The sequence below is a fragment of the Sphingobacterium sp. UBA6317 genome, from assembly GCF_002440385.1.
In the GTDB taxonomy this organism is placed as follows: Bacteria; Bacteroidota; Bacteroidia; order Sphingobacteriales; family Sphingobacteriaceae; genus Sphingobacterium; species Sphingobacterium multivorum.
In genome coordinates, this window is record NZ_DJTD01000027.1 from 23,720 (window position 1) to 70,662 (window position 46,943).

The 46,943-nt window shown below is 41.5% G+C and carries 49 protein-coding genes; 17 read left to right on the plus strand and 32 right to left on the minus strand.

Annotated elements, in window-relative coordinates:
* Window positions 1-40 precede the first annotated feature (40 nt).
* From B3E92_RS07790 to B3E92_RS07800, 3 genes are all read right to left on the minus strand, one after another.
* A complete protein-coding gene (locus tag B3E92_RS07790; RefSeq protein ID WP_286896052.1) occupies window positions 41-865 on the minus strand; it encodes an alpha/beta fold hydrolase in 825 nt (274 codons plus the stop codon).
* 234 nt (window positions 866-1,099) lie between these two features.
* Window positions 1,100-1,609, minus strand: a complete 510-nt coding sequence (locus tag B3E92_RS07795; RefSeq protein ID WP_088160608.1) for a DsbA family protein — start codon at window positions 1,607-1,609, stop codon at window positions 1,100-1,102.
* Between the two features lie 2 nt (window positions 1,610-1,611).
* Window positions 1,612-2,073, minus strand: a complete 462-nt coding sequence (locus B3E92_RS07800) for a redoxin domain-containing protein (protein WP_286752985.1) — start codon at window positions 2,071-2,073, stop codon at window positions 1,612-1,614.
* Between the two features lie 211 nt (window positions 2,074-2,284).
* Here B3E92_RS07800 and B3E92_RS07805 point away from each other — a divergent pair, with 211 nt between their 5' ends.
* Window positions 2,285-3,133 carry an SDR family NAD(P)-dependent oxidoreductase gene (locus B3E92_RS07805; protein WP_112373441.1) on the plus strand — a complete coding sequence of 283 codons (849 nt, stop codon included), beginning with the start codon at window positions 2,285-2,287 and terminating at the stop codon, window positions 3,131-3,133.
* A gap of 74 nt (window positions 3,134-3,207) precedes the next feature.
* On the plus strand, window positions 3,208-4,122 hold the full coding sequence (locus B3E92_RS07810; RefSeq protein ID WP_286896057.1) for a helix-turn-helix domain-containing protein: 915 nt from the start codon (window positions 3,208-3,210) through the stop codon (window positions 4,120-4,122).
* Window positions 4,123-4,133: 11 nt separating this feature from the next.
* On the opposite strand, the gene B3E92_RS07815 is transcribed toward B3E92_RS07810, so the two are convergent.
* A complete protein-coding gene (locus B3E92_RS07815) occupies window positions 4,134-4,658 on the minus strand; it encodes a hypothetical protein (RefSeq protein WP_286896059.1) in 525 nt (174 codons plus the stop codon).
* 233 nt (window positions 4,659-4,891) lie between these two features.
* On the opposite strand from B3E92_RS07815, the gene B3E92_RS07820 reads away from it, so the two are divergent.
* Window positions 4,892-5,248 carry an SMI1/KNR4 family protein gene (locus B3E92_RS07820; RefSeq protein ID WP_286770166.1) on the plus strand — a complete coding sequence of 119 codons (357 nt, stop codon included), beginning with the start codon at window positions 4,892-4,894 and terminating at the stop codon, window positions 5,246-5,248.
* A 16-nt stretch (window positions 5,249-5,264) separates the two neighbouring features.
* Here the strand turns inward: B3E92_RS07820 and B3E92_RS07825 are convergent, their stop codons facing one another.
* On the minus strand, window positions 5,265-5,822 hold the full coding sequence (locus B3E92_RS07825) for a hypothetical protein (RefSeq protein ID WP_146752970.1): 558 nt from the start codon (window positions 5,820-5,822) through the stop codon (window positions 5,265-5,267).
* A 231-nt stretch (window positions 5,823-6,053) separates the two neighbouring features.
* Here B3E92_RS07825 and B3E92_RS07830 point away from each other — a divergent pair, with 231 nt between their 5' ends.
* Window positions 6,054-6,761 carry a Crp/Fnr family transcriptional regulator gene (locus tag B3E92_RS07830; protein ID WP_286896061.1) on the plus strand — a complete coding sequence of 236 codons (708 nt, stop codon included), beginning with the start codon at window positions 6,054-6,056 and terminating at the stop codon, window positions 6,759-6,761.
* A gap of 53 nt (window positions 6,762-6,814) precedes the next feature.
* Here the strand turns inward: B3E92_RS07830 and B3E92_RS07835 are convergent, their stop codons facing one another.
* From B3E92_RS07835 to nirB, 4 genes are read right to left on the minus strand one after another with little or no spacing between them, the layout of a single operon-like run.
* Window positions 6,815-7,216 carry a hypothetical protein gene (locus B3E92_RS07835; RefSeq protein WP_236560135.1) on the minus strand — a complete coding sequence of 134 codons (402 nt, stop codon included), beginning with the start codon at window positions 7,214-7,216 and terminating at the stop codon, window positions 6,815-6,817.
* 6 nt (window positions 7,217-7,222) lie between these two features.
* Complete coding sequence (locus B3E92_RS07840; protein ID WP_286770168.1) at window positions 7,223-8,035, minus strand: formate/nitrite transporter family protein; 813 nt, start codon at window positions 8,033-8,035, stop codon at window positions 7,223-7,225.
* Between the two features lie 48 nt (window positions 8,036-8,083).
* Complete coding sequence (nirD, locus tag B3E92_RS07845; protein WP_286767835.1) at window positions 8,084-8,413, minus strand: nitrite reductase small subunit NirD; 330 nt, start codon at window positions 8,411-8,413, stop codon at window positions 8,084-8,086.
* A gap of 52 nt (window positions 8,414-8,465) precedes the next feature.
* On the minus strand, window positions 8,466-10,982 hold the full coding sequence (nirB, locus tag B3E92_RS07850; protein ID WP_286896064.1) for a nitrite reductase large subunit NirB: 2,517 nt from the start codon (window positions 10,980-10,982) through the stop codon (window positions 8,466-8,468).
* A 200-nt stretch (window positions 10,983-11,182) separates the two neighbouring features.
* On the opposite strand from nirB, the gene cobA reads away from it, so the two are divergent.
* Entirely contained in the window at window positions 11,183-11,944 is a 762-nt protein-coding gene (cobA, locus tag B3E92_RS07855; RefSeq protein WP_286767837.1) for a uroporphyrinogen-III C-methyltransferase, read from the plus strand.
* 130 nt (window positions 11,945-12,074) lie between these two features.
* On the opposite strand, the gene B3E92_RS07860 is transcribed toward cobA, so the two are convergent.
* Together B3E92_RS07860 and B3E92_RS07865 are read right to left on the minus strand one after the other, a co-directional pair.
* On the minus strand, window positions 12,075-12,824 hold the full coding sequence (locus tag B3E92_RS07860) for a DeoR/GlpR family DNA-binding transcription regulator (RefSeq protein ID WP_115047512.1): 750 nt from the start codon (window positions 12,822-12,824) through the stop codon (window positions 12,075-12,077).
* 4 nt (window positions 12,825-12,828) lie between these two features.
* Entirely contained in the window at window positions 12,829-14,013 is a 1,185-nt protein-coding gene (locus tag B3E92_RS07865; RefSeq protein WP_112373451.1) for an MFS transporter, read from the minus strand.
* A 74-nt stretch (window positions 14,014-14,087) separates the two neighbouring features.
* Here B3E92_RS07865 and B3E92_RS07870 point away from each other — a divergent pair, with 74 nt between their 5' ends.
* Complete coding sequence (locus tag B3E92_RS07870) at window positions 14,088-14,477, plus strand: VOC family protein (RefSeq protein ID WP_115047510.1); 390 nt, start codon at window positions 14,088-14,090, stop codon at window positions 14,475-14,477.
* 89 nt (window positions 14,478-14,566) lie between these two features.
* Here B3E92_RS07870 and B3E92_RS07875 read toward each other — a convergent pair whose 3' ends face one another.
* The 3 genes from B3E92_RS07875 to B3E92_RS07885 all read right to left on the minus strand — a co-directional run bounded on the left by B3E92_RS07875 (window position 14,567) and on the right by B3E92_RS07885 (window position 16,111).
* On the minus strand, window positions 14,567-15,169 hold the full coding sequence (locus B3E92_RS07875) for a hypothetical protein (protein WP_112373453.1): 603 nt from the start codon (window positions 15,167-15,169) through the stop codon (window positions 14,567-14,569).
* A gap of 56 nt (window positions 15,170-15,225) precedes the next feature.
* Complete coding sequence (locus B3E92_RS07880) at window positions 15,226-15,477, minus strand: hypothetical protein (protein WP_046674299.1); 252 nt, start codon at window positions 15,475-15,477, stop codon at window positions 15,226-15,228.
* A 244-nt stretch (window positions 15,478-15,721) separates the two neighbouring features.
* Window positions 15,722-16,111, minus strand: a complete 390-nt coding sequence (locus B3E92_RS07885; RefSeq protein ID WP_286896066.1) for a DoxX family protein — start codon at window positions 16,109-16,111, stop codon at window positions 15,722-15,724.
* A 48-nt stretch (window positions 16,112-16,159) separates the two neighbouring features.
* Here B3E92_RS07885 and B3E92_RS07890 point away from each other — a divergent pair, with 48 nt between their 5' ends.
* The gene (locus B3E92_RS07890; RefSeq protein ID WP_286896068.1) at window positions 16,160-16,420 is read left to right on the plus strand and encodes a hypothetical protein; all 261 of its coding nucleotides are present in this window, start codon (window positions 16,160-16,162) and stop codon (window positions 16,418-16,420) included.
* Between the two features lie 637 nt (window positions 16,421-17,057).
* On the opposite strand, the gene B3E92_RS07895 is transcribed toward B3E92_RS07890, so the two are convergent.
* Genes B3E92_RS07895 through B3E92_RS07910 form a run of 4 tightly spaced genes read right to left on the minus strand, consistent with a single transcriptional unit; the run spans window position 17,058 to window position 20,770 of the window.
* A complete protein-coding gene (locus tag B3E92_RS07895) occupies window positions 17,058-17,708 on the minus strand; it encodes a 3-hydroxyacyl-CoA dehydrogenase NAD-binding domain-containing protein (protein WP_201303490.1) in 651 nt (216 codons plus the stop codon).
* Window positions 17,683-18,819, minus strand: a complete 1,137-nt coding sequence (locus B3E92_RS07900; RefSeq protein ID WP_112373457.1) for a catalase family protein — start codon at window positions 18,817-18,819, stop codon at window positions 17,683-17,685. The genes B3E92_RS07895 and B3E92_RS07900 overlap by 26 nt, the downstream gene beginning before the upstream one ends.
* Before the next feature lie 17 nt (window positions 18,820-18,836).
* Complete coding sequence (locus B3E92_RS07905) at window positions 18,837-20,192, minus strand: Dyp-type peroxidase (RefSeq protein WP_070567533.1); 1,356 nt, start codon at window positions 20,190-20,192, stop codon at window positions 18,837-18,839.
* A gap of 20 nt (window positions 20,193-20,212) precedes the next feature.
* Window positions 20,213-20,770 (minus strand): hypothetical protein, encoded by a 558-nt coding sequence (locus B3E92_RS07910; RefSeq protein WP_070567536.1) that lies wholly within the window; start codon window positions 20,768-20,770, stop codon window positions 20,213-20,215.
* Between the two features lie 802 nt (window positions 20,771-21,572).
* Here B3E92_RS07910 and B3E92_RS07915 point away from each other — a divergent pair.
* Complete coding sequence (locus tag B3E92_RS07915; protein WP_286896069.1) at window positions 21,573-22,031, plus strand: hypothetical protein; 459 nt, start codon at window positions 21,573-21,575, stop codon at window positions 22,029-22,031.
* Between the two features lie 49 nt (window positions 22,032-22,080).
* Window positions 22,081-23,391, plus strand: coding sequence for a hypothetical protein (locus B3E92_RS07920; protein ID WP_286896071.1), 1,311 nt, complete (start codon window positions 22,081-22,083; stop codon window positions 23,389-23,391).
* A gap of 58 nt (window positions 23,392-23,449) precedes the next feature.
* Here B3E92_RS07920 and B3E92_RS07925 read toward each other — a convergent pair whose 3' ends face one another.
* From B3E92_RS07925 to B3E92_RS07955, 7 genes are all read right to left on the minus strand, one after another.
* Window positions 23,450-23,986, minus strand: a complete 537-nt coding sequence (locus B3E92_RS07925; RefSeq protein ID WP_286896072.1) for a hypothetical protein — start codon at window positions 23,984-23,986, stop codon at window positions 23,450-23,452.
* Between the two features lie 576 nt (window positions 23,987-24,562).
* The gene (locus B3E92_RS07930) at window positions 24,563-26,422 is read right to left on the minus strand and encodes a DUF4859 domain-containing protein (protein WP_286896074.1); all 1,860 of its coding nucleotides are present in this window, start codon (window positions 26,420-26,422) and stop codon (window positions 24,563-24,565) included.
* A 22-nt stretch (window positions 26,423-26,444) separates the two neighbouring features.
* Window positions 26,445-27,413 (minus strand): hypothetical protein, encoded by a 969-nt coding sequence (locus B3E92_RS07935; protein WP_286896076.1) that lies wholly within the window; start codon window positions 27,411-27,413, stop codon window positions 26,445-26,447.
* 80 nt (window positions 27,414-27,493) lie between these two features.
* Window positions 27,494-28,636, minus strand: a complete 1,143-nt coding sequence (locus B3E92_RS07940) for a DUF4859 domain-containing protein (RefSeq protein WP_115047493.1) — start codon at window positions 28,634-28,636, stop codon at window positions 27,494-27,496.
* Window positions 28,637-28,655: 19 nt separating this feature from the next.
* Window positions 28,656-30,131, minus strand: a complete 1,476-nt coding sequence (locus tag B3E92_RS07945; RefSeq protein WP_286896078.1) for a RagB/SusD family nutrient uptake outer membrane protein — start codon at window positions 30,129-30,131, stop codon at window positions 28,656-28,658.
* A 45-nt stretch (window positions 30,132-30,176) separates the two neighbouring features.
* On the minus strand, window positions 30,177-33,341 hold the full coding sequence (locus B3E92_RS07950) for a SusC/RagA family TonB-linked outer membrane protein (RefSeq protein WP_286896080.1): 3,165 nt from the start codon (window positions 33,339-33,341) through the stop codon (window positions 30,177-30,179).
* Between the two features lie 387 nt (window positions 33,342-33,728).
* Window positions 33,729-34,592: an AraC family transcriptional regulator gene (locus tag B3E92_RS07955; RefSeq protein WP_286896081.1), complete on the minus strand. Its 864-nt coding sequence runs from the start codon at window positions 34,590-34,592 to the stop codon at window positions 33,729-33,731.
* A 309-nt stretch (window positions 34,593-34,901) separates the two neighbouring features.
* On the opposite strand from B3E92_RS07955, the gene B3E92_RS07960 reads away from it, so the two are divergent.
* Entirely contained in the window at window positions 34,902-35,105 is a 204-nt protein-coding gene (locus B3E92_RS07960) for a helix-turn-helix transcriptional regulator (RefSeq protein ID WP_286896082.1), read from the plus strand.
* A 260-nt stretch (window positions 35,106-35,365) separates the two neighbouring features.
* Here B3E92_RS07960 and B3E92_RS07965 read toward each other — a convergent pair whose 3' ends face one another.
* On the minus strand, window positions 35,366-35,893 hold the full coding sequence (locus tag B3E92_RS07965; protein ID WP_286896085.1) for a hypothetical protein: 528 nt from the start codon (window positions 35,891-35,893) through the stop codon (window positions 35,366-35,368).
* 36 nt (window positions 35,894-35,929) lie between these two features.
* Window positions 35,930-36,472: a hypothetical protein gene (locus B3E92_RS07970; protein ID WP_286896087.1), complete on the minus strand. Its 543-nt coding sequence runs from the start codon at window positions 36,470-36,472 to the stop codon at window positions 35,930-35,932.
* A 369-nt stretch (window positions 36,473-36,841) separates the two neighbouring features.
* Here B3E92_RS07970 and B3E92_RS07975 point away from each other — a divergent pair, with 369 nt between their 5' ends.
* From B3E92_RS07975 to B3E92_RS07985, 3 genes are all read left to right on the plus strand, one after another.
* Complete coding sequence (locus B3E92_RS07975; RefSeq protein ID WP_286896089.1) at window positions 36,842-37,558, plus strand: hypothetical protein; 717 nt, start codon at window positions 36,842-36,844, stop codon at window positions 37,556-37,558.
* A gap of 60 nt (window positions 37,559-37,618) precedes the next feature.
* Entirely contained in the window at window positions 37,619-38,245 is a 627-nt protein-coding gene (locus B3E92_RS07980) for an outer membrane beta-barrel protein (RefSeq protein ID WP_286896090.1), read from the plus strand.
* A 121-nt stretch (window positions 38,246-38,366) separates the two neighbouring features.
* Window positions 38,367-39,587, plus strand: a complete 1,221-nt coding sequence (locus B3E92_RS07985) for a S41 family peptidase (protein ID WP_286896092.1) — start codon at window positions 38,367-38,369, stop codon at window positions 39,585-39,587.
* 85 nt (window positions 39,588-39,672) lie between these two features.
* On the opposite strand, the gene B3E92_RS07990 is transcribed toward B3E92_RS07985, so the two are convergent.
* From B3E92_RS07990 to B3E92_RS08005, 4 genes are all read right to left on the minus strand, one after another.
* Window positions 39,673-40,254: a hypothetical protein gene (locus B3E92_RS07990; RefSeq protein ID WP_286896094.1), complete on the minus strand. Its 582-nt coding sequence runs from the start codon at window positions 40,252-40,254 to the stop codon at window positions 39,673-39,675.
* Between the two features lie 94 nt (window positions 40,255-40,348).
* Entirely contained in the window at window positions 40,349-40,888 is a 540-nt protein-coding gene (locus B3E92_RS07995) for a hypothetical protein (protein ID WP_286896096.1), read from the minus strand.
* Window positions 40,889-40,985: 97 nt separating this feature from the next.
* A complete protein-coding gene (locus B3E92_RS08000) occupies window positions 40,986-41,294 on the minus strand; it encodes a hypothetical protein (RefSeq protein WP_286896099.1) in 309 nt (102 codons plus the stop codon).
* A gap of 10 nt (window positions 41,295-41,304) precedes the next feature.
* Window positions 41,305-42,360 carry a hypothetical protein gene (locus B3E92_RS08005; RefSeq protein ID WP_286896102.1) on the minus strand — a complete coding sequence of 352 codons (1,056 nt, stop codon included), beginning with the start codon at window positions 42,358-42,360 and terminating at the stop codon, window positions 41,305-41,307.
* Between the two features lie 365 nt (window positions 42,361-42,725).
* Here B3E92_RS08005 and B3E92_RS08010 point away from each other — a divergent pair, with 365 nt between their 5' ends.
* The 4 genes from B3E92_RS08010 (at window position 42,726) to B3E92_RS08025 (ending at window position 46,009) form a co-directional block, all read left to right on the plus strand.
* Window positions 42,726-43,421, plus strand: coding sequence for a hypothetical protein (locus tag B3E92_RS08010; protein ID WP_286896105.1), 696 nt, complete (start codon window positions 42,726-42,728; stop codon window positions 43,419-43,421).
* Entirely contained in the window at window positions 43,385-44,503 is a 1,119-nt protein-coding gene (locus B3E92_RS08015) for a hypothetical protein (RefSeq protein WP_286896108.1), read from the plus strand. The genes B3E92_RS08010 and B3E92_RS08015 overlap by 37 nt, the downstream gene beginning before the upstream one ends.
* 385 nt (window positions 44,504-44,888) lie before the next feature.
* Complete coding sequence (locus tag B3E92_RS08020) at window positions 44,889-45,632, plus strand: MauE/DoxX family redox-associated membrane protein (protein WP_286896110.1); 744 nt, start codon at window positions 44,889-44,891, stop codon at window positions 45,630-45,632.
* A complete protein-coding gene (locus B3E92_RS08025) occupies window positions 45,626-46,009 on the plus strand; it encodes a hypothetical protein (protein WP_286896112.1) in 384 nt (127 codons plus the stop codon). The genes B3E92_RS08020 and B3E92_RS08025 overlap by 7 nt, the downstream gene beginning before the upstream one ends.
* Before the next feature lie 59 nt (window positions 46,010-46,068).
* On the opposite strand, the gene B3E92_RS08030 is transcribed toward B3E92_RS08025, so the two are convergent.
* The coding region (locus tag B3E92_RS08030) for a RagB/SusD family nutrient uptake outer membrane protein (RefSeq protein WP_286896115.1) at window positions 46,069-46,943 on the minus strand (875 nt) is incomplete at its 5' end.

The window sequence follows — 46,943 nt, forward strand, 5'->3', positions numbered from 1 at the left end:
AAGGCAGCATCTTTTTGTTATCGCTTTTTGTTGTATGCGCTTATTTTCCGCTAATAAAATCCAAAATATCCCTATTAATGGTCTCCGCTTCTGTAGTAGGCATTCCATGTGGAAAACCGGGATAGGTAATTAAAGTACCATTTTGGACTAACTTAGCCGCTCTTCTACCCGTTATATCAATGGGTACAATCTGATCATCTTCACCATGCAATACTAAAACAGGAATCTCGACTTTTTTAAGTTCTTCTGTAAAATCAGTTTCAGAGAACGCTTTGATACAATCATAGTGTGCCTTAATACCGCCCATCATCCCTTGCCGCCACCAGTTGTCCATCACGCCTTGCTGTACATTCGCTCCATCGCGGTTATAGCCATAAAAAGCGAGGGTAAAATCTTGAAAATACTGTTGTCTGCGTGTTGCAGTATTCAATCTTATTTCGTCAAAAACCTCCATTGGTACACCATCGGGATTTGTAGCACTCTTAGCCATGGTCGGGGTAACCGCACTGATCAATACAGCTTTTGAAACCCGAGAAGTACCGTGATTGGTTATGTAGCGAACGACCTCGCCACCACCTGTTGAGTGACCAATATGGATGGCATCTTTTAAATCCAATGCTTCTACCAATTGTGCAATATCCGACGCATAGGTATCCATCTCATTTCCCATTGCCGTCTGTGTCGAGCGACCATGACCCCGGCGATCGTGTGCGATCACACGGTATCCTTTTTCGAGGAAGTACATCAACTGCGCGTCCCAATCGTCGCTGGATAAAGGCCAACCATGATGAAATACGATCGGTTGTCCTGTTCCCCAGTCCTTGTAATAAATTTCTGTTCCGTCTTGAACTTTGAATGTTGCCATGATGAGTAGTTTAAGAATTTTATTGTTTACATGATATGTTAATTGGATTGCAATTCATAGTCCAACAAACATATACAACTGTATTTAAGCATATTAAAAAATTAAAAGTCAATTTAAAAACAACGATATTTCGTTATTTATACAACAGGTTCATTCGTTTTTACGATACGATCTATTATCCTGCAAGAGACTTCTCGTCGTGTGCTCACCTGTGTTTAAATAGTATTCATATATTCAGTTTTCACCTAATATTTGAACCAAATCTTCCGCTCCACCATCAAATTTCTGTCCATTAACAAAAAATGTCGGTGTCCCATTAACGCCGCTAAGCATACCACTTTCAAAATCGCCATCCACGCGATCCTGTAACGCCTCGTCCTGCAAATCAGATTTGAACTTCGACATGTCCAAATCCAGTTGCTCGGCGATATCCAGCAGCAATCTTTCACTCAGCAAGTTTTGGTTTTCAAAAATGGCATCATGCATCTCCCAAAATTTCCCTTGCAGTGCTGCAGCCTCCGCCGCCAATGCTGCGGGTTTTGCATAGGGGTGCATCTCCGAAAGCGGAAAATTGCGGAATACAAACCTGATCTGGCTTCCCAGTTCGGCCATCATTTCTTTTATAATTGGATGAGCTGCACCACAATGCGGACATTGGTAATCCCCATATTCAACAATGGTCAGATCGGCCTGGCCATTTCCCAATATATGGTCAGCATTGCTGACCTTCGGTTTCAATGACATAATTATTTTGATTTAAGATTCTCCAATGCTTCGATAATACCGTCTGCCCCCGGATTGACCGCAGTCGGAGACAGATAACTCCAAGCGATAACGCCCTCCTTATCAATCACAAAAAGTGCGCGCTTGCACTCCCCTTCCTCTTCATCGTAAACACCATACTTCTTGGCGACCTCGCCTTTAGCTTCAAAATCGGCTAAAAGTGGAAAATGCAGCTTTCGGGATTGCGCAAAGGCCATATGGCACCATTTGCTGTCAACGGAAATACCCATAATTTCGGCATCATATTTTTTAAAATATTTGAGCATTTCATTATATAAGGCCATCTGATCGCTACATACCGGACTCCAATCTGCCGGATAAAATGCCAATATCACATTATGCCCCTTAAATTCTGATAATCTAATTTTTTGATCGGGTGTCGCGTACAAGGTAAAATCAGGAGCAACATCATTTTCTTTTAACATATCAACGTCTTTAAAGTTTATCGACCATCTCAAGGTGCACAACCTTAAAATAGATGTGCATCATCTTTAAATAAAGCACTTAAAAGCTAAAATTGTTTTAAGGAAAAAATAGCTATCCACGATTTGACTACAATATCCGTTGATCTGCCTACATCCAAACTCGATCGATTAGCCACCTTTGTAACATCAATTTATTTAAAAAAAGAAATACATGAAATCACAAAAAGTATGGTTTGTCACTGGTGCTTCCAAAGGGCTAGGTCTCAGTCTCGTTAAAGAATTGCTCGCCCAAGGTTATCTTGTGGTTGCCACATCAAGAACAAAACAGGCCCTGGAAGATGAAATCGGCGATCAGGAAAATTTTCTGCCGCTTGAAGTGGACATTACCGATGACAAAGACGTTGCCCGGGCAGTACTCTCGGCCATTGATTATTTCGGAAAGATTGATGTATTGGTCAACAATGCCGGATATGGTCAGACCGGCACCCTAGAGGAGCTCAGTGATCGGGAAGCACGCCGCAACTTCGAAGTGAATGTCTTTGGATCACTTAATGCCATCAGGCATATCGCCCCCCATATGCGACGCCAACAAGCGGGACATATTTTCAATATAGCATCTATCGGCGGACTCGCAGGAAATTATCCAGCCTTTGGTGTTTATTGCTCCACCAAATTTGCTGTCGCAGGCTTTACCGAAGCCCTCGCTGTCGAAATGGAACCTTTTGGTGTACACACGACCTTGGTCTATCCCGGTTACTTCAGAACTGATTTTTTATCCGAGGGATCCTTACACACCGCAGCCAATCCGATCGCTGCGTACGTCACTGCCCGAGAAAACGAAGCTACCCATCTGCATCAGATCCATGGCAATCAGGCAAACGATCCCCACAAAGCAGCAACCTTATTAATTGAGTTAAGTACGCTCGCACAGCCCCCAGTTCATTTTTTAATGGGCGAAGATGCGTATGAGCTGGCAAAAAATAAGATCAATATGCTTATGACGGAGATCGAAAAATGGAAAAGTTATACCGTGTCAACAGCTTTCGAGCAATCCGTATAACAGCTTAGTTCAGTATAAGGAGCTTCCTAGGATATTTCACAATAATCAAATTAGAAATTCATTAAATTTACAACATGGAGAATACATTTCGCTTTCATTCGCTTTCGGAATTCCACAGCTTTTGCGGACTACCTAAGCCCGAACATCCATTGATGAGCTTGGTTGATTATAGTCAAGTACATTACCCCATAAATGACAGCAAATTGAATTGGATACAACATTTTTATTCGATCGGTTTAAAGCGAAATGTAAATGCCCGGTTCAATTATGGACAGCAGCACTATGACTTCGACTCGGGCATACTCACTTTTATCTCGCCCCTACAATTTCTACAAGTGGAGATCAATCAGCAAGTGCAGGCACAACCCAGCGGCTGGATTTTGTTGATCCATCCCGATTTTCTCTGGAACAGCGAACTGCCAAAACATATTCACTCCTACGATTTTTTCCAATATCAGGTCAATGAAGCGCTTTTTCTTTCGGACAAAGAAGAAGCCATCATTGTCGATATTCTGCAGAATATAGAAAAAGAGTATCAGTCCAATATCGATAAATTTAGCCGCGAACTCATTATCAAACAGATCGAGCGCTTGCTGATTTACGCCGAACGATTTTACGAACGTCAATTTATCACCCGCAAACGATCGACCCAAGAGCTGGTCACCAAGTTTGAGCAGTTACTGTCAGCACAGTTTCAGCAACACATACTTGTGGAGCATGGCGTACCAACCGTCAGCTTCCTGGCGCAGCAGCTCAATTTATCACCAAACTACCTGGGCAGTTTGCTGCGTATCTACACCCAACAAAACACCCAACAGCATATTCAGCATAAAATGATCGAGTATGCCAAATTAAGGCTAAGCACGAGTTCCCTTTCCATCAGTGAAATCGCCTATGAACTGGGTTTCGAACATCCACAGTCGTTCAGTAAAGTGTTCAAAAAGAATACCCAACAAAGTCCCGTGGAATTTAGGCAACAATTTCAGTAGGTTATTTATCTTTACTCCGCGTAATATCCCGCTACCCCAATGCCAATCGTCCAAAAGAACTTTGACTTTTTAAGGTCCTCCAGCAGCATATCCGCATTGTCTTCGTATTCGCCATCGGCTTTGATTTCCTCAATCTCCTCCTGAACATCCTCTTCAGTCATCTGTCTCCAGACGCCCACAGAGCTATTTAAAAATGTATAGCAATATCCCGCTTCGGCATCATCAACCTCACCCTGATTTTTATCCGTTAAGAGATTGACCAGTTCAGCTGCTTCGACCTGAAATGGATTAACACCATAGATATTGATTTCAGTTTTTTCTGGATAGGGTCCATTGATGCTTTCTATAAATTCCAATGTTCCCTGATCATTAAAATCAAGTCTCAATTCGAGTTCATCATAATAATATTGGTCGTCCAGCGCATCTGAAGGAGCACCAAGCACACCTTGAACTTCAGCACGGCCCGCACCAAGATTAACTTGACCAATACCTTCAATTTGAATCCCAACAAGTGGGATTAGTTCGATCTTTTTCATGCGTATTCAGTAAATTACAAAAAGGATACCTGCATAAATAACACGTGAACATCCGCTATCGTTTTATCCAATTATGAACATAGCTATAGCTTTATGCTGACATAAATTTAAACTAATTCCCATTAAATAATTATTAACATTTTTACCTTTTCTTACGATACTAAGCGCACATGATAATTCGCATACTCAGGCAATTATGACTAACTTTATGGATGCTTCAAAAATCCACCATTATGCAACAGACACTAGCCACATTAGACAGTTATATCCAAAATCTAAGACCTGAGCTGTATATCGATCTACAGTCCTCGTTATCGGCAGAAGAGTTTAGGGACCTTGAACAGCAATATGATATGGAGATACCTCAGAATCTTAAAGCGCTCTATCGCTGGAAAAATGGGCAACGCACAACAAGTTATGAAGTCTTTGTGAACAATTCGACTTTCATCCCACTAGGAGAAGCGCTGGATACAGCGCAGGAACTGACCAATATGATTGGTATGGACTTTGAAATCGAAAACTGGTGGAATGAGTATTTTTTTAGCCTAGATAACACCGGCGAATATCCCAAACGTTTTAAGGTGGGCTAACAGAAACTCATCGCCCTCATTTTTTTCTCTCGATGAATTTTTGAATTACACTCCTGTCGTTAAACATTACTTTTTTCACATAGTAACCTTTTCCACTAGAAGCCAGAGCTGCCGAATCTGCCGAAATGTAATTACAAAAAAAAGAAATCAGTTCAGGAGAAGCCTCATACACCAAATAATTCAGTCTTAAAGTTTTATTATCTGGATTCAAACATAATTGACATAAGGATTTTTCATGATCAAAAAACTCAATCTCTAGATTCGAGCAATAGTTATGTTTATGCCCTATATCATTCTTTTCAGGTTTGTACCGCTTTAACTTATCTAATTCATCGAGAAGAATGTCCCATTTCGCTAATGGAAAGGTATCATTCTTGGCCGCAAAAAAATCAACCGCATGATGTTTATAAGAATCACTCAAGTATCTTTCTTGACTATACTGTTCATCAACGAATTCTCGACTGAACAAAATCCGTAATTCCTTTTCCCGCTGTTTCTCTTTGGAACCACAGGATAAAAACAGAGGCAACATGCAATAAAGAGTAACAAAAATTAAATAAGTTCTTTGATTCATAATACTATTGGTCTTTACACTAAATCGAAGGAAACAATACATGCTGGTTTCAAATAACCTCATCAACAAGATGCCGACATTATGGAGATGCAAAATTTCATCCAGTTCCACACATTAATAAGTTAAAATCAAAAGATATACTGTTTTTATAAAAGGTAAAATAGGAATTTAAACGAATAGATAATAACTTTGGACAGATAACACACCGTCCATTATACGAATCAGACTTTGATGAAATCGAAGAAAACAAATCCTTGCGATCACTCCTGCCTTATGTGCCGTTATGTCTTACAAGATTGGCTCGGACAGATCGACCTTCATCGGAAGAATATCAAATTAAAAAAAGGTGAACAGTTTATCTCCGAAGGAGAATCCGTTCGGGGAATTTATTTCATCCAGTCGGGACTTGTCAAAGTTCACCGTAATCTGGGGGATAAAGAAACCATTGTACGATTTGCAAAAAAAGGAGATATCGTTGGCCATCGCGGAATCAGTACCGAACAAACTGTCTACCCTATTTCTGCAACAACCCTGGAAGTGTCACAGCTCTGCTTCGTCGAAATGCCGTTCTTCCTATCCACGCTACGCATTAATCCTGAGCTGAGCTACAGGTTGATGTTGTTTTTTGCCGACGAACTACATCTTTCTGAACAAAAGATGACCCGACTGACACAGCTCGCTGTTAAAAATCGCCTTGCCTGGAGCCTATTGTTACTTCACCGTTTTTTCAGCGAGGGACATAAGGATGGATATATTGGATTATCCCTAAGCAAAAAAGACTTGGCTTCCTACGTAGGCGCTACGTACGAGACCGTATATCGTACGCTGAGCGAACTTATCGAATTAGGAGCCATCATAATGGACAAAAAAGATATTTTTATTAAAAACCTCCAGCTTTTACAGGATCTATCAGAAGAAAACAATGGGGAGTTAAACTAGCTAGAAAAGCCAACGACTCCCCAAATCATATATTCCCTTAAAAATACATCACCTTAAAATTTAAAGCCCATACCGACTCCCAATCTCCATTTACCATCAGCAGCACTCGTTTTTGCGGTATAGAATGCTGGCAGCTGAATGGCAATATGTCGGAATACAGCCGTTAAACCAAATCCCAGAGAGGGCGTGATCCAGGAGTTCTTTGGCTTCCCCGATTCAACCTTATCTTCTTTCAGTTTTAAGCTAGGTAATAGACCAAGCAACAGGCAGCTTTTGGGTGCGAATATGTATTTCACAGCTGGCCCGGTACAATTGAAGTAAACACCCCGATCGACGTAGCCCGCTACCGCAATGCCTTCAAACAAACTGCCTTTTATTATTTTTTCCTGACTATAAATTCTATCGCCAGCAATCAGCAACAAGATTAGCGTCAATAGTTTTTTCATTTGATCCATAAAAATTCAATTTTGTGAAGTTGATACCTTTTCTTTTTGATGATAAGTATAATAGATAGCCATCCCCGTAAATAGAAGACCGCCAACAATGTTTCCAGCGGTTACGATCAGCTGATTACAAAGCCACCAGTCGGAGATCGTCACTTTTGCACCAAACATCATCCCGGCAGGGATCACAAACATGTTAACAACAGCGTGCTCATAACCTAATGCAAAGAATATAAAGATCGGAATACCCGCAGCTAGAATTTTACCAAGGGTAGACTTAGAAGTCATGGACATCACCACGCCCATACAGACCATCCAATTACACAGAATAGCTTTGACAAAAGCCGAAAACAAACCGGCCACACCATGGCTGCTGTATCCAAGGGTTTTCTTTTCACTGATCAGAATTAGGCTCTGTTCGATATTTCCGAGCTGGCTCGACTGCCCGGTCTCTGTGCTAGCCGCCCAGAACAAAATCGCAAAGAGCACACTGCCCAACAAGTTGCCCAGAAAAACCCAGAAAAGATTATTGGCCATCGCCTTAAAATTGATCTTACCTTCAAACCAGGCTAAAGGCACCAGCGAAAAGCTTCCCGTCACCAGCTCCAGACCAAGGATAACGATAATGACAAAACCCACCGGAAAAACAAATGCACCGACTAAGCTCAGTCCCGTCTGGGAAGTCGCCAATAGTGCGAGTGTGACAGAAATTGCCAATAAGGCTCCTGACAATGCTCCCCGTATCAATAGATCTTTGATTGGAAGCGTAGATTTGTAGATTGCGGTATTCATCATTGCACCAGCAACCTCTTTTGGGCTAATATAATCCATGGTATTTTTGTTTTAAAAGGTTTTAGATTCAGTTATTTATTAGCTTAGCTAAGCAGTCATTCCAATAAAAACACTTCCGTTTTCAACCTTCACCGGGTAAGTTTTAATCGCACATTCATCACCCGAAAGACATTCACCTGTGTCTAGGGCAAAGGTTTTTTTATGGAAAGGACAAGCGACTTTCGGCGTCTCACCCAAAGAGCCCAACATCCCGCGGCTTAAAATCATCTGCCGTTTGTGCGGACATTCATTCTGCGTGGCATACCACTCATTGCGGCGGGCAAAATAAAACAAGGCCACCTGTTCGTTATTCAATTTAAGACAGACTCCGCCGTTTTCAATGGCATCTTCAATCCGGCAAGCCTTCAGCCACTGCATGTCAATTTGCATATTCATATGATTTCAATTAAAAGGTTTAGTGATTCTATATTTAATAAGTATTGATGTTCCAATCTGCAGCTTTCTTCTGTCCGCGAAAGCTTTCGAAGCGAACAGTTTCATCCTTCTCCTCTGGTGCATTTACAAAATGAACAAAGCGTTTACGAATTTCCGGATCCTCCACAGCGACTTTCCATTCACAGCGATAACTATCAACAAGCAGCTGCATATCCTGTTCCCAGGAATCACCCATCCCCAGACTATCCTGTACCACAACATTTTTTAGATAGTCTATTCCACCCTCCATTTTATTGAGCCAGGTAGCGGTCCGTGTTAACGGATCCGCGGTGCGGATATAAAACATCAAAAAACGATCGATATAACGGATACAGGTTTCACTATCGATATCCGAGGCTAATAATAAGGCATGCTGCGGCTTACTTCCACCGTTGCCGCAAACATAAAGGTTCCAACCTTTTTCGGTTGCAATAATTCCAAAATCCTTACTCTGCGCCTCAGCACACTCGCGAATACAGCCACTAACGGCCGACTTGATCTTATGTGGAGCACGTAATCCACGATAGCGTTCCTCTATCCGTATCGCAAAAGAAACACTATCGTGCAACCCAAACCGACACCAGGTACTGCCTACACAGCTTTTAACAGTCCGTAGTGCCTTACCATAAGCATGTCCACTTTCAAAACCCGCAGCAATAAGTTCTTCCCAAATCAATGGCAGATCATTGAGATGTGCACCAAATAAGTCAATGCGCTGTCCACCCGTAATTTTTGTATATAACCTGTATTTCTTGGCCACCTCCCCAATAACGATTAGTTTATCCGGGGTAATTTCACCACCTGGAATACGCGGGACCACCGAATATGTCCCACCCTTTTGTATATTAGCCAGATAACGGTCGTTGCTATCCTGAGCCACATCATTACCCTTGCCAAGAATCATCTCGTTCCAGAGACTGGCAAGCAAGGAAGACACCAAAGGTTTACAGACTTCGCATCCATGGCCATGGCCCAGCACATCCAATACATGATCATAACTTTTGAGCTCGTGGATCTTGATCAGATCATAAAGCTCCTGACGGCTCAAATCGAAATGTTCGCAGATGGTACTCCGGATATATTTCCCTTGCTGTTTCATGGTGTAATTAACAAGGTCCTTAATCATCGGCACACAGCCGCCGCATCCTGATCCGGCTTTGGTACATTTCTTTACGGCGTCCGCATTTTCACAATTTTTAGTTGCTACAGCATCACAAATCTGTGCTTTAGAAACTCCTTCACAACTGCAGATTAGCGCCGCATCAGGAAGAGCCTCTAGACCAGAAGAAGCAGACCTGCTGTCACGCTGCTGGTCGAAAAGGAGAAGTTCTGGATGTTCTGCTAATGGGAGGTTATTGTTAACCATCTGAAGCAACATGTTGTAACTTGTCGCTTCCCCGACAAGTATTCCGCCCAATAGCCGCGTTCCATCTGTACTGACGTTTAGTCGTTTATAAATACCCTTATTACGATCCTCCAATAAGATCGTTCGAGCATAAGGTTCACTGATAAAAGGATCTCCAAAACTTGCCACATCAACTCCCATCAGTTTCAGTTTAGTGCTCATATCAAACCCTATAAAAGATTTTTCTTCTCCTATGATTTGAGCTGCCGCAATTTCAGCCATCTCATACCCAGGCGCCACCAGACCATAAATCATATCATTCACCAAGGCGCATTCACCGATGGCATAAACTGAAGGGTCTGAGGTCTGCATCTGTGCATTCACCAAAATTCCACCCCGTTCACCGACAGCTAGGCCCGACTTCTTGGCGAGTTCGTCACGGGGACGTATACCAGCCGATATCACCAGCAGATCTGTCGCCATGGAGGTGCCGTCGTTAAAGGCGACTCCTGTGAGGCGATCATCACCTAGCAGTTGACTTGTGGATTTTTGCAATAAGCAACGCAAGCCCAATTCCGCGAGCTTATGCTGCAAAAGCACACTGGCACTATCGTCGATCTGGCGTGGCATCAGGCGGGGAGCAAATTCAATCACAGCAGTTTCTTTTAGGCCAAGATCTAGGAGAGCTTTAGCCGCTTCAAGACCCAAAAGTCCGCCCCCCATGACCGTACCAGTTTTGACCTTTGCCGCATAAGCCTTAATCAACTCCAAGTCTTCGATTGTACGGTAGAGAAACACCCCTTCTTTCTCAATCCCAGGAATAGGAGGAACAAAAGGGGCAGAACCTGTCGCAAAAACCAAATAGTCATAATTTAATGTAATCCCTTTTAGAGACTTCACTTCCTTTTTCAAGAGATTTATAGCAATAACAGGATCATCTAAATGGATTTTTACATTATTCTCTATATACCACTCATTTTTTAGCAAAAAAAGTTCATTAATGGACGAAACTTTAAAGTAATCTGTCAAATGAACACGATCATAAGCTCGAATTGACTCCTCTGCGAATACAGTTATACCTAGGTTATTAGATTTTTGCTTTAATTTTTCACAAATCTTATTACCAACCATACCATTTCCGATAATAACAACATTTTTTCTATCCATAATCATAATTTTTATTGAAAAAAATCAATTTACACTTTCAATAACACTAATTTATGGAATAAAAAATCAAAAAAATCAAAATAAATATGATTTTTATAATATTTTTTCAAAAATAAAACATAAAAATTAACACAAAACATGATTTTAGTCATATTTTTTTAATACTTTTATATAAAATAAAAACAAAAAAAAAGGATATAATGAAAGAAATAAAGAAAAAAACCTTATTTATTGTAGGTTCTGGACCGGGAGACCCCGAATTACTTACCATAAAAGCTTATAAAGCGATAGAAAATGCTGAAGTGATCCTATATGACAACCTAATTAATCAAGAAATCCTTCAAATAGCAGACAAAAACTGCTTAAAACACTATGTTGGCAAGCATCCTTATGGAAAATACGTTCCTCAGGAAGAAATAAATGAACTTATCCTACATTACTGCAGCAAATTCGACAGGGTGCTACGACTTAAAGGTGGTGATCCCTATCTTTTTGGCCGGGGTTTTGAAGAATGGCTTACCGTGCAAAACAGATCCATTGACATCACCTATATTCCGGGTATCAGCAGCATGCAAGGCGCAGGCCTTCATAATATTCCATTAACACATCGCGGTGTAAGTGAAGGCGTATGGGTATTGACAGGCATGAAGAAAGATGGAACCCTTTCATCCGATCTGCAACTAGCGGTTCAGAGCAGATCTACAGTAGTTATCTATATGGGCATGCGTAAGCTCGACGAAATTGCACGTACTTATGTGTTACACGGTAAAGGAGAAACAACAGCCGCGATTATACAGCACGCAAGCTTACCTCAACAAAGACAAGTGCATTGCAAAGTCAAAGATCTCGTAAAAATAAGCAAAGAGTATAACATGGGACATCCAGCCATCATTATCATAGGCGACGTCGTGAATCTACAACATACATTGACACTGGCTACCGAAAAAAGGCACATCATCTAACGCTATCTGCCCGTCATTCTGCCGGACACAACAATACCACTTCGCAGCAGCACGTAAACAGAAGAGCTTGCCGCAGGGATGATTATTCGCTGAATTCGACCACAATACAAGGCCAAAATAGTCAGGCCGTCTATACAATCTGCAGATCCATATTTCTAAAGGGATTCAGTTCGGAATCATTGGAGTCCAGGTCGGTGATTAATGCCGTGAGCGAATCTATTGGACATACCCTAAACAGTTCCCCTTGATAAAGCTTATTCTGGCTGGCTAAGGCTATTGTTTTCTTTGCACATTGCACCATCATCTTTTTTGTTTCGCCATCTGCAGCTGACGTTGCCGATACACCGAGCTCAGGATCTACAGCACAAGTTCCCATAATAAAGATATCGGCGTTATATTTAGCAACTTCCATACAGGTTGTGATGCCTGAAGTTACAGCCAGATCGGGTTCAAAATTACCACCCAAAAAAATAAGTTCTACATTTTTGAACTTCTCGAGCAGCGGCACTATGGAAAAATTATTTGTAACCATCCGGATCCGGATATCCAATGGCATTGCATTCACTACGGCCCATGTCGTAGTGCCACCATCCACAAAAAGGGTCATGCCATCTTTCAGAAACGGCTGTACTTTTAATGCAATAATATCTTTTTCTTTGGTCAGAAACGATTGCCTATCCTGGAAAGTCAACGGATCTTTTTCGCGAAGCATAGCCCCACCCCTGGTCTTGGAAAGCAAGCCGTTCCGATAGAGAAGATCTATGTCGCGACGGATGGTATCTTCCGATACCGCCAACAATACCGCCAGTTCTTCAAATTTCACCTTCCTCCGACTCGCCAATTCGCGGAGTATTACCTCAAAACGCTCTTCTTTTAACATGCTATTACTTCCTGATTTTATAGATAAGGGCTACCACTAGAAAAAGTAAAGCTATTGTTTCGAAAGCAATGATCAAAGAAAAATGCTGTGCAATAGCACCCAAAAGCGCCGGTCCTGCCAGCTGACCTGCATAGCCCATGGTTGAAATAACCGGAATGGCTACTGTCGGTGAAAGTCCTTCAATCCGGCCACCCTCGCTAAAAAATACAGGGACAATATTGGCGGCTCCCAGTCCCAACAGGACAAATCCAACAAGTGTAACAGAAAGCCAGGGACTAAATACCAGGATCAAAATACCTAATGACGCCAATAGGCTCCCACCGATCACCACCACTTTACTATTCAGCTTGCTTACTAATCGATCTCCCTGCAATCTCATCACCGCCATCGCTACGGAGAAGGCCGCATATCCAATTCCCGTAAATTCCGGAGATACGCCTTTGTGATCCCGCAAGAATATGGCGCTCCAATCCAACATCGCTCCCTCCGACAGAAAGGCGATGAAACACATCAGTCCAAGTACCAGCACACTCCACCTGAGCCATTGAAATCTTTTTTTGGAAACCCGAGTCTCATCAATGTGGGAAAACTCGACAATGATTTCCTTTTCCTTATGGTAACCCAGCAGCTTTCGATATTGTAAGATCAATAGCAGTATTAAAAAGATAGCGATAGTAACTGCCGCATAAATCGGAATTAGCCCCATCTTTATCAGAAAACCCAAGCCGATCGATCCAAATAGGCCACCTACGCTGAACAGCCCATGTAAAGATGACATGATCGGTTTACCCATGGCATTCTGAACCTGCACACCATGTGCGTTCATAGCCACATCTATACTACCTATACTGCAGCCAAATATAAAAAGAACACAGGCCATCAAATAGCTATTTGTTACCATCAACAGAACAGGGAGCACAACGGCAGCAATTATACCTGAGATCAAAATCACTTGTCTACTCCCAAGTTTCCCGATAAAAAAACCAGAGAGAGGCATCGTTAATAGTGCACCACCACCCAAACACAGCAGTAAAAGCCCCAGTTCTCCATCGTTAAGACCAAGACGGTCCTTGGCGAAAGGTACCATCGGTGCCCAGCTTGATAGCGCGAGGCCACATACCAAAAACATAACCTGTGTCGCTGTTTTTGCCTTAATTATCGATTCGTTAATGATCGGTTTGTTCAACATTCTGATAAATTTTACATTGCAATATTATGCAAATTTGCATAATATTGCAATGTAATTAAATAAAAAGATTTGCCATGCGAATAGAACACCTCGCCCTGTGGGTCGATGACCTCGAGAAAATACGTGCTTTTTACGCCAAATACTTTGGTACTGTTAGCGGAGAAAAATACCATAACCCGAAGAAAGGGTTTTCATCCTACTTTCTTAAATTCCGCGAGTCAGACGCACGTTTAGAGATTATGAACCGTATTGATATCACTGCAGCAGCAGCTGACAGAATCCTGAGCAAAGGTTATACCCATCTAGCCCTAAGCGTCGGTGGAAAAGATGCTGTCGATAAGTTGACCGAGCAATTACGGTTGGATGGATATATTATCGAAAGCGAACCCCGTACGACGGGCGATGGGTATTATGAAAGTGTCATACTTGATCCAGAGGGAAATCCAATAGAAATTGTAGCTTAAACGAAAAAAAATAAAGCATCTCGATGGTGCTCGAGATGCTTTACCTTAATCCGTATGAAAAGAAAGTCCAAAAGGCCTATTTAAGGGATTCAATTACGATTTTTTATAACAGGGTCGATCCAGTAGTAGTCGTGGTCGGTATGGGAAAAGAACTCCATGGGGGTGACGTGACAATCAATGGTGTCGCTGAGCCCATCGTCGGTATAACTGACTACCTCTTCGGAGGGAAGCACCATACCGCTCATAATGGAACCATAGTCCAGGCAATGAAGATCCGACATCAGTACATTGACATGATTCGATACGACCCATTGTTCCATTTCTTCCTTACTGACACGTTTTACACGATCGGCCAAAAAGCGAGCTTCCTCCAGCTCTTTTTCAACGCTGTCCGGAAAAAATAGTAGTAAAAATGCCTCATACTTTTCAACGTCTTTATTTCGAATTGCTTCATTCCGTAGAAACAGCTTCTCGCCCATCTGTCCATACTGGTCCGCATATTTTTTCAGTTCCATCTGCGCAAGCTCCTGATCCGACCATTTTTGCAGCTCGGATAAGGCATACACCTCCGTACCTTGTCCGTCACAGCGGTTGAGGTATTCCCAGATATCGCCCTGCACAACTTTAGGTTTCTTCTGCTCCAGCACATTGTAGCCTTGGGCTATCCATGCGTCTATTTGTTCCCTTCTCATGTTCTGCTATTCTTTTAAAAAGAAACAACAGCGCAACTGCAATGGTTTGCTTTTTTCTATTTGAGATTCCGGGCTTTCAACTCCGCATCGACAGCCTTTTCATTTTTACCAAAATATTTATAGGCTAGGACCGCCAGAATCAGGGGAAAAATTGTCGGCCAGGTTATGCCTGCGACGAATACACTGTAGGCGGCTATCCCTAAACAAAAGCCAATGATCGATGCATTGATGATTTTCGTGGGTTTGGCTTTCTTCTTGAGAACCAACAACTCTTCATTACTGAGTTCATTTAATTTCTTTTCTTCCATCAGGTCTGTACTTTTATAGGTTAGTTATATTGTATGTTGATGCGAATATAATTATTTAAACGGATAGGAAGAAAATGAAAAATAATAGCGCAAAAAAATAAAAAAGGTCGGATGAAAATGGAACACCCGACCTTTTTAACTAAGTTACTCCTTACATGGATACCTATAAGACAATGGCTGCAGGCAGATGGTTTGTTTTTTTTTACAATTTGTATCAGCTTTTGATCGACCAGCTTTCATCCAATCAGCTCTTGCTTGTACTTTTTAATGCCCAAGCCACCAATAGGGGTTGAAAAAATAAACGGGCGAGCCGCTTTCCATCCGTATCCAATCCAAAGCCATCCCGATGGTCTTTATATTGGGCAATATTTCCGGGAAACACGGCTGCAAAAAATGCTGCTGCAATTTTTCCAACGTTCGATCGCTGTTTGGCAGGTGCTAAAATCAATGTAGCACCAAGAGCAATTTCCGCAAAACCCGAATATACAACCGTATCATCTTTGGAGATCGGAACCCAGTCTGGCACCTGAGCCTGAAATTCCTTACGGGCAAAGGTCAGATGTCCAATACCGGCAACAACCAAAAAAGCACCTAATCCAACCCGTGCAATCTTCTGCATATGTGATTTATCCATAGCTTTTTTATTCAAAGTACATCATTCGACGTAAAATTGTTTGACCTATTGCAACGCATCGATGTCATAGCCTATGATGGGAAAGAACAGCAACGTATTACAAGTTTACTCAACGGGGCTGTCGTTATGCCCAAGCGTGTTGATTTGATGTGCTATCCTACCGATGATTTTTGGGTGCGGAAAGGAATGGGGATCGAAGGAATAACAAAAAGCGGCCGATCTCCTCAGAGCAAGGCCGCTTTTTCAGATAGACAAATGGTACGTCACTGCATCCTGGCTCTTTCCTGTAGTGCAGATCGGTATCACTAACGGAACAACTGCCGGCACTCAAACGTTTTCGAAGAAATATAAGAACAGCTGCCTTTCTCAAATCCAAAACCTGAGCATGTTTCCCTATATTTATACCCATGCTCCTAGAGCTACTGTTATGTCAATTTCTTAATACTCGATTAAACGGGTTGAAAAACTTACAAACAGGCAGTTTGAGATCAGGAGCCGGAGCTCGCAAAAAGTAGTCTCAACATCAAAAGTTTAGCGCTTCTCGGGAGTTCCTCAAAGGTGAAATGGACACAAGGAAGAGATACGCTACAGCTGTCTTTACCCACTGTCAAGAACCCAAAAATCCCGAATTACGTGTATAAGATCGAATCGAATTAGACCAACGCCTATTTCACAAATCGTCTTACTCCCTTTAACAAAAAGCTCCTTGATCATTGATTGATCAGTGAGCTTTTACAATCAACACACTATTCTTACCATGATGCTATCCGTCGGACGGTATTGTAAAAAACTATTGCTTCAGCTGCAACGAATCGTAAGCCAAAGCGATCGGATATAAATCCACAGAAAAGACTAGTCTTAAAATGTACATCTTTGCTTTAACGACAAAAGACAAAGTACACACATGAAAAAATATATTATCGTATTCAGTCTATCCTTACTTACGTTAAGCGTCTCGGCGCAGAAGAAAAAGAAAAAACAGGGCCCGCCACCCGTGGTGAACTTCCTTATTCACGACAATAGGCACCATACCGATATCTTTAGAAAACTGAATAATTTCTTTCTTGATATTTTCATCCGTTTTAGGATGTGCCATGATTTCAGCTGTATTGCGCAACCATATTTGATTGGCAAAATGTAGATTCAAAAACTGTTGTGGCCTACCCGTACTATCTGCAAATTGACTCGGCAATAAGGTAGAAGAATTACTTGCAAAAATCGTTTTGTCAGCAGCCAATTGCGCTGCCTGTTTGTAAAAATCCTTTTTTATTTGGATTTCTTCTGGAATAGCTTCAATAAGCAAATCGGCATCTTTAAGCGCTTCCTCCAGATTACTCGTATAGCTCAAATGCTCCTTTGCCGCTGCTATTTGCGCATCGGTAGCTTGAATATCGATACGATAATTTTTTGCTAAATCATCAAATTTTGATTTTGCTCTATTTACAATCTCCGCATTGATGTCATAAACGGTAACATCAAAACCGTGAAAAGCAGTCTGAAAAGCGATTTGATAACCCAAAACACCACTACCCGCTACGGTGATTTTTTTATTGAATTCATTTGTACGACAATTAAAGTTTATAAAAATTAGGGTCAAAGGCTTCTTGCAAATTCGTTGGCTCTCTTCTTTTTTTATGATTAAGATCGTGCCTTGCCGTGGAAGAAGTGACGTATGCCGATTGCCTTGCTCTTTGCAAATTGCCTATAGGCGCATTTTCTTCCAACGTGCGGAATGGTGTAAAAGATAAATTTTCCATCACATCAAAATTGCCATCTACAGGAACCTGTTGTTTCGGAATTCTAATTTTTGCAACCGTTTGAAAAGGCGATAATTCCTGCGACCATTCTTCGGTCAGATCATTAATCGGCATCTTTTTTAGGTCTTTGCACAACTGAATTTGCAATTCAAAAGTCAAATCGTTTTTCGCAATTTCTTTGATAATCCCCTTGCGGTAAGGCCAATCGGCACTATCTATATCAATATCTTTTTCGGTAATAAGATTTTGAGTTTCGACAGTAGGTGCAATTCGAATTTTCGCCATATAATCGCCATGACGAACAGCACCCATACTGTAAAATTCATACAAAAAACTGTTTATAGAAGGGATTTTTTCAAATGTTTTTAAAGCGCCCAATTCCTTTAATGCTTCAAAATTTGGGAAAGCTTTTTTGTTTTCAGTCACCCATAAAGTGGCAAATTCCAACTTACCCAAAGCACCTCTTTCAAAGAAATCGTTTAGCTGTAAAAATAACTTCGAAATAAACACATAATGTGCTGCCGTGTTGCAGAAAAACACTGGATTATTAATCAAATTATAATCAACATTAGGTGAATCTTCCTCACCCGGAGCTAATTTTTTACCTTTAATACCAAAAATTTTCAACGCAAAACCCTGTGCATTTCCGCTTAATTTATCGGGCAACACACGAGATGATCCGTTCGAAAACCGCACGACAGCTTCGTATTTTCCAGCTTGCTTATAAATGCCTTGAGCCAGTTCTTCGGGTAGATTGGTTAAAATTTCAACCTCTGCTTTTAGTGCGGCATAGCCATTGGCATGCGCATCACGCGTATGGTGTGCTATTTTACTAATCTCAGGCGTATTTCTGATATAATCTTGAATATCTTTATTAATCTTAGCTATATATTTGTCAAAATTCGCAGGAATTTCTTCTAAATCATAGCTGTATTTTACATTTTCGCTCATGCTTACATTTTTAGCTGTTACAATTCACTGATCCATTTTAGAGCGGAAATACTCGGAATAAAACAATATTCACCACCTTTTACTAAGTTGAACGTTTGCAAACCACGGTATCTTTTCACCAATGGATCGGCAGGCATCGTAAACAATCCCTCTTTATCCTGAACGCCAATCATTGGGTCTTTTTCGGTTCCCAAATTCTGAGAATTCCCATCATTTGCCCATTGTTTTTGCAAAAATTCAAGCGTTCCCATCGCATCAGCACTGATACCCATGAAATATTGACCCCGCTCTTTGCCATCATCCTTGGTAACTTCTGGTGGAACAATGTCCCCAAAAGTCACACTACGTCGAATAATGCGGTGCAGACGCTCATCTTCCAACACAAATGATTTGGAATCTCTAGGATTCATTCTTCGGATATGCGAACTGAAAGGACATTTTTTACCATCTTCATCCCCTTTGAAAGAGAAATGATTGTTCTTGTTCATATCCTCACCAAGCTCTTTATCGTCTTTATCCGCCGACAAAACCAGCGGAGCACCACTTCGCCAACGTCCCACCATTTTCGCAGCCAAAAGTTCGCCCTCTTCGGCAGAATTGGTATTTTCTTGAATGTATTTATTGAAATCGGCAACTTGACTTTGGTATTTTCTAAAAATCATAAACGAGCTGTTCTTGCCCAAAACATCGGGTTGCGGATACGGTTTCGTAATGTCGCCTTCGCCAGGGTAGCCCAACACAAATTCGCCAGCTTTCAAGGGTCTATCAAAACCTGGAGGAACATCAATACCGCTGCCTTCAATTTCGGGATTGCTGATGCCATCGCGGAATCCAAAGACATTTTTCACTTCTTCGGTCGCCCCAAAATCGTGACTAATTAAAACCTGAACGCCAGAACTATCGTGTAATTTGGATTTAAACTCTTCAAATTTTGCCTTCCAATCGGTTTTGTTATTGGCAATAATAGCTGCCGCAATATGGATGTTGGCATTTTTGAAATCCCTCTCCCAATTTTTAGGATCATTAACCCCGATATCATTTAAAAAACCAGCCCTTTTAGCCATTCCTTCCTTGAAAGATTCAGGAAAAGAATCCAAAGAATCTTTGGGAAGGCCAATTTTCTCCAATCCTTTATAGGTGAAGGTAATAGAAACCGAAGAGCCGTCATTTTGATCCCAATTTTCTGCTGAATTCACCAAAGGAATTAGGTTTTTCAACGTCTGTTTTGCGTTAGTCGCATCTTTAATCTCCAAAAGAGCCACTGTACCGTAATAAGGAATTGGTCTGCTTCGGAGTACCAAAGCCTGAATTTCTTCTAATGCTATATTGACTTTATCCCTATTGAAAATTCTTTTTAAGAAATCTATTGCCATAATGAATCTATTTAGTAGGGTTATTTTTCAATTTTGTTCGCGTCGTCAATAGCTTTATTTAGACCAGTGATGATTTTGTCGTTTCTGCGAATATCATTCACCGTTAAGTGCGGAACCCCCACATACCAACCTGTAGCCGTGATTTGTTTGCTTAAAATAAAATCTTTAATCGTAGGATCTTTGATACCCGGCCAGCCTTCGATATTCCCAAAAATAATGTCCATCAACTGTGGAATTTTTGTAGCGAAGTCGTTGATATAAGCATCCCAATCGCCGTCATAAGCGGTACAGAAAAGAATTTTTTTATCATCATCGAACAATACAATTCTCAAATCGTGAAGCGTACCTACTTTGGTTGCTCCTTTCAGGTTTCCGTTGGCAATTTCCATGATTTTACGCAGGTTGTCTGCACCTCCTGGTTTCAAATCTGCCATAGCGGTAAGCTCTGAAACACGACCCGAACGCAATCCTTTTCTACCTGCCGAAGTGGTAGAATGATCGTAACCATCTTCAATTCCTTCGGATAAATTTGCTTTAATAAGCTCTGCTGTAAGTTTTAAATTATCAAATAGTGACATAATATGAGTGTTTTTAATTTATAAATTCATTCTTGCTGATTGATTTGAAATGACACGAATAGATTTCTCATTTCAGCTTAGGATGCTTTTAAATTCTATACATTAACAATAAGAAAACACATATATAATGTAGTTGATCTTGTTTTTGTACATATCTAATTTCATATATTATAGACCTTAGTAGCATTAAAACAACGTAGTTAAGAAATTGTTTTTTGTGATTAAAATATATCTACATATGTGACTTAATACAAAGCGCTTTGTCCTTTTATTTTGTAGTCATGTAGTCACGTGTTTTTTAAAACTTTTCAATTACAATGAAAAATCGGAGAAAATACTCAACAAACAGAATTCACCTCATTAGCTCCTCTTATTGCATACTCAAGGTTTAGTTGACTATCATGCCTAAAATAAGGCTCAATATAAAATAAAAGGACACAAATGATATATTCAATGATTAATAATAAAAACCCAAACGATACAATTCGCACACCTCTTTTCATATTTTGTTAAGCTAGTCTACTATAAATTACTTTCATACTTGTTCCTCTCTCAGAAATCATACTCACATTAAATGATCCAGAATTAAAGAATGAAGTGTTTTTTTTGGCCTTTTTTTTACTGAAGCAAATATATAACTTTATTTACTTGGAAATAAAAATTGTAACCATTACTGAAGATCTAGCTCAATTCACCAACAAATAATTATATTCTCCATAGTTGATAATATAATATACCAGTTGGCGATCCTAACCGCTTCAGCAGATTGGACGATTGATATGGCAAAATTAGCGATAAGCACATGAAAAACTTCGACAGAAACGGAAACGAGTACAAAATGAAACCCCAATTAGGAACCTATGTTCCTTTGGTTGCTATATTTTCTATTATGACCCTAGTTGGGTTCATCAAAATGCCGGAATCCTCTTTCAAATGGTGGATGCTGGGTGTTGTCGTAATCTTGATGATTTCCCTGCTTAGAGCCTATTTTATCATTGACATGGACAGAAGGGAAATGCGTGTTCGCAAGGGACTTTTGGGCAAAGAGGTGACTGTTCCGCTGGAAAGCCTACAGGGATTTACAATCCATAAACTCAAACAGTACGGCCTCATCACCGTGAGTGTATCGCTTCACGCCCGTTATCTAAATGAAGAGGGTAAAGAAAAGAAGGTGCAGCTCGCACAGCATTATTTTACAAAACCGATACAGCGAATATGTAATGAGATCGACGAAATCATCGCTGAAGAGAATAATCGGTGATCCGCTTATCCATAATCCTTAAGCCTGTTGAAACCCCACTCTTTCGATTATGCCCGATTTAAGAATCCTAAAACGACAATTTCTACATGCACTGAAACGCGGAACAGGTGAAGCATATCTGATCGTAAAAGAGCATCCGGAAATTGACTTTTCAAATCAAATTATACAAGGTGCATTAAACATTTTCGCCTATGACGGGCAATGTGAAGGCGACCGGGCAACTTATATTTTTGAGATTATTTCTATTTCAACACAAAAAGACAAAATCCGTAGAGCCGTTTTGCAGGGCTTGGCAAAAGAACAGGATGACACCTGGAATCTGACACATTTGTTTGCCCTGGCAAAACTTTACGCGCAGCAAAATGACACCGAGGCAAAACAAGCTATTTATGACCGGTTTTTAAACAATCCGATCGTCGGCGCTGATTGGGTCGGCGCTCATGAAATACTAGAACTTGATGGACTAAACGGCTTATTTTACGTAGCCGAGAAATTTGGAAAACACATTGAACAACACCCTGACGATTGGCAAGACGATGGCATAATTCAGCATTTTCAAGCAAAAAACCAAAGCATACAGGTTGCTGAAGAACTTAAAAAGAAAGCCCAAACCAATAAGTTCATTCGCTTTTACCTTGACAACATACAGCGAACAGAAATAAACCAGAAAACACAGCGGACAAAACCCCAAAAATACAAAGACATCATTGATGAAGTGTTAAATAGTAAACCCTGTATTTCTTTTGCAAGAATGAGAAAGCTAACAGAAGAAGAGATAAACACCATTGCAAAGCATCTTTTGAAAGAAACGGACCAGGGAAATATTGAACGCCTTTTGGATATTTTTGACTTTCACAAATTTCCTTATGATAGCCAATTCATTTTAGACTTTGCTAAACAAAAGGGAACAGGCAAAAACAGCATAGCTGAAAATGCCCTTAATGCACTAAAACATCTAAAAAGCAAAGCCATTAGAGACTTTGCTCTGGAGAAAATACAAACAGCCAAAAATCCGATTGACTATTTAGAATTGCTGATTTCTAATTACAGAAGTGGCGACTCGAAGCTACTGACCGAAATCGCCGAAAAGGCAAAAAATGAACACGAAATTGAGCGATTGGCAGGGATATACACAGCTATTTTCAAAAAAAACAACACCAAATCCTGTAAAAATCCCCTTGAAATCCTGTATAGCAAAATGAATTGTGCGCTTCACAGAAAAGATATCATAGAAGTCCTGCTGCATAACAACGTTCTCTCCGACACGATAGAAAAAGAACTTCACTATGACTGCAACCTGGAAACAAGGATGATAGCTCTTCAAGCTGGGTTGCAGCATCCTAGTGACCGTAATTTCTGATTAAATTCTCCAGCACCTTATTGTTCAAAGCCGTGAAATACCTAAATATTATTATCTTTTATTTCAAAAACAATTCATTTGGCTCAACAAGGCTATAAATCCCGATATAATCATCAAACTGCAAAAATTTATTATTGATAAAGCAATAGTAACTTATAGACATCAGCTGTGATTTAGCATATCCATCTTTAAGTCTCCAACTACTATTTTCCTTGATGAAGTATTCAAGTAGAAAATCTTCTAAACTATGACTTTTATAGTAATTAGCTACTTTTGAATCCAATAAAAAGCAATCAGCGCCACTTAAAATACGCGTATCATCTACCTCTATTTTTTGGTTCAAAGCTAAATCCAAAAATTTTTCATAAGACCATCTTTTCGGATTTTCACGATGAATTTCCCACAGAGCGGGTTCGTTTAGCACAGTGACCTTGTCGTTTTTGCATCGAACAAAAAAGTCAAAATCAAATCTTGAGGGCGTTGTTCTGTCATCATAAGCCATTTCATAAATTATCCTTGAATCAATGCGCTTTGTATTCTTATTTCTGGCACAAGAGCATAAAAATAGGAGAGCTATAAGTTTATATTTTAACATATTTAGTCAGACCATTCCCGATCAGTAGCAGCTATTTTCCTATCGCTAGTTTACTATTATCTGATTAATTTCTTGTTGTTCTTCAACAATCTCCGGATCAATCTGGATAACAGTGTCAATAGTGTAACTGCAATAAACTACTTTATTATCATCTGCAAAAATCCAATTAAAAAAAATTAACGCTTCGCCGCTATTTTCCGATGACGAGATATAATAAAGATAATATAAATCAAATGACTTGGATAATTAAATTTTGTCCACCCTCGGTTGGAAACAAATGATTATACTTCATAGCGGTTAATTTACAAAATTCTCTACACTTCCGATCATCAGATTCAAGGAGCCTTTTTCTACTGAGTTGTCGCATTAAGGTCGTTAGAACTCCTTCCTTATCTCCTCCGCAAACTTATTACCCTTTTCGGAATAAACAGCATGGAAAATGCAATGATGACCGTATTTGGACTTAGGAAAATGAAAAAGTCAACAGTTAAAAAAGCCACATCTCCCGACGTGGCCTTCACTTAAATAAACATAAACATATGAACCATCACCTAATCTAGCGGTTCCAACTAACTCTTATTTCACATTCACATTAAATGTAAACGTCGCCTGCACGGTTTTCGCTCCTTCGTACGTATACACCAGTGCCTGCTTAATGGTATATTTCTTTCCAGCTGCCAGAGCTCCCGGATATTGTCCGATCGAGAACGTTATCGTACTTGCGTTAAATTCCGAAAACAAGCCCGCACTAGCGCCCCAGTTGGTGACGGCCCCGGCAGGCGTAAACCAATGCCCGTAACCCGTGGCCGTATTGTTGGGATTTAAACTTCCATTCGGCTCCACGGCATAGAACTTAATTTTTCCACTGCTCATCAAACCCGCCAGGTCTGCCGAAGGTATGGCCAAGGCCTCCCCTAGCTGCGCTGCATTGACGCTTACTTGCGTACCCGAATACCCTGTAGCATCTGCCGGGAAGCTCAAGTCATAATTCAATGCGATATCTTTCGGCTGACTGCTCACCTCATTGTATCCCGTAGCCGTTGTACCCTGTATTTTGATTTCGTAAGGCCATTGCTTATCGTTGCTGTCGTCATCATCCCAGGCATGTGGCTGGTAAACAGATGGGGCACCTGTGACGACAAACCAGAGGTTGCTACAATTGGCCGGAACAGTAAACGCGACCGTATTCTCCGTGCCCTCCGTCCTGTCACCATATACCCGCGTGCCATCTTTCAATAATGCCACATAGCCATAGCGCCATCCGGCACGGCTGGCATCCACCGGGTTGAATCCAGCAGCATTCGGCAGTCCCTTAAAAGCTACCGAAACCTGGGTTCCCGCAGCCGGAACTTCCAGCGGAATCACATTGTACCCCGTAGTGCCCGGACAACGATCATAGGCAACGCGAAGACTACCGTTGGATTGACGCGTAAATTTGGTCGTCAGCTTACCGATATAATTCTTCCCATACTCCCGGATGCTGTTCAGGTCCCAGGTCACAAAGTGGGTCGCCGCATCATAGATCTCATTGTTGAACTGCTTCACATCGATACCCGTTATACGCATATAAGCCTGCACCGGATCTTCGGGTTTTAAAGCTTCGCGCCAGATGCGGCCAATCATATCGATCCCATGTTTGCTGGTCCAATACCAATGGATGAAATAGCTGGCATAACGATATTTCTCGTGATGAATATGACGATGATAATTTTCGGTATAGACGGGAAAATCGGCTCCCGAAAATGCCTGTGCGGGATAGGTTTGGTAGGCCTGCCATTGCGCGGTCTGCTCCCAGAACCCATTGCCGCTGGTTCCGCCGTAGCCGTAACGAAATCCATGTCCGCCTTTCAAATCGGCAAATACCTGATATTGAAAACTGTGCCCGATCTCGTGGGCAATTACAGACCCCACCGGTTTACAGGTCGCCGGATTAATCCACAGTGCCCCTATTGTATCGTCGTAACCGCCGCCATACGCCATCCATTCTGTCGTATAGTGCACAAAAATCATCATTTTGTATTTATCCAGATTGGATCGGTTCACTTTGCGTTCTGCAAACTTCAGCGTGCCGACGTTCAATGCGTAGAACTGTTCGGCCTTGGCCAAAAGATCATCAATATCCACCCGATATTCTTCAGGTACGGTGTTCGCATTGGGATCGTTCTTCCCGTAGCTTGCCCCCCAGAACACAATAAAATGCTCCGACTGACGGCTCCGCGAATAGGACCATTTGCTCCCTTTATCGTTATAATCCATGCCTTCAAATTCCTTTGGCTTATAAATCTTCAAAGAATCTGTTCCCACAGTAACGGGCGGCGTGGTGACCTCTTCCTCGACAGGAAGCGCTACTTCTTTTTTGCTGCATCCCTGCGAAAGGAAAACAAGTGCTGAAATCAGCGTCAGCAGGACTTTATGCAATACGATACTTTTCATCATTTGAGCGTTTAATAGGTAGAGATCAACTATGTGTAATGGTCAAAAAACGGAAGCGAACGGTATAGGTACCACTTCGGTAGAATTTAATGGTCGATACGGGGTTAAGATTACGTCCCAGCGTAGTCGCCGTACCAACAATACGATAATAAGAAATAGGATCGCCCGACCAAAATTCTGTGCCTACATAAGTACCGTTCATGATGGGATACACCAGACCCGAAACATCTGGATAGCGATACACCAAGCCCGTATCGGTAACTTCCTCCGGATAGTAAGGCGACCAATTTTTGAATGTCGGCCGGTCCCCACGTTTGATGACCTCGCCTTTTTTAGGATTGAAGGGTTTGCCGTTTTTATCTTCCCATTGATATACAATTTTGTTTTCTCCTTCCGCCTGATGCTCTACGACGATCTCATAGTCTGTATACGGTAGAAAATTGGATTCGGCCCCGTAGTCTGAACTCGTGCACGACTTAAATAAAATATCTTCCTTCTTAGCACCGATGACATTAAAGTCCAGTATATTCTTAAATTTTTTCTGTCCGGCGACATTGCTCACCTCCACATCGATCGTGTATTGTCCCGGGGTCACAAATTGCGTCGCCTGTGTAAAACCCACGCGACCACCGGTCGCATTGAGCATCATCGGTGGATATTTAGCCTTGCCGATCTTGGCATTCAACAGTTCCAGGGTGGTATCCCGCCAGGTGATCTCAGCGAGGTAGGTGGATATCTCATGTTCTTTTGAAAATTCTGTTGAGAGCTCGCCGGTTTCCTTGTTCCTTACCGCAAGCAGATTTACGGTCAGCGGGGTTGTGCTTCCATTGGCAACAATGGCATCCGTGTACACCACTGCCCCCTGATTGACTTGCAGATTCTCCACATTATAGCGTATATTTTCACTTAAATAACCTATTTGATCACTCTTGCAGGAATCCAATAGCCCGAGGGATAAACCTGCTAAGCCGATTATAAAACTTCGTTTTTTCATCTGTTTTATTTTTTCATGTGTGACGAAACCATCCGGTTGATTCAGCACTGCCGCGGAATCCATCCAGCTAGTTTCATAATTTATTTGATCTTAATGTTGAATACAAAAACAGCATTCAAATCACCCTTTGTTTTCGACTTGTACACGAGGGATTGTCGTACCGTATAGGTACTACCCACCGTTGTTTGCCCTGGATATTGCAGTATATTAAAGGTCATCGTTGAGGTTGCCAGCTCAGATACAATGCGTGCATCGGCACCCCACGAACAGGTCTGCCCTTTGGCATCGAACCAGTGTCCTGGTGCGTTCGCGGTACTGTTTGCATTTAAGTTACCATCAGGCTGCACGGCATAATAGGTGATGTCCTTGCCTACCAATGCGGATATTGCCCCACTCTCTACGCCATAAAAGCGTGCTAAACGCGGAAGCAAAACGTCTACTGTGGTGCCAGTATAACCGGCGGCATCGTATTTAATGCTCAGGTCGTAGGTAAAAGTCAGTGTAGCACCAGTTTCTACAATTTTAGGCCCCGTGAGGATCCGCGGCACAAAATCGCCGATAAACGTATGTGTATTGGCCAATACATTCAGCGTTGTTCCTGAAGCCATTTTTATCCCGGTTGTCTGACAATATACTCGCATATCCGCCTGATCATCTTCTTTGACCGTCACAATACCGTCTGGACTGATCTGATCGGCCTCGCCACGCACTTTCACGTAGTACAGGTAATAAACGGGCTGTGAGGACCAGGCTGCTTTGGGCTGCTTTTGCTTATGATAGAAAAATCCACCCACATTGGCCGCATTGCTGATCGTCGTATACGCTGTGCTGGCCGTTTCCAAATTGTAAGGGGCATCGTTGTAGATGTATGCCCTGACCGAATCTACAGGGATTTCGTTGAGAAACTGGTCAAAAGAATACTGTGCATTTTCGTCCACATACTTTACAGAGTCTGCCTTCTGTTTATAATAACGGTTGACCGAATAATCCGAAGGCGCCCAAAAGGTTTTCGCCTTGTTGATTTCGTCTTTGAGTTTAAAATGGTCAATCACCAGCAGCAGGGTATCAAACATCCCATTGGGATGAGCCGCCAGATAGTCGTAAGTAGACAGATTGACTTCGGCTGTATGGAGGCCGTCATCCGTCAGATAAGCTGCTTTCTTGCAACCGATCACGGTCAGTCCAAAAGCCAGCAGCAACGCAAATCGATATAAGGTTTTCATTTTTTTCAGGTTTAGTGGTTTACATATTGACAGTTCCCCAGTATGGTGTCTGATTCAGCAACGGATTGGTAGACAACAACGATGGATCAAATGGCCAAAGGTATTTCTTCGCATTAAATTGCGCCTGGGTCATTTTGCCTTCCGGAAATTTATAGACATTGAAGTGTTTATACAACCGCACGAGATCGTAATAGCGATGACCTTCTAGAAACAGTTCGCGCGCTCTTTCACTAAAGATGGCCTCAATAAGCGGTTCCTCGTTTGTGTAGGCAGGCAGTCCAGCTTGCGTGCGGATTTCATTTAAGATGGTTTCTGCGGAGCTATTTTTACCCGTTGCGGCCAATCCCTCTGCCATAAGCAGCTTAATGTCGGAATAGCGAAAGATGATGATGTTATTTTTAAATATCGCATTGGCATTTGACGCATTACTCGAAAACTTAACATTCGCATATTTTGTGCACAGCGCATAGTTACTGTTATAAGCAATATCAAACACACTTTTAAATCGTTTATCGTTGCTGTCTTTAAAGAGCGTTTTAATATAATCCTGACTGATTCTTAAAATTGGATCTGTTAAAGACCGAAAATAAGGCCCGGCTAGCGAAAAGTATCCTATTCCCGAGCTTGTGCCTTCGTTTTCACTATTTTGGGAGATTTCAAAAATACCTTCATTGGATTTTCCCTGATAAATACTACGGTAGTTCAAACTATCCCTTCCCACAAAAGAATACTCGCCGCTTTCCAATACCGATTTAGCGGCCTCGATGCAGTCCGCATATTCACCGCGCCATGCACTCAGATGCGCCTGCAGGGCAAGCGCTGCCCCGGTATTTGCACGCAGGGCAAAATCATCTTGGTCGATATTGCTCCATTTCAGTAAAGTCAAAGCTTTAGTTAAATCGGCCTGGCTCTGATCCAGCACATCACTTTCTTTACTTGCTGGGAGATTTACAGCATCGATGGGCACCACAGACTCTGTGATAATCGGCACTGTTCCCCATACCCTCGCCATATAGAAATAGGCAAATGCACGCACAAAGTAAGCTTCGCCGATATAGTAATCCCTGGTCGATACATTGTCAAAGGCATTTTCATCCATCTTAGGGAGCTTTTGGATCACGCGGTTGGCCTGATCAATCGCCTGATAAAAGACATCATAGCGCCGCAGCTGATACGCGGGCCGCCAAGTTTCCGAAGCTGCTACAGCTGTGTTGAGCTGCATATTGACAATTGGATTAAAGTCTGTATTGGTCGAAGAAGTAATCTCGTCCGTTAGCAAATCGCCATAAGCATAGTAAGCCATACCGCTGGCTTGATTGAGGGCCTTGCGCAGCAGTGCATACATGGCGTTGGTTGCGCTATTGGCATCTTCCTGCGTTTTCCAGAAGTTCTCGTCGGTTGCCGAACTGACAGGCTCAATGTCCAGAAACTTGGAGCAGCCTGAAGCGAGATACATGAAAGCACTCAGCATTAAAAACAATATTTTTCTTTTCATCTCTAAATAATTTTAAGCCACCGTTATGCGATGGGACTGACATGATTAAAAGGTAACATCCAAGCCTATTGTCCATTTCTTCGGGATCGGATATCCATTACCCGTTGAATAACCATTGGCTTCCACTGCTTCAGGGTCCGGCACGGAAGACCAGGACTTGACAGCCACATTATCCACCACCCCATAAATGCGGAGCATTTTCAACTTAAGTTTCTTAATCATGGCCTGCGGGAATGTGTAGCTCAGCTGAATATTTTTCAGGCGTACAAAACTGGCATTTTCGACAAACGTACTGTTGGCGATGTGCCAGTTGTCTACCGTATTGCGAAACAAAGTCGGGTATTTGGTCTGATCGCCGTCTTTCATCCAAAAGTCGCTGGGCTTAAAATCCCCTGCAATAGCCGAATTGGTACCCCAGGTATTATACAAGGTAGATGAACCGGCATCCTGTAATTTATCCGACAGGTAACCGTTCCACAAGGAGCGTCCAAATACAAAACTCACGAGTGTGGATAAGCTAAAATTCTTGTAGGAGAACTGATTGATAAAACCGCCTACGAGGTCAGGATTTGGATTACCCATATCAATTTTATCGTTGTAATCGATCACATAATCCCCATTGACATCCCTTCGGCGCGGATCGCCAGCCTGATATAAATTCCCCCTAAAATGCGTGAGTCTTTTTCCTGTCAAAGGATCAACAGGTACGTCTGCATCGGTTGCATATACCCCATCCACATCCCATACTTTGAATGGAAAAATAGGTTGGCCTACATTCAGTGCACGCTGCATCCATACATCCCCCACCTGTATTTCCTTTCCACCGTCAGGCAGGCTGGTGACATAATTTTTATTGTAAGCGATATTGAAATTGGTCGTCCACTGGAATGCCGACGAAGGAGCCATATTTCGGGAGATAATCGTCATTTCCACACCACTGTTTCTCACGCTGATAAAATTATTGGAGACGGTGCTATATCCTGAAGTAGCGGGCATCGTCAGATCGTAAACCAATTCTTTGGAGTCGCGCACATAAAAATCGGCAGTTACCGTAACTCGGTCGTGCAGCAGGTTCATATCGAATCCGGCATTAAACTGCGGTGAACGCTCCCATCGGATCGTCGGTGATGTTGCCGCCGCCGCATAATTAGGAGATACTGTCGGTTTACCGTTATACGAGAGTACCGAACCGGCAATACCATTTTCCAGCACCGATCCTGCATAAGATGCATCAAAAGTCAGTCCTGTATAGCGTGCGTAGTACGAACCCGGATCGCGCCCCGTAATACCATAGCTACCCCTTATTTTGAAAAAGGATATGGCATTTTTGGCTCCCTGGAAAAAAGGCTCTTCCGAAAGTACCCAGCCGGCAGATATGGACGGGAAAATACCCCAGCGGTTATCCTTGCTGTAACGCGACGAGGCATCCATCCGGTAACTTGCAGAAAGCAGGTATTTGTCCTTATAATCATAGCCAAAACGACCGAATACCGATACGCGTGAGCGCTCGCTAATGGAAGTCGTCGCATAGAGATCCGGCCCGGAAGGGATACCGGTTACGGTTTTCACATAAGTTCCATTATCGTTATAGCCGGACATTAAATTATTATTGGAGGTATTGCGTTCGATACCGGTTCCCAAAACGGCACTAAAATTATGGGTGTTCTGAATGCTCTTGATGTAGTTAAAATAGGTTTCCCATTCCCAGCGCTTATTTTGGTTCGTCCAGTTCTGTGCAAAGTTTCTGTAGCCTGTAAGCAATACGGGACGAAAGAGATCGCGGGTATTGTTATTGACATTAAACGAGAACTGCGAGCGCAGGGTCAGGCCGTTGATCAGAAACTTTTTGAGTGTTCCGGCGAAATTTCCATTTAAGCTGAAGGAGTTATCGCGGTCCATCATGCCATCGTAGCGCCCGGTATAGATCTGCTCATCTACGTCTGTAATCTGATAGAAAGAAGAAGGAAATCCCCAAGTACTAAATGGATATTTCGTATCGTCACCCGAACCATGTTTTGCTTTAGTAAATCCTGCGAACAAGTTGGTTTCAAATTGGAAATTGTCCGTCGGGTTGGCCTGTAACATCAGGCGCGGCGTTAGGTTTTCATTTTCAAAGCCCATCATTACGCCTTGCTCATAATAGCGTTGTGCCGAGAAACGGTATAAAAATTTCTCCATGGTGGCACCGATACTCACATTGACATTGTTGATGTTGGCCGACTGCAGAAAAAGACCCTGCCAATCGGTATTGTTGTTAAAGGCCGGATTTAAACTATCTGTCAGCATGGGGCTAATGGACCCATTATTGAACCAGTCATACGATCCACCCTGATAGAGCAGATTCATTTTCAGCCTGCGCTCTGCGGCTCCTACGGTGATGGGCTTCATGGCCGGACGGCTGGAAACCCCATTGTATGCCGAGATCCGTATTTCGGGTTTACCCTGCGCCGGACGTTTGGTTTTGATGATAATGACCCCATTGGCAGCACGGGCGCCATAAATGGCCGATGCCGAAGCGTCTTTCAGGATATCAACCGATTCGATATCGTTGGGATTAATGGCCTGCAACGGACTTGCATTACCGTAAGCCGACCGGATATCACTCACGTCGTAAATAATATTATCGATCACGTACAAGGGCGCCTGCAGTTGGTTGTCTGCTAGACCCAGGTTGCTCGTCCCGCGGATGTTGACAATGTTATTGGTACCGGGTTCACCCGATGTGCTCAACACGGTCAGACCGGCCACGCGTCCCTGCAGCATGGCATCGAAGGTTGCATAGGGCGTATTTTCAAAATCCTTCCCTTTTACGGTAGCAATAGCTCCTGTCGTCTTCCGGCGCTGTACATCCTGATAGCCCATTACGACCACCTCATCCAGCCCCGTTCCATCTTCCTTCATCGTTATCTGAACTGTATTTTCGCCGGCACGCAGCTGTTTCTCCTGCCGTACAAAACCGACGTAACTAAAAATCAGGGTTGGATTTGCCGATTTAAGCGGTAGGCTGAATTTTCCATCCGCATCCGTTTTGGTGGCATTGCGGATGCCTTTCTCTAAAATACTCAGATCAGACAAAGGTGTGCCTTTTTCGTCTTTAACGATCCCCGTGACCGTTCTCTGTTGTTGCGCATACAGCTGTTGACAGACCAACAGCAGCAACATAAAAATACCCGTTAAGCATTTTTTTGGAAGGTTTTCATGCATAGTCATAATTTCGTTAAGCAGGTGTTCATCTTAACATACCGTCGACCACACATCTACCCCTGGGATAAACGCGGTTCCTTTCTAAAAAAGGCGGCTACAGTATATTAAAAAATTGATTAGTTGTTCTTTCTGTAACAAAATTAGTGCTTCGAAACAGCGGTTTTCGGTCAGATCTTACCCACTCGTTCTAACATTTTAACAAAAGAAAAAGAGGCCTATTGCTGAGGTGTAGGGTTGCGGCATAGTGCATAAAAAAGCAATTCCGTCTAACCATAGCAGAAGTATTTTTCCTGTTATGATTAGACGGAATTGAATCAGCGCCGAAATCGCGCAGGAAATTGAGCGACCTTTGGCCAGATGAGATCAAATAGCCTAAAGCGACTAAAAAGTCCATTAATCGTATAGGTAATTCCGGTAGTTGCGGACGTATATCTTAGGAGATACTCCTAATATATTTCGGAAAACACGGTTAAAATTAGTGATGCTATTAAAGCCAGCATCATAGGCTATTAAAGATATTGAATCGTGCCTTCCTAAACCCAGTAATTTACAGGCTTCGCGGATACGCAGTTCATTCAAATAGGCGATGAATGTCTTTCCCGTACAGTTTTTAAAATAGCGGCAGAAGGCGTGCGGTGTCAGATTTGCTTTTTCAGCGATTTCATCCAAACTGATATTCTCTTTAAAATGCTCTTCCAAAAATTTACATAGCTTTTCAATACGGAAAGGTTTGGAGATTTCCCTTTTGGGCAATTGTACACCCGAAAGGGGCTCCAGTTCAGTAAATACTTTGCTGAGTGATTTTAACAAATAAAAAAAATTGACAAGCTGGTCCAGAAAGTCGGACTTTTGCAGTATTTCAATATAATAGCGCACCTGCCCCTGAAGTTTCGGCGGAACCTTAAACCCCCGCTGGCATTTATGCACAAAATCAAGCAGGTTTCGAAGTTCGGGCATGGTAGCCATGGTAGACAGTGCTCCTTTCGCGCTAAAAAATAAGGAGACAGACCGCACACTTTCACCTGCAATGAAACTTTTAAACACATGGGCCTGGTTTGTCCCCAATAGAAAAATGTCACCGGGTTGAAATTCATGCACATTATCGTCAAGGAGGAGCTGGCCAATGCCTTCTTTAATCCAGATTAATTGATATTCCTCATGACGATGCATATGCGGATAGAATTTATCCAGCACGTCTTCTTGAATATAGATCGATTTATCCTGAGGAGCAGGAACTTTGAACTGAACTGGCTTCATAACAATTTAGATTTAAATAAATGTCAATATGACACTAAATATACCATAGCCAATTTAGTATTACAATGCTTAACTAAAAGAGGTTAAAATAAGGTGATATTAGGTTATAATTTGCACATACGTAAATTAAAACCTCATAGATATTATTTTTTTTACGTCATTATGAACTTCGCAAACCAAAAATCCCCAATATCGATTTTAAAATTTCCACCCCGAACGGGTATAAAAAATATATAAAACACATAATTTATACCCGATGTAGTATAATTCAAAAATATTCACTATATTTATATCAGAAAGGGTATAATTATGGATTCACTACGAATGTTTGTAAAAAAGAAACGGAAAGAATTGAAGCTAACACAGGAAGACTTAGCTGCTAATGCTGGTGTCGGCTTACGGTTTGTACGCGATCTCGAGCAAGGAAAAAAAACATTACGTTTAGACAAAGTAAACGACATATTGGCGTTATTTGGCAAAGAAGTTGGTGTAATTGATCAAATTAGAGAGTGATGGCACGCGAAGCAAAAATATATTTTCATGATGATTTAGCTGGATATCTCCTTGAGACTGATCATGGTTATTCATTTAGTTATGACGAGAACTATCTAAAAAAAACTGATCCATTCAAATTTTTCAAGCTAAATTAAAACAGATCGAACTATAGAAAAGAATTTAGTGATCATGAATAAACTCCTATTTACCATCCTCTTTATTGCGGCTTCTACTTTTGGTGTTTCACAAACCTTGACTAAGGAAGCCACTGCTTGCTGCTATCCAGCCCCCAGCTCTTCAGCCAGCGTTTGTAAACCTTGATTAGCTTCTTCAAATCGTTTGAGCTCGACCGCATAAGATTCCGTAACCGTTTCGAGCAAGGCACTTCCCGCGATAAAGTCAACATAGGCCATCACCGTATCACCACCCCACATCCAGTCAAAAATCAGGGCATAACCCTCCGAAACAAAGCCTTCCAGTTGTTTTAAAAGAGCCAGCATCGGCAATATTTCAAGATAGTTTTCACTGAAGTTCAGTACGGCGAATGTCCAGTGTTGCTTTTCCTCATCGTAGTACTCCTTCGCACCATAAAATTGATCCTTGAGCAGATTATCGAAGACTTCACGAATGCGCGCCTGCGAATAACTTGGAATAATTTCCAAAGTTGTTTTGCTGTACATCTGCCGGCTCTCCCACCATTGCGACCAATTATCATCTTTGTTCGGGGAAATCGGTTTAGAAGAAAAATACTCGTTTAATCTCGATTTTTCTATTTTAATACTTATGTAAAGGCTATCCAGTTCCATACGATTGTTCTAAGATATTCTTAACTTTTTTAAACGTTACCAGCTCGACAGTTTGATCTTACCATCGCTATCAAAATTCGAATTGTCCGTCACTCTTTTGAGGTTCAGCTGCTTCAATGATAGGCCTTCTTTCAGGGGCAAATCGGCAGCTTTCATCCTAAATAAGGGATAAGATAGTGGCTTCTCATTCCATTCGAGCACAAAATGATAGCCATCTACGATCTTTTGCTGGTCATCCGTCTTGATGATCAAGATATTGTGGAAGGTTTGCTCCGGCTTGGCCGAATCGCTATCTGGTGAGGTACCCCTTGCTTTATAGGTAGCGATAAACTTGTAATAATGGTACTTGCCATTTATGGGATTGAATACCAATTCACGGCTGTTGTTTTCCTTGATCAATGCCGAAAAAGACTGCTCAAAATCATCCAGCAATTTATAATTAAAATCGGTATTGATCTTATTGGCGACCAATACATAAGTCTTCTCATCTTTAACGGCACTATTTCCCTTCGCTTGGTTTTGTGCAGCGGCCGAATAGCAAGTAAACCAACTTAACAATAGGACTATTAAATATCTCATCCTACTAATTTATTAAAATTCAAAGAATAATACCTTAGTTGGCCAACAATCATTTCATTTTTCGATTTCTAGCTGACACAATCGGAAAACTTTTACGCTACTCCAATAAATTTTCCAATCGCGTATCATGTATTGGTCAATTGGGAGACATTATCCGCGCAAATGCCTAATCATATGTGATCAAAATGCAGCTTTTAAAGTCTAGGGGGAACTATTAACTTATATTTATTAAATTTGTAGCATTACGCATATTATTTCCGTTTGCAATAGTATAGTATCAAAATAAATTATGAAAAGACCTATTTTAACGAAATGCGCAGTTTTATTGATTTTCCTGTAAGACTTCTTACTGATCTATTTTACATTATTATGCTGAACATATTTGAAAAAGTAAATAAAGGGCAATGGTTGCTCTTTATCCTACCATTCTTTCTATTTGGGTGCGAAAAAGATGAGCGCGATGGCACAACCTGTGCGCAGAATTGTATTGTACTATCGGGAGTTGTTGTGGATACTCCTGCGAACAAATTATTATCTGATGTAGAAGTAGGAATTTCTTTCCAATATTACAGTTCGTTCCTTAAACCATCTATAAGTTTGGGGAAAACAAAGACAGATACCAAAGGCAAATATAGTTTTCGATTTGATGCCAGCAAATACCTATCCGAAGATGGCTTTTTTATAGTTAGCGTCAAAAAGAATGGTTATTATCTTAATGCATATCATCCAGATTCCTATCAAAGCGTAGCTTCTTATGACTTGGACGAGCTCAAGTATGACACGCCAACTGATGAACGAATAATGCTGTTTAAAAGGGGCGAAATGGAGTTGCATCTCAAAAATGTCAAAAAACTCGATTTGAAAATGCTTTCGGTTAGCTATGGTCCGGATAAATCCAATACGGGTTTTTCTATCGCTCCTGTTCCTCGTGATTTGGATACCATCGTTAGGGTAACCATTCCTGCCGATATGGAATCTGTATTAAAATGGCAAGGCTATAATGGACCGAACCCCTTACAATTCGACAAGGCCGCCACTGTTAATTCTGAAAAAGGAAGCTTTACACGTTATCAGTTAGATTTCTAGTGAGAATTAGCGCCAATTAAAAAGAGAAAACAATTATAAAATCTATAACCCGATATTCATATGCTCAAAAAATTACTTTCCGGGATATCTTTTTCCCTATTAACTTTATCAGGAACCGCACTTTACGCGCAGCAAAACAATAGTGGCAGTTATGAGATCGAACTTTCTTTTACTCCTCTAGCAGAGAGTACTATTGGACCGCGGCAGAGCCTTATGGGAGCCGGTAGCGACGACAGTAAGAATTATATAGCCGGATTGCTCCGTGTAGGCTATCACTATAATGAAACATGGTCTTTTGGTGTGGGTCTGGGTTATTCCCATCAGAACATTACGACAACATCGGCAATAGTCGATCCATCGGTGGAGCGGATGCAATACTCCTCAGACCTTTCTATTTGGGAAATCCCTTTAGACGCCAGGGTAAAATTTTTGAAATATCTCTACGCAAATGCAGGGCCTATGTTACACTTCCAGCAGAACGCAAATAGTTATGTAGACAAGCAGCATGGCATAGGTTTCCATATTGGACTAGGCGCAAAGGTTCCATTATCACAACAGTTTGCTGTCTTGCTGTCGCCACACTACAAAATGTACTCACCCATCCCTTTCCAATCGGGAAGAAATTATGATCGCGTGCAGGCTTTGGGAATTGCGGTTGGATTAAATTATAGGTTTGCCAAGGATTAATATAAATCACAGATTAAACAGCCTCTTCTGCCATTTTCTCTACTGAAGAAAATTTATATCTTTATAAACAGGAAAACCTAAAATTATACTATTATTTACCGCAGGTTGCATTTAAATGATCATGAATAAAATACTATTTACAATCCTCTTTGTTTTGGTTTCTACTTTCGGCTTTGCACAGACCTTGACTAAAGCCGACTTTCTTGAAGACCTCGATTTTTTAAAAAGAACATTGCCTGCCAAACATACCAACCTATTTGCCAAAACCACAAAAGCTACCTTTGAGAAGCTCGTAGATGACATTGCCAGCAAAGCTGATTCGTTGAATTATGAGACCTTCACCGTAGCGCTCTTCAAGCTTATGGTAAGTATAAAAGATGAGCATACATTTGTTGAAGCAAAATTCAATCGGATACTTCCCATTCAGTTGGATATGTTTAACGATGAAGTCTACATAACAGCTATAGATCCAGCTTTTGCATCGTTATTGGGGAAAAAATTAGTAGCAATCAATAATCACAGTTTCAAACAGATTAATGCTTTGTTTAAGGAGGCTATCCTAAGTGAAAACCGTTCGTATTTCAATGATCATCTTCTCCATTTCATCAACAATCCGGCTTTTTTAAAAGGTCTTGGCATCATCGATTCAGACAAAGAAGCTGCATTCACATTTGTTGACCGGAACAATAAAATCAGTAAGATAAAATTGACGTCATCGAAAGGCAATGACCTAAAAAAATTAAACCTAACAGCTGGTACAGTCAATCTACTATCAAAAAAGAAAGCAGGAAACTATTGGTACGATTATGACGCTGCTCATAAAATCCTTTATTTTAATTATACGACATGCCGGGAAGATCCGGCTAAGTCTTTCGATCAATTCAATCAGGAGTTGTTCACGTTGATCAATACCGAACATCCCAATAAAATTGTGCTGGATCTAAGGTATAACAACGGTGGGAATTCCGGTATTTTAACACCATTTATTGACCAAATCAAAAACAGCTACCTGAATAAAAAAGACAGCTTTTTTGTATTGATAGGCAAGAATACCTTCTCTTCTGCTGTGATGAATGCCGTTGAACTGAAGAAAAATTCTAATGCAACCTTTATTGGTGAAGAAACCAGTGGTTCAATCAATCATTACGGAGAAGTCAGGGGATTCAGTTTACCAAAATCAGGCATCGTGATTGCCTACTCCACGAAATACTGGGAAGTATGGAAAGGAAAAAAAGGACCTTTAAAACCGGATATCGATATTAAGTATACGATCGAGAATTATATGAAAGGAAAAGATGAGGCGTTGATGAGCATTTGGCCCCAAGGGAATAGTACAAAATAGTTTCAGGACTATATTCGCCCCTGCCTAGTTTCTTGACTTTAAGTGAAACAATCCTCTCGATTAAGGTATGTTTCAATTCTTACGGTTACATACCGATATTATTCCCATCCAGATCCTTATGGATAGGTTGATGAAGCTTGTGCCATCTCTTTACAAAACTATCAATATTCGTCATATCTGATTCGACCAAATATTTTAGTTTTTGAAGTCTACTTTGATAACCAGATTTAGTAAAATAGCATCCTATTGTATACGCTGGTAAAAAGAGCGTATTAAATAAGGGTGAACTTTCATAATCATCACACCTTAATTCCATATATTTAGTCTTATTACTAACTGTCATATAAAATTGCATTCCGTCTGTTCCTTTCATCGAAATCAGAGAATCAATTTTTGGAACAATTTTGAATATACACATGTAAAAACGTATGCTATTTTCGTTGCTATTAATAGTTACATACAGCAATTCTAAATATCCTTTTTTAGAAAGGCGGCAAAAATTGTAGTTAAACTCTTGATGAGCAGAGTCAAATTTCCCATTGCAGTCATTGTCAAAGAGCGACATTTCAAAGCCATTTTTTAATAATGATGGAACACCCACTTCTTTAAAAATCTCATTCCTGTCTATGAGTAGCTGTTTCTTTGATGGTTTAAAAAATAATCCCATATCATCTATTTATTTGAGCATCAGTAAAGCATTCGAGGACTTGCGCTATTATCCAATTCTTCTTCTCCTTTCAATGAATATCTGACATGCCTTACTAGCTCGACAGTTTGATCTTACCATCGCTATCAAAATCCGTATTATCGGTCACTCTTTTGAGGTTCAGCTGCTTCAATGATAGGCCTTCTTTTAAGAGCAAATCGGCAGCTTTCATCCTAAATAAGGAATAAGATAGCGGCTTCTCGTTCCATTCGAGCACAAAATGATAGCCATCTACGATCTTTTGCTGGTCGTCGGTTTTGATGTTCAAGATATTGTGGAAGGTTTGCTCCGGCTTGGCCGGATCACTATCTGGAGAGATCCCCCTTGCTTTATAGGTGGCGATAAACTTGTAATAATGGTATTTTCCATTTACTGGATTGAATACTAATTCACGGCTGTTGTTTTCCTTGATCAATGCCGAAAAAGACTGCTCAAAATCATCTAGCAATTTATAATTAAAATCGGTATTGATCTTATTGGCCACCAATACATAGGTCTTTTCATCTTTACCGGCACTATTTCCTTTCGCTTGGTTTTGTGCAGCGGCCGAATAGCAAGTGAACCAACTTAACAATAGGACTATTAAATATCTCATCCTACTAATTTATCAAAATTCAAAGAATATTACCTTAGCTGGCCAGCAAACATTTCATTTTTCGATTTCTAGGTGACACAATCGGAGAACTATTACACTACTCCAATAAATAGTTCCAGTCGCTTATCACGGACGAAATGTCCCAAGTTAAGGCCGTTTTCTTATAACGCTCAAAATCATCCCTTTTCCATTTGGTGATATGGTATCCTTTACAGAGCCTGCAATAGTAGGCTCTACGGCAAGCCGGTTTTCCCATCCGGTGTTTGATGCGTTTACCATTGGTGACATTTTTGACACGCGAGCGTAATTTAAAACGGAACATCGCATATTGGGCGTCGAACCGGGATGGAAATGCCACTTTTCCTGTGGCCCGGCACTTCCAAGTGTTGCTTTTCATGCTTTCCATAATCAATCTATTAAAGGTTATTATTTATTGTATTCTCTTTTTCAATAGGTACCTGCAGCATGACCCAATCTTTTATCCTGCGGGAAATGGTCGGCGAAACCACAAAACTGTCGATATCTCCAAAAGGTACATGCAAAATGATCCTAAGCCGCCCGCCCTTCATTTGATAGCAGGCCTTGATCATGTCCAATGGAATCGCGTGATGCCGGTCTATTTTCTGCACAAAGCCGTGGGTATCGCGCACAATTTCGTTCAGGCTACGCTGCTCGCAGCCTTTGCTATCTTCCATATCTTCTTTTAGGTATAGCTTAACGATAGGCGTATTATTGGTCTTCTCAAATAGAAATATACCCAGCTCCGTGTACATAATCTTTTTTGTAAGGTATTTGTTGTTGATCACAAACTCCTCCTCTGCCGGATTTATCGATTTGAGCAGCGTCAGATCAATTTCCTCCACAGCATCTGTTTCCCTAACGGTCTCATCGACCGATGCCGGATCTATAGTATCATACAAATCAAAAGATTGTGCGTCAATTTGCGCATCCGCGTTGACTGCTACGTTGTTCTGCCTTTCTAAAGTACGTTCCAGCTTGACGACGTACAATTCCCTTTTCTGATTAGAACTCCAATAAAAAAAAGTGGCATAGATCATGTTAAAAAGCAGGATACAGAGAAATATGACCAATAAAGGCAGCCATATCCATTCACTTTTTGGAGGAACGACAGGTTTGATAATTCCAAAGAGAAATACGGTGGGTAGTAGTACACAGAAAAAGAACTGCGTTCCGATACGATCGCTCATATGCATTCGCCAGCTTTTCTTTTTGTCCAACAGTTTGATAACAGCTCGTATATAAAAGAGTGCTACCGCAGCAATAAATACATTAAATAGATAGCTTATGATCAGTGGCTTGCTATCAAACCAGACTGACAGCGCTGTTACCGCTCCAATATACCAACAGATGCCGCCAAAAAGAAACGAAGCGATCCACACCCAGATGAAATCTGGATAATGTACGTGCATCTCCGTATCGTTAGCATACTTGACCTGTTGGTTACTTTCCATAATGTACTGTTAATTTCAACGATTAACCTTGAACTGATCGATAGATAAATGCAGGTGAGGCTAATTCTTCCCAAAAATCTCTTATTAAAAAAATTTCCGTATACTAAATTTAGCCATTATTTCTTTTAAACAGTACCATCAGACAGGTAAACCACCCTTTTGTGTCCTTCCAAATGCGCATCAACACAACTTTTTAGCTTATAAACACCATCTTTATTGTATAAATTGGACGCCTCGTTACAGAAAAAAGGACTTCGATGCTAAAAACATACGCTTATTGAAATAAAGATATTATTCATGTCAAATAGCATGCGTTATAGGTAATTTTATCTTGACATCAAATCATTGATTTAACAGCCCTGCGTATGAGACCTCCCATGCATCTTTTCAGACGGATCAGCCGCAATCACATCCTGATTTTTATCGCGATTGTGGTAACTGTATATGGATCCTTTTTAGCGTCGGCATTTTACCTAAAGGTATATAGTATCGGTGTCCTAGTCCTGCTGGTCCCTTTTTTGGAAATCCGCAGCCACCATGTCGTACTCCAGCTTTTTGCTCTATTCTTTATTTGCATTCAGATCTGCAGTATAGCGGTGTATGACCGCTTACCCTACGAACTGCTGCTCAGTTCGCAGCCGCTCAAGCCAGCATTGAAACATGCCTTCCCTATCGCCCTCGGCAGCTGTGCGGTAGCCCATTTAATTTTCTTGAAACGTGCCAACCTGATTACGCTTTACGCCATCCAATTTCCACTGATGCTCCTGGCCTGTACCTGGTATATCCGTATGAACCTTATTATGAATAATTGCCAAAAGGTCGATAGTCCCAAAGCGGTCTATATCCAGGCCGAAGTCATCCAGAAATGCCCAGTCTGCTGCGATATACATGAATTATTGGTGTCATTTACGTATGAAGATGAGAAATACCAATTTCCGGTCGAGGTACATCCAAAGACTTTTGAGCAAGCTAAAGAGGGCGGCAAGCTGAACATGACGCTGCATCCAGGTGTGTATGGCTGGCCATGGTATCACAAAGAAATGAAAAGGAGGTACAAATGATCACAAGTTTATATCCCCTGATGCTTTTAATAGAGACCTTTGCCCATATCAGCCCTTCCAGCCGCACCAAACAACTGGAAGCAATTGCTTCTGCCTGTACCGAACATTTGAACGATGCCCTGGCCCTCCATCGGCAATATACCCATGCCGATCAGGCGATTCGAGGCATACAGCTCTACCATACGCAGTTGCTTCGCCTGCATGAAGTGTTATACACCTGCTGCGATCTGTCCATTCCCGAGGAACTTGACGCGCTTCATCGGGTGGAGGAACTACTGGAAAGTGTAGAATTTTTATTTAAGAAAGATATCAATCCCCTGACACCGCTACCGCAGCATCATGAAAAACGCATCAGGCAATATCTAGATCTTCACCTCGAAGACACTTTAGAGAGGTTAAGGCATAAACAGATTCCCCTGGCTTATCTGGATGAAGTGCATTCCGCCATTGAAAGCCTTTTCCAGCGGGGCAAAATACCCTACCTGCAATATCATCATCAGCAATACCTTGTTCAGCTGATTGATGCACTCAGACAACTGGCCCAGGACGAGCGTCAGCATAAAAACTGGCCTTCTCGCTTTTTGATCTTGATGATCAACTTTAATTTTAACCATATCGGCTTTTTAAATCGCTGGAAGGAATTCTACGAAGCTGACCCGGCCGCTACCGACAATCTATTGCGGTATCCGCAGCATTTCTCTGCCATCCCGGACTTTGCCTATGATCCCAACCGCAGCACGCTGCTCATGCTGATGTGCCAGTATATTGAAACGGAATCGGCAGATGATAAGTCATCCAGTGCTGTTCCCTATCGGTTTATCCATAGCAATCTGAATGGCAAGGAGCTCAAACTCTGGCTACATTTATGTGTGAAGGCCAAAGTCATGCGCTCGTCCGAGAAAAAGGAAGCTGCGGAAGAATTTTCGAAACTTGTTAAAACCAAGGAAGGCATACTGCTTTCGATACACAGCCTCACAAAGATGGACAGAGGCAGCGAATTTCCCGCTGCTGTCCACCTACGCAAAGTACTGAAAACCATGTTGAATGAACTACACGAAAAGTTCCCCGAATTAAATGGATAAAAATCCATCCAAATTTTAAAAAGCAGGGGTCTTCCCTCGTTACCCCTGCGCTAACAGGATTGACCGGGATTTAAATCCTGTTTAAAATCATTTCTGTGGGCTATTTTGCTGCACCGTACCCATAGCGACCATTTCGTTGCCAATTCCCCGCCCCCATTCCTACAGCTATTTAGAACCGTATTCGCCGGCTCAAATGCCCAATTTACTACCCCTACGGTCGGCTGTTATCCGATCTATCTTTGTTTTGAAGCGTACGAAAGGTAGAAGTTGACGCTGAAGCAGGCCGCTGTACCCGAGCAGGGCGCACAGGTATGGCGCCCTGTTTTTGGAAAGAATAAAACAGCGGAGAAAAATAATAAGTACTGCTGTACAAATAATTAAAGCTATGGAAGCGAACAAAACCAATACAACGATTTACAAAGTCCTCCGGGCGGCGATGATTCTCTTTTGGGTTTATGTGGGTATTGAAAAACTCTGGCAGCTCAGTGCATTTCATATTGCACTGCAGCAACAACCGGTCATTAGCATCCTTGCGCCAATTCTTTTCTGGCTGCTTCCGCTGCTGGAAATTGGCATCGGAGCTTTGCTTGGGTTGCCTGCACGCCGTTCACAGCATTGGGGCTGGATAGCATCGACTATCATGATCACTTTGTTTTCGATTTATATTGCCCTTGGCGTCCTTGATGTATTTGACAAGAAACCGTGTATGTGTACCAGCTTTCTCAGTCATATCTCCTGGACAGCGCATCTGATCTTTAACCTCGTTATTCTTGGTCTATCGTTAGTAGGCCAAATACTCAATCGTAAGGTTTTGCTTCACGGCCGAAACAACTTAAGCAATAAGGCCGCTGTTGGCCTCTTTCTAACGATTATTCTAGCAACAGGAATTGTAAGCTATAAAAACGCAACATTTAAACCAGCACATGAAATCTGGTATATGCCAGACAGCATAGACCATGCTCCAGTATATGACAGCGTCAGTAGGCCTATAGTAGGCAGCCTGGCATACAGATACGATCGGTACACAGAACCGTACCGACAACAATTATTTACCAAAAGTTTGCAGGCCAACAACTTTACTGATCAATTATTGGCTTGCAATACAGAAAGGAGGGTAGCATTATGCTAACCAAATTTTTAAACAATTATGGCTACATGATATTAGGCGGAGCCATGATTATCGGTTTCTCAGCATTTAAAGGTGCTGAAGCTTATACAGGAAAAAGTTTAGCTCCTGTAACTATTTACTTCCATGGTAATCCTCAAGATGAGGATCAGGTTAAAGATGCCTCGCGTTGGAATACCACGCCCAATGATGAGGACTGTAACAGTGCAAACGTTATGGCTTGCTCTCAGGTAGTAGATGAATCTGATCTGAATGCTTCAGATCAGCTGAATCCAGCAAAGATTCAGCTTGGCGCTACCGCAACTTCTGGAGGAAACTATATCCCTTCTAGAACCGGTGGCAGCAGCTCAACTACATTTACTCCAATCAATAGGGGATAAATGAAAGGAAGGGGTAGTCCGATCGGACTGTCCCTCCCCTATTTGTATCTACATTTCCTTTATTTCGGATTTTGTTGCATTCCCGTCAATCTAATAATATCTTCAGGAAGAGGAAGTGCATAAGCATTGGTGTTTGGCTGTAAAGTAATCAATTGCCCATTTAGTTTTCTTGTTATTGAAATCTCCCCTCCTTCTGCATTCAACCGCTTTAGGTCCATCCATCTTAGCCCCCTATACAGCAATTCCTTTCTTCGCTCTTTTAGGATTAAAGCCAGTGCTTCTCTTTTGTCTTTTATCACATAAGGAATAAATGTGCCCGTTTTATAGCGATACCCGAGTAGATGGTTTAAGTCTGCCATTCCTGCCTCTACATTTCCCATTCTCACATTGCATTCCGCACGCATAAGATACAGCTCGTCCATTGCTATCCCCGAAAACATTTTAGAAGATCCTGCGTAACTGCCTTTGAAAGTAGTCGTTCCATCGGCTGCTACTTTGAAGTATGCTGACCTGCGTAAATCATTACTGTCATAAGAACGATACAGGAGGGTATCAGTCAATGCGCGCGAACTTGTCAAATTGATACTTACTAATAATTCAGCATAAAATATAGTCTCTTTATTAAAAATCGTAAATGGGTAGGACGCTGTCATCTTTACTTCCGATAAATTATTAAAATCGAGCAGGTCAGCATTGTACTTTAGGGCTAAATCAACATAATAATAGGCCGAATCGTAGACCTGCATCGATAAGTAAGCACGAGCCAATGTAGCATAAGCCGAATACTTATTGGGACGCATGACATGACTGGTTTTCTCAGGAAGCATAAGACTAGATTCTTTCAGATCTGTAATTACATTTTCGTAGCACTCCGCTATGGATGACCGATAAGATTGCTCATGAAAATCCGAACTGTTCCGCAGCACAATACCCA

Bases quoted from the DNA above. Each gene is read 5' to 3' on its own strand.
- B3E92_RS07790 (WP_286896052.1), bottom strand. From the start codon at position 865: ATGGCAACATTCAAAGTTCAAGACGGAACAGAAATTTATTACAAGGAC.
- B3E92_RS07795 (WP_088160608.1), bottom strand. From the start codon at position 1,609: ATGTCATTGAAACCGAAGGTCAGCAATGCTGACCATATATTGGGAAAT.
- B3E92_RS07800 (WP_286752985.1), bottom strand. From the start codon at position 2,073: ATGTTAAAAGAAAATGATGTTGCTCCTGATTTTACCTTGTACGCGACA.
- B3E92_RS07805 (WP_112373441.1), top strand. From the start codon at position 2,285: ATGAAATCACAAAAAGTATGGTTTGTCACTGGTGCTTCCAAAGGGCTA.
- B3E92_RS07810 (WP_286896057.1), top strand. From the start codon at position 3,208: ATGGAGAATACATTTCGCTTTCATTCGCTTTCGGAATTCCACAGCTTT.
- B3E92_RS07815 (WP_286896059.1), bottom strand. From the start codon at position 4,658: ATGAAAAAGATCGAACTAATCCCACTTGTTGGGATTCAAATTGAAGGT.
- B3E92_RS07820 (WP_286770166.1), top strand. From the start codon at position 4,892: ATGCAACAGACACTAGCCACATTAGACAGTTATATCCAAAATCTAAGA.
- B3E92_RS07825 (WP_146752970.1), bottom strand. From the start codon at position 5,822: ATGAATCAAAGAACTTATTTAATTTTTGTTACTCTTTATTGCATGTTG.
- B3E92_RS07830 (WP_286896061.1), top strand. From the start codon at position 6,054: ATGAAATCGAAGAAAACAAATCCTTGCGATCACTCCTGCCTTATGTGC.
- B3E92_RS07835 (WP_236560135.1), bottom strand. From the start codon at position 7,216: ATGGATCAAATGAAAAAACTATTGACGCTAATCTTGTTGCTGATTGCT.
- B3E92_RS07840 (WP_286770168.1), bottom strand. From the start codon at position 8,035: ATGGATTATATTAGCCCAAAAGAGGTTGCTGGTGCAATGATGAATACC.
- nirD (WP_286767835.1), bottom strand. From the start codon at position 8,413: ATGCAGTGGCTGAAGGCTTGCCGGATTGAAGATGCCATTGAAAACGGC.
- nirB (WP_286896064.1), bottom strand. From the start codon at position 10,982: ATGGATAGAAAAAATGTTGTTATTATCGGAAATGGTATGGTTGGTAAT.
- cobA (WP_286767837.1), top strand. From the start codon at position 11,183: ATGAAAGAAATAAAGAAAAAAACCTTATTTATTGTAGGTTCTGGACCG.
- B3E92_RS07860 (WP_115047512.1), bottom strand. From the start codon at position 12,824: ATGTTAAAAGAAGAGCGTTTTGAGGTAATACTCCGCGAATTGGCGAGT.
- B3E92_RS07865 (WP_112373451.1), bottom strand. From the start codon at position 14,013: ATGTTGAACAAACCGATCATTAACGAATCGATAATTAAGGCAAAAACA.
- B3E92_RS07870 (WP_115047510.1), top strand. From the start codon at position 14,088: ATGCGAATAGAACACCTCGCCCTGTGGGTCGATGACCTCGAGAAAATA.
- B3E92_RS07875 (WP_112373453.1), bottom strand. From the start codon at position 15,169: ATGAGAAGGGAACAAATAGACGCATGGATAGCCCAAGGCTACAATGTG.
- B3E92_RS07880 (WP_046674299.1), bottom strand. From the start codon at position 15,477: ATGGAAGAAAAGAAATTAAATGAACTCAGTAATGAAGAGTTGTTGGTT.
- B3E92_RS07885 (WP_286896066.1), bottom strand. From the start codon at position 16,111: ATGGATAAATCACATATGCAGAAGATTGCACGGGTTGGATTAGGTGCT.
- B3E92_RS07900 (WP_112373457.1), bottom strand. From the start codon at position 18,819: ATGAGCGAAAATGTAAAATACAGCTATGATTTAGAAGAAATTCCTGCG.
- B3E92_RS07905 (WP_070567533.1), bottom strand. From the start codon at position 20,192: ATGGCAATAGATTTCTTAAAAAGAATTTTCAATAGGGATAAAGTCAAT.
- B3E92_RS07910 (WP_070567536.1), bottom strand. From the start codon at position 20,770: ATGTCACTATTTGATAATTTAAAACTTACAGCAGAGCTTATTAAAGCA.
- B3E92_RS07915 (WP_286896069.1), top strand. From the start codon at position 21,573: ATGAAAAACTTCGACAGAAACGGAAACGAGTACAAAATGAAACCCCAA.
- B3E92_RS07920 (WP_286896071.1), top strand. From the start codon at position 22,081: ATGCCCGATTTAAGAATCCTAAAACGACAATTTCTACATGCACTGAAA.
- B3E92_RS07925 (WP_286896072.1), bottom strand. From the start codon at position 23,986: ATGTTAAAATATAAACTTATAGCTCTCCTATTTTTATGCTCTTGTGCC.
- B3E92_RS07930 (WP_286896074.1), bottom strand. From the start codon at position 26,422: ATGATGAAAAGTATCGTATTGCATAAAGTCCTGCTGACGCTGATTTCA.
- B3E92_RS07935 (WP_286896076.1), bottom strand. From the start codon at position 27,413: ATGAAAAAACGAAGTTTTATAATCGGCTTAGCAGGTTTATCCCTCGGG.
- B3E92_RS07940 (WP_115047493.1), bottom strand. From the start codon at position 28,636: ATGAAAACCTTATATCGATTTGCGTTGCTGCTGGCTTTTGGACTGACC.
- B3E92_RS07945 (WP_286896078.1), bottom strand. From the start codon at position 30,131: ATGAAAAGAAAAATATTGTTTTTAATGCTGAGTGCTTTCATGTATCTC.
- B3E92_RS07950 (WP_286896080.1), bottom strand. From the start codon at position 33,341: ATGACTATGCATGAAAACCTTCCAAAAAAATGCTTAACGGGTATTTTT.
- B3E92_RS07955 (WP_286896081.1), bottom strand. From the start codon at position 34,592: ATGAAGCCAGTTCAGTTCAAAGTTCCTGCTCCTCAGGATAAATCGATC.
- B3E92_RS07960 (WP_286896082.1), top strand. From the start codon at position 34,902: ATGGATTCACTACGAATGTTTGTAAAAAAGAAACGGAAAGAATTGAAG.
- B3E92_RS07965 (WP_286896085.1), bottom strand. From the start codon at position 35,893: ATGGAACTGGATAGCCTTTACATAAGTATTAAAATAGAAAAATCGAGA.
- B3E92_RS07970 (WP_286896087.1), bottom strand. From the start codon at position 36,472: ATGAGATATTTAATAGTCCTATTGTTAAGTTGGTTTACTTGCTATTCG.
- B3E92_RS07975 (WP_286896089.1), top strand. From the start codon at position 36,842: ATGCTGAACATATTTGAAAAAGTAAATAAAGGGCAATGGTTGCTCTTT.
- B3E92_RS07980 (WP_286896090.1), top strand. From the start codon at position 37,619: ATGCTCAAAAAATTACTTTCCGGGATATCTTTTTCCCTATTAACTTTA.
- B3E92_RS07985 (WP_286896092.1), top strand. From the start codon at position 38,367: ATGAATAAAATACTATTTACAATCCTCTTTGTTTTGGTTTCTACTTTC.
- B3E92_RS07990 (WP_286896094.1), bottom strand. From the start codon at position 40,254: ATGGGATTATTTTTTAAACCATCAAAGAAACAGCTACTCATAGACAGG.
- B3E92_RS07995 (WP_286896096.1), bottom strand. From the start codon at position 40,888: ATGAGATATTTAATAGTCCTATTGTTAAGTTGGTTCACTTGCTATTCG.
- B3E92_RS08000 (WP_286896099.1), bottom strand. From the start codon at position 41,294: ATGGAAAGCATGAAAAGCAACACTTGGAAGTGCCGGGCCACAGGAAAA.
- B3E92_RS08005 (WP_286896102.1), bottom strand. From the start codon at position 42,360: ATGGAAAGTAACCAACAGGTCAAGTATGCTAACGATACGGAGATGCAC.
- B3E92_RS08010 (WP_286896105.1), top strand. From the start codon at position 42,726: ATGAGACCTCCCATGCATCTTTTCAGACGGATCAGCCGCAATCACATC.
- B3E92_RS08015 (WP_286896108.1), top strand. From the start codon at position 43,385: ATGGTATCACAAAGAAATGAAAAGGAGGTACAAATGATCACAAGTTTA.
- B3E92_RS08020 (WP_286896110.1), top strand. From the start codon at position 44,889: ATGGAAGCGAACAAAACCAATACAACGATTTACAAAGTCCTCCGGGCG.
- B3E92_RS08025 (WP_286896112.1), top strand. From the start codon at position 45,626: ATGCTAACCAAATTTTTAAACAATTATGGCTACATGATATTAGGCGGA.